Source organism: Chelativorans alearensis (genome assembly GCF_010993735.1).
Classification (GTDB): Bacteria; Pseudomonadota; Alphaproteobacteria; order Rhizobiales; family Rhizobiaceae; genus Chelativorans; species Chelativorans alearense.
Genome location: NZ_WQNI01000011.1, coordinates 1 through 56327, shown reverse-complemented (window position 1 = coordinate 56327; position 56327 = coordinate 1). Strand labels below are relative to the sequence as shown.

At 65.4% G+C, this 56327-nt stretch carries 51 protein-coding genes, 1 tRNA gene and 1 pseudogene (1 of these 53 running past the window's edge); 32 read left to right on the top strand and 21 right to left on the bottom strand.

Features of this window, described 5'->3' with window-relative positions; translation table 11 throughout:
- Positions 1 to 1061, bottom strand: the 5' portion of a protein-coding gene (locus GPJ75_RS17435) for a winged helix-turn-helix domain-containing protein (RefSeq protein WP_163269641.1). The gene continues 154 nt to the left of window position 1, outside the view; the window shows 1061 of its 1215 coding nt (coding positions 1-1061); the start codon lies at positions 1059 to 1061; its stop codon lies beyond the left edge, outside the window.
- Positions 1062 to 1453: 392 nt separating this feature from the next.
- Between GPJ75_RS17435 and GPJ75_RS17430 the strand changes: the two genes are divergently transcribed.
- The 21 genes from GPJ75_RS17430 (at position 1454) to GPJ75_RS17330 (ending at position 23673) form a co-directional block, all read left to right on the top strand.
- Positions 1454 to 1819, top strand: a complete 366-nt coding sequence (locus GPJ75_RS17430) for an NADH-quinone oxidoreductase subunit A (RefSeq protein ID WP_159586328.1) — start codon at positions 1454 to 1456, stop codon at positions 1817 to 1819.
- Positions 1810 to 2382, top strand: coding sequence for a NuoB/complex I 20 kDa subunit family protein (locus GPJ75_RS17425; protein WP_163269639.1), 573 nt, complete (start codon positions 1810 to 1812; stop codon positions 2380 to 2382). Before GPJ75_RS17430 ends, GPJ75_RS17425 begins: the two co-directional genes overlap by 10 nt.
- Positions 2383 to 2391: 9 nt before the next feature.
- The gene (locus GPJ75_RS17420; protein ID WP_163269637.1) at positions 2392 to 2994 is read left to right on the top strand and encodes an NADH-quinone oxidoreductase subunit C; all 603 of its coding nucleotides are present in this window, start codon (positions 2392 to 2394) and stop codon (positions 2992 to 2994) included.
- Between the two features lie 24 nt (positions 2995 to 3018).
- A complete protein-coding gene (locus tag GPJ75_RS17415) occupies positions 3019 to 4209 on the top strand; it encodes an NADH-quinone oxidoreductase subunit D (RefSeq protein WP_163269635.1) in 1191 nt (396 codons plus the stop codon).
- The gene (locus GPJ75_RS17410) at positions 4209 to 5477 is read left to right on the top strand and encodes an NADH-quinone oxidoreductase subunit E (protein ID WP_163269633.1); all 1269 of its coding nucleotides are present in this window, start codon (positions 4209 to 4211) and stop codon (positions 5475 to 5477) included. Before GPJ75_RS17415 ends, GPJ75_RS17410 begins: the two co-directional genes overlap by 1 nt.
- Positions 5478 to 5487: 10 nt before the next feature.
- Positions 5488 to 6792, top strand: a complete 1305-nt coding sequence (gene nuoF / locus GPJ75_RS17405) for an NADH-quinone oxidoreductase subunit NuoF (RefSeq protein WP_163269631.1) — start codon at positions 5488 to 5490, stop codon at positions 6790 to 6792.
- 46 nt (positions 6793 to 6838) lie between these two features.
- Entirely contained in the window at positions 6839 to 8920 is a 2082-nt protein-coding gene (nuoG, locus tag GPJ75_RS17400; protein ID WP_163269629.1) for an NADH-quinone oxidoreductase subunit NuoG, read from the top strand.
- Positions 8921 to 8930: 10 nt separating this feature from the next.
- Positions 8931 to 9974, top strand: a complete 1044-nt coding sequence (gene nuoH / locus GPJ75_RS17395; RefSeq protein ID WP_163269627.1) for an NADH-quinone oxidoreductase subunit NuoH — start codon at positions 8931 to 8933, stop codon at positions 9972 to 9974.
- Between the two features lie 43 nt (positions 9975 to 10017).
- Positions 10018 to 10509: an NADH-quinone oxidoreductase subunit NuoI gene (nuoI, locus tag GPJ75_RS17390; protein WP_163269625.1), complete on the top strand. Its 492-nt coding sequence runs from the start codon at positions 10018 to 10020 to the stop codon at positions 10507 to 10509.
- A gap of 117 nt (positions 10510 to 10626) precedes the next feature.
- Positions 10627 to 11247 carry an NADH-quinone oxidoreductase subunit J gene (locus GPJ75_RS17385; RefSeq protein ID WP_159586337.1) on the top strand — a complete coding sequence of 207 codons (621 nt, stop codon included), beginning with the start codon at positions 10627 to 10629 and terminating at the stop codon, positions 11245 to 11247.
- 2 nt (positions 11248 to 11249) lie between these two features.
- Positions 11250 to 11558: an NADH-quinone oxidoreductase subunit NuoK gene (nuoK, locus tag GPJ75_RS17380; protein WP_159586338.1), complete on the top strand. Its 309-nt coding sequence runs from the start codon at positions 11250 to 11252 to the stop codon at positions 11556 to 11558.
- A gap of 13 nt (positions 11559 to 11571) precedes the next feature.
- The gene (gene nuoL / locus GPJ75_RS17375) at positions 11572 to 13554 is read left to right on the top strand and encodes an NADH-quinone oxidoreductase subunit L (RefSeq protein WP_163269623.1); all 1983 of its coding nucleotides are present in this window, start codon (positions 11572 to 11574) and stop codon (positions 13552 to 13554) included.
- Positions 13555 to 15063, top strand: a complete 1509-nt coding sequence (locus GPJ75_RS17370; protein WP_163269621.1) for an NADH-quinone oxidoreductase subunit M — start codon at positions 13555 to 13557, stop codon at positions 15061 to 15063.
- A 15-nt stretch (positions 15064 to 15078) separates the two neighbouring features.
- The gene (gene nuoN, locus GPJ75_RS17365; protein WP_163269619.1) at positions 15079 to 16515 is read left to right on the top strand and encodes an NADH-quinone oxidoreductase subunit NuoN; all 1437 of its coding nucleotides are present in this window, start codon (positions 15079 to 15081) and stop codon (positions 16513 to 16515) included.
- A 3-nt stretch (positions 16516 to 16518) separates the two neighbouring features.
- Complete coding sequence (locus tag GPJ75_RS17360; RefSeq protein ID WP_163269617.1) at positions 16519 to 17337, top strand: biotin--[acetyl-CoA-carboxylase] ligase; 819 nt, start codon at positions 16519 to 16521, stop codon at positions 17335 to 17337.
- Positions 17338 to 17418: 81 nt separating this feature from the next.
- Complete coding sequence (locus GPJ75_RS17355; RefSeq protein WP_163269862.1) at positions 17419 to 19026, top strand: ribonuclease J; 1608 nt, start codon at positions 17419 to 17421, stop codon at positions 19024 to 19026.
- A 79-nt stretch (positions 19027 to 19105) separates the two neighbouring features.
- Positions 19106 to 19510, top strand: coding sequence for a methylmalonyl-CoA epimerase (mce, locus tag GPJ75_RS17350; protein ID WP_163269615.1), 405 nt, complete (start codon positions 19106 to 19108; stop codon positions 19508 to 19510).
- A 118-nt stretch (positions 19511 to 19628) separates the two neighbouring features.
- Positions 19629 to 19895 carry a DUF1467 family protein gene (locus tag GPJ75_RS17345; protein ID WP_163269613.1) on the top strand — a complete coding sequence of 89 codons (267 nt, stop codon included), beginning with the start codon at positions 19629 to 19631 and terminating at the stop codon, positions 19893 to 19895.
- 454 nt (positions 19896 to 20349) lie between these two features.
- Positions 20350 to 21678 (top strand): proline--tRNA ligase, encoded by a 1329-nt coding sequence (proS, locus tag GPJ75_RS17340; RefSeq protein ID WP_159586464.1) that lies wholly within the window; start codon positions 20350 to 20352, stop codon positions 21676 to 21678.
- Positions 21675 to 22970 (top strand): lipoprotein-releasing ABC transporter permease subunit, encoded by a 1296-nt coding sequence (locus tag GPJ75_RS17335; protein WP_159586345.1) that lies wholly within the window; start codon positions 21675 to 21677, stop codon positions 22968 to 22970. Before proS ends, GPJ75_RS17335 begins: the two co-directional genes overlap by 4 nt.
- Positions 22971 to 22986: 16 nt before the next feature.
- Entirely contained in the window at positions 22987 to 23673 is a 687-nt protein-coding gene (locus GPJ75_RS17330; protein WP_159586346.1) for an ABC transporter ATP-binding protein, read from the top strand.
- Between the two features lie 193 nt (positions 23674 to 23866).
- On the opposite strand, the gene GPJ75_RS17325 is transcribed toward GPJ75_RS17330, so the two are convergent.
- The 4 genes from GPJ75_RS17325 to GPJ75_RS17310 all read right to left on the bottom strand — a co-directional run bounded on the left by GPJ75_RS17325 (position 23867) and on the right by GPJ75_RS17310 (position 27355).
- Positions 23867 to 24217 (bottom strand): VOC family protein, encoded by a 351-nt coding sequence (locus GPJ75_RS17325; RefSeq protein WP_163269611.1) that lies wholly within the window; start codon positions 24215 to 24217, stop codon positions 23867 to 23869.
- Between the two features lie 404 nt (positions 24218 to 24621).
- On the bottom strand, positions 24622 to 26385 hold the full coding sequence (gene ggt / locus GPJ75_RS17320) for a gamma-glutamyltransferase (RefSeq protein ID WP_163269609.1): 1764 nt from the start codon (positions 26383 to 26385) through the stop codon (positions 24622 to 24624).
- A gap of 1 nt (position 26386) precedes the next feature.
- Positions 26387 to 27130, bottom strand: coding sequence for a lipoyl(octanoyl) transferase LipB (gene lipB, locus GPJ75_RS17315; protein WP_163269607.1), 744 nt, complete (start codon positions 27128 to 27130; stop codon positions 26387 to 26389).
- Positions 27131 to 27270: 140 nt separating this feature from the next.
- Positions 27271 to 27355, bottom strand: a tRNA-Leu gene (locus GPJ75_RS17310).
- 321 nt (positions 27356 to 27676) lie between these two features.
- Between GPJ75_RS17310 and mgtE the strand changes: the two genes are divergently transcribed.
- Positions 27677 to 29095, top strand: a complete 1419-nt coding sequence (gene mgtE, locus GPJ75_RS17305) for a magnesium transporter (RefSeq protein WP_163269605.1) — start codon at positions 27677 to 27679, stop codon at positions 29093 to 29095.
- 17 nt (positions 29096 to 29112) lie between these two features.
- Here mgtE and GPJ75_RS17300 read toward each other — a convergent pair whose 3' ends face one another.
- A complete protein-coding gene (locus GPJ75_RS17300) occupies positions 29113 to 30354 on the bottom strand; it encodes an MFS transporter (protein WP_163269603.1) in 1242 nt (413 codons plus the stop codon).
- Between the two features lie 249 nt (positions 30355 to 30603).
- On the opposite strand from GPJ75_RS17300, the gene GPJ75_RS17295 reads away from it, so the two are divergent.
- Positions 30604 to 30990 carry a MerR family transcriptional regulator gene (locus GPJ75_RS17295; RefSeq protein ID WP_163269601.1) on the top strand — a complete coding sequence of 129 codons (387 nt, stop codon included), beginning with the start codon at positions 30604 to 30606 and terminating at the stop codon, positions 30988 to 30990.
- A gap of 7 nt (positions 30991 to 30997) precedes the next feature.
- Here GPJ75_RS17295 and GPJ75_RS17290 read toward each other — a convergent pair whose 3' ends face one another.
- Together GPJ75_RS17290 and GPJ75_RS17285 are read right to left on the bottom strand one after the other, a co-directional pair.
- Positions 30998 to 31474: a methyltransferase family protein gene (locus tag GPJ75_RS17290; RefSeq protein ID WP_163269599.1), complete on the bottom strand. Its 477-nt coding sequence runs from the start codon at positions 31472 to 31474 to the stop codon at positions 30998 to 31000.
- Between the two features lie 51 nt (positions 31475 to 31525).
- A complete protein-coding gene (locus GPJ75_RS17285) occupies positions 31526 to 32488 on the bottom strand; it encodes a heparan-alpha-glucosaminide N-acetyltransferase (RefSeq protein ID WP_163269597.1) in 963 nt (320 codons plus the stop codon).
- Positions 32489 to 32623: 135 nt separating this feature from the next.
- Between GPJ75_RS17285 and GPJ75_RS17280 the strand changes: the two genes are divergently transcribed.
- The gene (locus tag GPJ75_RS17280; protein WP_163269595.1) at positions 32624 to 33454 is read left to right on the top strand and encodes an aldo/keto reductase; all 831 of its coding nucleotides are present in this window, start codon (positions 32624 to 32626) and stop codon (positions 33452 to 33454) included.
- Between the two features lie 38 nt (positions 33455 to 33492).
- Here GPJ75_RS17280 and GPJ75_RS17275 read toward each other — a convergent pair whose 3' ends face one another.
- Positions 33493 to 34308 carry an arylamine N-acetyltransferase family protein gene (locus GPJ75_RS17275; RefSeq protein WP_163269593.1) on the bottom strand — a complete coding sequence of 272 codons (816 nt, stop codon included), beginning with the start codon at positions 34306 to 34308 and terminating at the stop codon, positions 33493 to 33495.
- A 168-nt stretch (positions 34309 to 34476) separates the two neighbouring features.
- Here GPJ75_RS17275 and ade point away from each other — a divergent pair, with 168 nt between their 5' ends.
- The 3 genes from ade to GPJ75_RS17260 are packed head-to-tail and all read left to right on the top strand — an operon-like array spanning position 34477 to position 38141.
- Positions 34477 to 36297, top strand: coding sequence for an adenine deaminase (gene ade, locus GPJ75_RS17270; RefSeq protein ID WP_163269591.1), 1821 nt, complete (start codon positions 34477 to 34479; stop codon positions 36295 to 36297).
- A gap of 37 nt (positions 36298 to 36334) precedes the next feature.
- Positions 36335 to 37591, top strand: coding sequence for a threonine ammonia-lyase IlvA (gene ilvA, locus GPJ75_RS17265; protein ID WP_163269589.1), 1257 nt, complete (start codon positions 36335 to 36337; stop codon positions 37589 to 37591).
- 10 nt (positions 37592 to 37601) lie between these two features.
- Entirely contained in the window at positions 37602 to 38141 is a 540-nt protein-coding gene (locus GPJ75_RS17260; RefSeq protein ID WP_163269587.1) for a DUF1697 domain-containing protein, read from the top strand.
- Here the strand turns inward: GPJ75_RS17260 and rirA are convergent.
- Positions 38138 to 38599 carry an iron-responsive transcriptional regulator RirA gene (gene rirA / locus GPJ75_RS17255; protein ID WP_163269585.1) on the bottom strand — a complete coding sequence of 154 codons (462 nt, stop codon included), beginning with the start codon at positions 38597 to 38599 and terminating at the stop codon, positions 38138 to 38140. The two genes, GPJ75_RS17260 and rirA, sit on opposite strands and share 4 nt — an antisense overlap.
- A 234-nt stretch (positions 38600 to 38833) precedes the next feature.
- Between rirA and GPJ75_RS17250 the strand changes: the two genes are divergently transcribed.
- Positions 38834 to 39397, top strand: a complete 564-nt coding sequence (locus GPJ75_RS17250; RefSeq protein ID WP_163269583.1) for a GNAT family N-acetyltransferase — start codon at positions 38834 to 38836, stop codon at positions 39395 to 39397.
- A 170-nt stretch (positions 39398 to 39567) separates the two neighbouring features.
- Here GPJ75_RS17250 and GPJ75_RS17245 read toward each other — a convergent pair whose 3' ends face one another.
- The 10 genes from GPJ75_RS17245 to ehuB all read right to left on the bottom strand — a co-directional run bounded on the left by GPJ75_RS17245 (position 39568) and on the right by ehuB (position 49718).
- Complete coding sequence (locus GPJ75_RS17245; protein ID WP_163269581.1) at positions 39568 to 40938, bottom strand: aspartate aminotransferase family protein; 1371 nt, start codon at positions 40936 to 40938, stop codon at positions 39568 to 39570.
- Between the two features lie 9 nt (positions 40939 to 40947).
- Complete coding sequence (locus GPJ75_RS17240; protein WP_163269579.1) at positions 40948 to 42165, bottom strand: M24 family metallopeptidase; 1218 nt, start codon at positions 42163 to 42165, stop codon at positions 40948 to 40950.
- Positions 42166 to 42177: 12 nt separating this feature from the next.
- The gene (locus GPJ75_RS17235; protein WP_163269578.1) at positions 42178 to 43662 is read right to left on the bottom strand and encodes an NAD-dependent succinate-semialdehyde dehydrogenase; all 1485 of its coding nucleotides are present in this window, start codon (positions 43660 to 43662) and stop codon (positions 42178 to 42180) included.
- A gap of 232 nt (positions 43663 to 43894) precedes the next feature.
- A complete protein-coding gene (locus tag GPJ75_RS17230; RefSeq protein WP_159586365.1) occupies positions 43895 to 44395 on the bottom strand; it encodes an Lrp/AsnC family transcriptional regulator in 501 nt (166 codons plus the stop codon).
- Between the two features lie 42 nt (positions 44396 to 44437).
- The gene (locus GPJ75_RS17225; protein ID WP_163269577.1) at positions 44438 to 45427 is read right to left on the bottom strand and encodes a cyclodeaminase; all 990 of its coding nucleotides are present in this window, start codon (positions 45425 to 45427) and stop codon (positions 44438 to 44440) included.
- On the bottom strand, positions 45417 to 46433 hold the full coding sequence (gene eutB / locus GPJ75_RS17220; protein WP_163269576.1) for a hydroxyectoine utilization dehydratase EutB: 1017 nt from the start codon (positions 46431 to 46433) through the stop codon (positions 45417 to 45419). The genes GPJ75_RS17225 and eutB overlap by 11 nt, the downstream gene beginning before the upstream one ends.
- Positions 46433 to 47209, bottom strand: coding sequence for an ectoine/hydroxyectoine ABC transporter ATP-binding protein EhuA (ehuA, locus tag GPJ75_RS17215; RefSeq protein WP_163269575.1), 777 nt, complete (start codon positions 47207 to 47209; stop codon positions 46433 to 46435). The genes eutB and ehuA overlap by 1 nt, the downstream gene beginning before the upstream one ends.
- Positions 47206 to 47883: an ectoine/hydroxyectoine ABC transporter permease subunit EhuD gene (gene ehuD, locus GPJ75_RS17210; protein WP_163269574.1), complete on the bottom strand. Its 678-nt coding sequence runs from the start codon at positions 47881 to 47883 to the stop codon at positions 47206 to 47208. Before ehuD ends, ehuA begins: the two co-directional genes overlap by 4 nt.
- Positions 47884 to 47886: 3 nt before the next feature.
- Positions 47887 to 48609, bottom strand: coding sequence for an ectoine/hydroxyectoine ABC transporter permease subunit EhuC (gene ehuC / locus GPJ75_RS17205; protein ID WP_163269573.1), 723 nt, complete (start codon positions 48607 to 48609; stop codon positions 47887 to 47889).
- 251 nt (positions 48610 to 48860) lie between these two features.
- Positions 48861 to 49718 carry an ectoine/hydroxyectoine ABC transporter substrate-binding protein EhuB gene (gene ehuB / locus GPJ75_RS17200; protein WP_246249108.1) on the bottom strand — a complete coding sequence of 286 codons (858 nt, stop codon included), beginning with the start codon at positions 49716 to 49718 and terminating at the stop codon, positions 48861 to 48863.
- Between the two features lie 225 nt (positions 49719 to 49943).
- Here ehuB and GPJ75_RS17195 point away from each other — a divergent pair, with 225 nt between their 5' ends.
- The 4 genes from GPJ75_RS17195 (at position 49944) to GPJ75_RS17180 (ending at position 55647) form a co-directional block, all read left to right on the top strand.
- On the top strand, positions 49944 to 51128 hold the full coding sequence (locus GPJ75_RS17195) for a M24 family metallopeptidase (RefSeq protein ID WP_163269572.1): 1185 nt from the start codon (positions 49944 to 49946) through the stop codon (positions 51126 to 51128).
- A gap of 75 nt (positions 51129 to 51203) precedes the next feature.
- Positions 51204 to 52361, top strand: a complete 1158-nt coding sequence (argE, locus tag GPJ75_RS17190; protein ID WP_163269571.1) for an acetylornithine deacetylase — start codon at positions 51204 to 51206, stop codon at positions 52359 to 52361.
- Positions 52362 to 52368: 7 nt separating this feature from the next.
- Entirely contained in the window at positions 52369 to 53067 is a 699-nt protein-coding gene (locus tag GPJ75_RS17185) for a GntR family transcriptional regulator (protein WP_163269570.1), read from the top strand.
- A gap of 99 nt (positions 53068 to 53166) precedes the next feature.
- Positions 53167 to 55647 (top strand): heavy metal translocating P-type ATPase, encoded by a 2481-nt coding sequence (locus GPJ75_RS17180; RefSeq protein ID WP_163269569.1) that lies wholly within the window; start codon positions 53167 to 53169, stop codon positions 55645 to 55647.
- 201 nt (positions 55648 to 55848) lie between these two features.
- Here GPJ75_RS17180 and GPJ75_RS17175 read toward each other — a convergent pair.
- Positions 55849 to 56327, bottom strand: a pseudogene (locus GPJ75_RS17175) (hypothetical protein); the annotation flags it as partial.

Sequence of the window (56327 nt, the reverse complement as noted above, 5' to 3'; positions counted from 1 at the left end):
GCCGCCTGCACCCTCAGCACCCCTTGCTGGCGGTCGGCCTTGAGGTCGACGCGGGCGACGATCTCCTCGCCCAAAAGGAAGGGAAAGACGTAGTAGCCGTAGACCCGCTTTTCCGCCGGCGTGTAGATCTCGATCCGGTAGCGGAAATCGAACAGGCGCTCAGCCCGCGATCGCTCCCAGACGAGGGGATCGAAAGGGGCGAGCAGGGCGCGCGCCCGCACCTTGCGCGGCAGGCGCGCCTCGCGGTGCATATAGGCCTGCCGCGTCCAACCCTTGACGTCGACGGGGATGAGCGTGCCGGCCTCCACGAGGTCTTCGATGCGCGGGTAGGTGTCGGCCGGCGGCAGGCGGAAATAGTCGCGCAGGTCGCTTGCCGTGGCGACGCCCAGCGCGCGGGCGGCGATCTCGATGAGGGCGCGCTGCGCGTCTTCCGGGGCGGGCGTCGGCGTGGCGAGCACCGCCGCAGGCAGAACCCGCTCGGGCAGATCGTAAAGCCGCTCGAAGCTGGGCTTGCGCGAGTGGGTGGTGATGCGGCCGGCCCAGAACAGCCATTCAAGGGCATGCTTGACCTCGCTCCACCCCCACCAGCCGCTGGTGCCCGTGTGCCCATCGATATCTGAGGCGGTGAGCGGCCCGCGCGCGCTCACCTCGGCCAGAACCTGGTCGATGAAATCGCGCCGCTCGCGCCCGAACTGGGCGAGCTGGCCGTAGATGCCCTGGCCCTCTTCCGCCCGCGCCATGCGCCAGCGCAAGAGCGGCTGTGTTTCCACAGGCAGGAGCGAAGCTTCGTGCGCCCAGTATTCGAAGAGGGCGCGCGGCCGGCGCGAGGAGGCCCGTTCGAGAATTCCGGTAGGGTAGGGCCCGAGTCGCGAGAAGAGCGGCATGTAGTGGGCGCGCGTGACGACGTTGACCGAGTCGATCTGAAACAGGCCCGTGCGCCCGAGCACACGCGCCATATGCCGCCGCTCGACCGCTCCGCCCGGCGGTCGGTCGGTGAAGCCCTGTGCGGCAAGGGCAATTCGCCGCACCTGTTTTTGCGTCAGCTTTTCTCTTGCCGCCATGCGCTTTCCGTCCCCCGTGATTTTCGTGCAAAGCTAATGGCTTGCGGCGCCGCAGGCCACCCGTTTTGCCGCGTCACGGCAAACGCTCCTGACAAAAAGTGCTGCATGAGTGCTGCATTTCGGGCGGCAACGGTTCACGTGGCGTCCGAACGCACCTAAATCCGTGTAGGTGGCTGGCATTGCGGGCGGGCAGGCGGCGTGGGGCTTTCGCGGCCAAGAGCATCAGACGCCCCATTTTCGCCAAGGTTTGACTTGCGTACCCCGACCGCCTGCGCTAACCCTCGCCGCGTTGCAACATGGGCTTTGCCGCGCTGCGGGTCGGTCATGCCGGCGGCTGTGCAACACGCCCCAGTACGGAGCCTCGCATCACGCGGGCAACGGAAAGTCGGACAATGAACGGTCTCTTGAGTTCATATCTACCCATCGTCATCTTCCTGGCCGTGGCGCTAGGCATCTGCGCGGCGCTGATCATCGCGCCCTTCCTGATCGCCTACCGCAACCCGGATCCGGAGAAGCTGTCGGCCTACGAGTGCGGCTTCAACGCTTTCGACGATGCGCGCATGAAGTTCGACGTGCGCTTCTATCTGGTCTCCATCCTCTTTATCATCTTCGATCTCGAGGTGGCGTTCCTGTTTCCCTGGGCGGTCTCCTTCGGCGCCATCGGCTGGCTTGGTTTCTGGTCGATGATGGTGTTTCTGGGCGTGCTGACCATCGGCTTCATCTATGAATGGAAGAAGGGAGCGCTGGAATGGGATTGAACGACACGCTCGTCGCGCCGACCCCCCGAGGCATCATCGATCCCAGGACGGGCAATCCGGTTGGAGAGGATGACGCCTTCTTCGGCGACGTCAACCAGGAGCTTGCCGACAAGGGCTTTCTCGTCACCTCGTCGGAGGCGCTAATCACCTGGGCGCGCACCGGCTCGCTCATGTGGATGACCTTCGGGCTTGCCTGCTGCGCGGTGGAGATGATGCACGTCTCCATGCCGCGCTACGACGCGGAGCGATTCGGCATCGCGCCGCGCGCCTCGCCGCGCCAGTCCGATGTCATGATCGTCGCCGGCACCTTGACCAACAAGATGGCGCCGGCGCTCAGGAAGGTCTACGACCAGATGCCGGAACCGCGCTACGTCATCTCCATGGGCTCCTGCGCCAATGGCGGCGGCTACTACCACTACTCCTATTCGGTCGTGCGCGGCTGCGACCGCATCGTGCCGGTCGACATCTACGTGCCGGGCTGCCCGCCGACCGCCGAGGCGCTGCTCTACGGCATTCTTCTGTTGCAGAAGAAAATCCGCCGCACCGGCACCATCGAGCGGTAGGAGGGCACAATGAGCGAAGCCCTGAAGGACCTTGCGGCCTACATCACCGAGAAGCTGGACGCGCAGATCCAGGACGCCATGGTTGCCTATGGCGAACTCACCCTGTTCGTGGAGGCGGGCGACATCATCGATGTCCTGAATTTCCTGAAGACGGACGTCCAGTGCCAGTTCTTCGCCTTCATCGACATCTCCGGCGTCGACTACCCGGCGCGCGAGAAGCGCTTCGAGGTCGTCTATCATCTCTTGTCGCCGCGCCAGAACCAGCGCATCCGCGTGAAGGTGTCGACGGACGAGGACACGCCGGTGCCCTCGGTGGTCGAGGTGTTCCCGGCCGCCGACTGGTACGAGCGTGAGATCTACGACCTTTACGGCGTTCTCTTCACCGATCACCCCGACCTGCGCCGCATCCTCACAGACTACGGCTTCGAGGGGCATCCGCTCAGGAAGGATTTCCCGCTCACCGGCTTTGTCCAGGTGCGCTATGACGGCGACGCCAAGCGCGTGATCTACGAGCCGGTGGACCTGCGCCAGGAGTTCCGCAATTTCGATTTCCTCTCGCCCTGGGAAGGGACGGACTATGTCCTGCCGGGTGATGAGAAGGCGAAACAGTGATCAAGCTGGTTAGGAAGGTGTCGCGTGCCTGAAACCTCGGTCCGCAACTTCAACATTAACTTCGGCCCACAACATCCAGCTGCGCATGGCGTCTTGCGTCTTGTGCTGGAGCTGGACGGCGAGGTGGTCGAGCGGGTCGATCCGCATATCGGGCTCCTGCACCGCGGCACCGAGAAGCTGATCGAGCACAAGACCTATCTTCAGGCGGTGCCCTATTTCGACCGGCTCGACTATGTGGCGCCGATGAACCAGGAGCACGCCTTCGCGCTTGCCGTGGAGCGGCTTTTGGGCATCGACGTACCGATCCGCGGGCAGTTGATCCGCGTGCTCTACTCCGAGATCGGCCGCATCCTGAACCACCTTCTGAACGTCACCACGCAGGCGATGGACGTCGGCGCGCTTACGCCTCCTCTCTGGGGGTTCGAGGAGCGCGAGAAGCTGATGGTGTTCTACGAGCGCGCCTCCGGCTCGCGCATGCACGCGGCCTATTTCCGCCCCGGCGGCGTGCACCAGGACCTGCCGGAAAAGCTGGTGGAAGACATCGGCAAGTGGATCGACCCGTTCCTGAAGACGGTCGCCGACCTCGACGAGCTTTTGACCGACAACCGCATCTTCAAGCAGCGCAATGTCGATATCGGCGTCGTCAGCCTCGAGGATGCGTGGGCGTGGGGCTTTTCCGGCGTCATGGTGCGCGGCTCGGGCGCTGCCTGGGACCTACGCAAGAGCCAGCCCTACGAGTGCTACCCCGAGATGGAGTTCGACATCCCGGTCGGCAAGAATGGCGACAATTACGACCGCTATCTCCTGCGCATGGAAGAGATGCGCCAGTCGGCCCGCATCATGCGGCAATGCGTGGAACGGCTGCTCGGCTCCGAGCGCGTCGGGCCGGTGTCGAACCAGGACGGCAAGGTCGTGCCGCCCAAGCGCGGCGCCATGAAGCGCTCCATGGAAGCCCTTATCCACCACTTCAAGCTCTACACGGAAGGCTATCACGTGCCGGCCGGTGAGGTGTATGCGGCGGTGGAGGCTCCCAAGGGCGAGTTCGGCGTCTATCTGGTCTCCGACGGCACCAACATGCCCTATCGCTGCAAGCTCCGGGCGCCCGGCTTCGCCCACCTCCAGGCCATGGACTTCATGTGCCGCGGCCACCTTCTTGCCGATATCGCCGCCGTGCTCGGCTCCCTCGACATCGTGTTTGGTGAGGTAGACAGATAATGTCAGTGCGCCGTCTCGCAGACGAAGCCGTCCAACCGCAGGGCTTCGCCTTCACCAGGGCGAACGAGGCCTGGGCGAAGCAGACGATCAAGAAGTATCCGAAGGGGCGTGAGCACTCGGCGGTGATCCCGCTTCTGATGCGCGCCCAGGAGCAGGACGGTTGGGTCACGCGGGCGGCGGTCGAACATGTCGCCGGGATGCTCGACATGCCCCTGATCCGCGTCCTGGAGGTGGCGACCTTCTATACCCAGTTCCAGCTGGCGCCGGTCGGTACACGGGCGCATGTGCAGGTGTGCGGCACCACGCCCTGCATGCTGAGGGGCGCGGGCGAGCTGATCGAGACCTGCAAGAAGAAGATCCACCCCGAGCCCTTGCACACGAATGAGGCAGGCACGCTTTCCTGGGAAGAGGTGGAGTGCCAGGGCGCCTGCGTGAACGCGCCCATGATCATGATCTTCAAGGACACCTACGAGGACCTGACGCCGGAGCGGCTGGAGGAGATCATCGACGCCTTCGAGGCGGGCAAGGGCGACACCGTCAAGCCGGGACCGCAGGTCGACCGCTTCACCTCGGCGCCGGCGTCGGGCTTCACCAGCCTCACCGACGAGAGCGCGATCATCAAGTTCCCGCAGCGCGCAAAGCCCGGGGCAAAGCGGCGGGCCGGGGGCGCGGAAACGGCGCATGTGCCGCCGTCGCGCGCCGGCAAGCCGCAGACCGAGGCCTGGGAGACGTCGGCCGCCGTCGAATCCCCGTCGCCCGTGAAGGTGCGGGGCAAAAACGAGAAGGCGACGAGCGTCGAGGCACCGGAGCCCGATGCGGCTCAAGCCAACCATGTGGCCGAGGAGGTGGAACTTACCTCGCGCACCCGCCGCCACAGCGAACAACGGAAGACCGAGGAGCCGGCGCTGCGCTCGCCGGCGCTGAGGAAGGCAAAGGCCGCGGGCGGGACCGAGCCGGGACCCGAATCGCCGCGAAAGCGCGCTGCCGATGAAAAGAACAGGCCGCAGGGCATCCGCCGCCCCGCAAAGCCTGACGACCTGAAGATGATCTCCGGCGTGGGGCCGAAGATCGAGGGCATTCTCAACGATATTGGCATCTATACCTACGAGCAGGTCGCCGCGTGGAAGAAGGCCGAGCGTGCGTGGGTGGACGGCTATCTGCGCTTCAAGGGCCGCATCGAGCGCGAGGACTGGGTGAAGCAGGCCAAGGCGCTGGCCAAGGGCGGCGCCGCCGAATATGAGCGCGTCTTCGGCAAGAAGCCGCGGTGAGGAGAATGTGATGCTTCAAGACAAGGACCGCATCTTCACCAATATCTACGGCCACTTCGACCGCTCGTTGAAGGGCGCCCAGGCGCGCGGCCACTGGGACGGCACCAAGGCTCTCCTGGACAAGGGGCGCGACTGGATCGTCAACGAGATGAAGGCCTCCGGCCTGCGCGGGCGCGGTGGCGCCGGCTTCCCGACCGGGCTCAAATGGTCCTTCATGCCGAAGGAAGAGGGCGACAGGCCGCATTATCTGGTCGTCAACGCCGACGAATCCGAGCCCGGCACCTGCAAGGACCGTGACATCATGCGCCACGACCCGCACACGCTGGTCGAGGGCTGCCTGGTCGCCGGCTTCGCCATGGGCGCGCATACGGCCTATATCTACGTGCGCGGCGAGTTCATCCGCGAGCGCGAGGCCCTGCAGGCGGCGATCGACGAGGCTTACGAGGCGGGCCTCCTCGGCAAGAACAACAAGAATGGCTGGGACTTCGACATCATCGTCCATCACGGCGCCGGCGCCTATATCTGCGGCGAGGAGACGGCACTCCTGGAGAGCCTGGAAGGCAAGAAGGGGCAGCCGCGCCTGAAGCCGCCTTTCCCGGCCAATGTCGGCCTCTACGGCTGCCCGACCACCGTCAACAACGTCGAATCTATCGCCGTGGCGCCGACCATCCTGCGCCGCGGGGCGGCGTGGTTCTCCTCCTTCGGGCGCGACAACAACAAGGGCACGAAGCTCTTCTGCATCTCCGGGCACGTCGAAAACCCGTGCACGGTGGAAGAGGAGATGTCGATCCCCTTCCGCGAGTTGATCGAGCGCCATTGCGGCGGCGTGCGCGGCGGCTGGGACAACCTGCTCGCCGTCATCCCCGGCGGCTCCTCGGTGCCGCTGGTGCCGGCGAACCAGATCATCGACGCGCCGATGGACTTCGATTCGTTGCGCGACCTGAAGTCCGGCCTCGGCACGGCGGCCGTCATCGTCATGGACAAGTCCACCGACATCGTGAAGGCCATCGCCCGGCTCGCCTATTTCTACAAGCACGAGAGCTGCGGCCAGTGCACACCGTGCCGCGAGGGCACGGGCTGGATGTGGCGCGTCATGGAGCGGCTGGTGCGCGGCGAGGCCAAGAAGCACGAGATCGACATGCTGCTCGACGTGACGAAGCAGGTGGAAGGCCACACGATCTGCGCGCTTGGGGATGCCGCCGCCTGGCCGATCCAGGGCCTGATCCGGCATTTCCGCCCGGAGATCGAGCGGCGCATAGACGAATTCACCCGCAACGCCCACCGCGCCGAACCGGTGCTGGTGGCGGCGGAGTAGGAAAAAGATTTTGCTTGAAAGAGCAAACAGTTAGCGGACGGCGATAATGGCGAAGTTGAAAGTCGACGGCACGGAGATCGAGGTTCCCGATCACTACACGCTGCTGCAGGCCGCCGAGGAGGCGGGCGCCGAGATTCCGCGCTTCTGCTTCCACGAGCGACTGTCGGTCGCCGGCAACTGCCGCATGTGCCTGATCGAGGTGAAGGGCGGGCCGCCCAAGCCTGCCGCCTCCTGTGCCATGGGCGTGCGCGACCTGCGCCCCGGCCCCAACGGGGAGGCGCCGGAGATCTTCACCAACACGCCGATGGTGAAGAAGGCACGCGAAGGGGTGATGGAGTTCCTGCTCATCAACCATCCGCTCGACTGCCCGATCTGCGACCAGGGCGGCGAGTGCGACCTGCAGGACCAGGCCATGGCCTTCGGCGTCGATTCTTCGCGCTACCACGAGAACAAGCGCGCGGTGGAAGACAAATATATCGGCCCGCTGGTCAAGACGATCATGACGCGCTGCATCCACTGCACGCGCTGCGTCCGCTTCACCACGGAAGTCGCTGGCATCTCCGAGCTCGGCGCCACGGGCCGCGGCGAGGATATGGAGATCACCACCTATCTGGAACAGGCGATGACCTCGGAGCTGCAGGGCAACGTCATCGATCTCTGCCCGGTGGGCGCGCTGACGTCGAAACCGTATGCCTTCCAGGCGCGGCCCTGGGAGCTGTCGAAGACCCAGTCCATCGACGTGATGGACGCCGTCGGCTCGGCCATCCGCGTCGATGCGCGCGGCCGCGAGGTCATGCGCATCCTGCCGCTCAACAATGACGCGGTGAACGAGGAGTGGATCTCCGACAAGACCCGCTTCGTCTGGGACGGCCTCAGGACGCAGCGCCTGGACCGGCCCTATGTGCGCAAGGGCAAGCGCCTCGAGCCCGCCACCTGGAGCGAAGCCTTCGAGGCCGTTGCTAAGGCGGTCGGCAAGGCCGCGCCGGAGAAGATCGGCGCCATCGCCGGCGATCTGGCGAGCGTCGAGGAGATGTATGCGCTGAAGACGCTCGTGCAGTCGCTGGGCTCGTCCAACCACGACTGCCGCCAGGACGGCGCCGTGCTCGATCCCGCGCTCGGCCGCGCCAGCTACATTTTCAACCCGACTATCGAGGGCATCGAGGCCGCCGATGCGCTTCTGATCGTCGGCGCCAACCCGCGCTTCGAGGCGGCGGTCCTGAACGCCCGTATCCGCAAACGCTGGCGCATGGGCGACTTCTCCGTAGGCGTGATCGGCGAAGGTGGTGACCTGCGTTACGACTATGAGCACCTGGGCGCCGGACCGGAGACGCTGGCCGAACTTGCCGGCGGCAAGGGCAAATTCCTCTCCACGCTCAAAAAGGCCAAGCGTCCGATGATCATCGTCGGCCAGGGCGCGCTCGCCCGCTCGGACGGCCGCGCCGTGCTCGGCCAGGCGGCCAAGCTCGCCGAGGCCGTGGGCGCTCTGAAGGAGGACTGGAACGGCTTTGCCGTGCTGCACACGGCGGCTGCCCGCGTCGGCGGGCTCGATCTCGGCTTCGTGCCGGAGAAGGGCGGCAAGGACGTCGCCGGCATGATGGGCGCCATGGACGTGCTTTTCCTCCTGGGCGCCGACGAGATCGACATGGGAAAAATCGGCGACGCCTTCACCGTTTATATCGGCACCCACGGCGACGCCGGCGCGCACCGCGCCGATGTCATCCTGCCGGGCGCCACCTACACGGAGAAGTCGGCCACCTACGTGAACACGGAAGGCCGCGTGCAAATGACCAACCGCGCCGGCTTCGCGCCAGGCGATGCGAAGGAGGATTGGGCCATCCTGCGGGCGCTGTCAGACGTGCTCGGCCACAAGCTGCCCTTCGATTCGCTGGCCGCGCTGCGCGCCAGGCTCTATGGGGAGCATCCGCATATGGCAGCGATCGACGGTATCGAGGCCGGCAGCCCGGCCGAGGTCGCCGCCCTTGCAAAGCTGGGTGGCCGGCTTACGAAGGCACCGTTCACCTCGCCGGTGAAGGATTTTTACCTCACCAACCCCATCGCGCGCGCTTCGGCCGTCATGGCCGAGTGCTCCGCGCTTGCGCGCGGCGAACTGAAACAGGCGGCCGAGTAGAGACGAGACCATGGAAACCTTCTTCACACTCTATGTGCTTCCGGGTCTCTTGATCCTCCTGCAGTCGGTCGTGCTGATCGTCGCGCTGTTGATCTTCGTGGCATACATTCTCTACGCGGACCGCAAGATATGGGCCGCAGTGCAGCTTCGCCGCGGCCCGAACGTGGTTGGCCCCTGGGGTCTCTTCCAGGCCTTCGCGGATCTGTTCAAATTCGTCTTCAAGGAGCCGGTCATCCCGTCCGGAGCCAACAAGGGCGTCTTCCTCCTGGCGCCGGTGGTGGCCGCCGTGTTGGCGATTGCCGCATGGGCGGTGATCCCGATCAACGAGGGCTGGGCGATCGCCGACATCAATGTCGGTATCCTCTTCGTCTTCGCCATCGCCTCGCTGGAGGTCTACGGCGTCATCATGGGCGGCTGGGCCTCGAACTCGAAATATCCGTTCCTGGGCGCCCTGCGCTCGGCCGCGCAGATGGTCTCCTACGAGGTCTCCATCGGCTTCGTCATCGTCACCGTGCTTTTGGCCGTCGGCTCGCTCAACCTCACAGACATCGTGCTGTCGCAGCGTGATGGGATCGGCACCATGGTGGGCCTGCCGAACACCTTCCTCGACTGGCACTGGCTGGCGCTGTTCCCGATGTTCATCGTCTTCTTCATCTCGGCACTGGCCGAGACGAACCGTCCGCCTTTCGACCTTGTAGAGGCTGAATCCGAGCTCGTCGCCGGCCACATGATCGAGTACTCCTCGACGCCGTTCCTGCTGTTCTTCCTTGGCGAATATGTCGCCATCGTCCTGATGTGCGCGCTCACCACCATCCTCTTCCTCGGCGGATGGCTGCCGCCCTTCGACTTCGCACCTTTCACCTGGGTGCCGGGCGTCTTCTGGTTCGTGCTCAAGGTGGCGATGGTCTTCTTCATGTTCGCCCTCGTAAAATCCTTCGTGCCGCGTTACCGCTACGACCAGCTCATGCGGCTCGGCTGGAAGGTGTTCCTGCCGATCTCGCTCTTCATGGTGGCGGCGACGGCGGCGTTCCTCAAATTCACGGGCCTGGCATGAGACGCTTCATGACGGTCCAGTCCACCCTTGCCGGAGAATGACGATGTCACTTCTCGCTCAAGCCGCAAAAAGCCTCCTGCTGAAGGAGTTCATCGGCGCGGTCATCCTGTCGATGCGCCAGTTCTTCGCGCCGAAATACACGGTCAACTATCCGCACGAGAAGGGGCCGATAAGCCCGCGCTTCCGCGGCGAGCATGCGTTGCGCCGTTACCCCAACGGCGAGGAGCGCTGCATCGCCTGCAAGCTGTGCGAGGCCATCTGCCCGGCGCAGGCGATCACCATCGAAGCGGGCCCGCGCCGCAACGACGGCACGCGCCGCACCGTGCGCTACGACATCGACATGGTGAAGTGCATCTACTGCGGCTTCTGCCAGGAGGCGTGCCCGGTCGACGCCATCGTCGAGGGGCCGAATTTCGAATTCGCGACGGAGACGCGCGAGGAACTCTACTACGACAAGGAGAAGCTCCTGGCCAACGGCGACCGGTGGGAGCGCGAGCTGGCGCGCAACATCGCGTTGGACGCGCCGTACCGGTGAGGCTTCGAAGAGTGGACGAGGGCAGGGCGCTCGTCTAAGAGCAAACGGCCCGCCGGCTCCCGGCGGGCGAAAACGGGCCGGAGCAGCCGTTCCGGCCATGAGATATCGAGGGAATCGATGCTGACAGGACTCGGGGCGATATTCTTCTATCTGTTCGCCTTCATCGCGGTCGCGGCGGCCTTCATGGTCATTTCCGCGCGCAACCCCGTTCATTCGGTTCTCTATCTGATCGTCACCTTCTTCAATGCGGCGGCGCTCTTCCTGCTGACGGGCGCCGAGTTCCTGGCGATGATCATGCTCATCGTCTATGTCGGCGCGGTTGCCGTGCTCTTCCTGTTCGTCGTCATGATGCTCGACGTCGATTTCGCGGAATTGAAGCAGGGCGCCCTGCAATACGCGCCCATCGGCGCCACGGTGGGCATCATCCTCGCCGTCGAACTGGTGGTGGTGCTGGGCGGCTACGTCTTCACGCCGGAGATCGCTGCCGAGATCGCCAAGCCGGCCCCGGCAATCGCCGAGCGGCAGAACACGGCGGCCTTGGGCGACATTCTCTACACGGACTACATCTTCTTCTTCCAGATCGCCGGCCTGGTGCTTCTGGTCGCCATGATCGGCGCCATCGTCTTGACGCTGCGCCACAAGGAGAATGTGAAGCGCCAGAGCATTCCCGCCCAGGTCGCGCGGGATCCGGCGACGGCCATCGAAATCCGCAACGTGGAAACCGGCGAGGGGATCTGACGATGGAAGTCGGCATCGCGCACTATCTGACGGTTTCGGCCATCCTGTTCACGCTCGGCGTGTTCGGCATCTTCCTGAACCGCAAGAACGTCATCATCATCCTGATGTCCGTCGAGCTCATCCTGCTTGCCGTCAACCTCAACTTCATCGCCTTCTCGGCGGTGCTGGGGGATCTGGTCGGCCAGGTCTTCGCGCTTTTCGTTCTCACAGTCGCCGCGGCCGAGGCCGCGATCGGCCTTGCCATCCTGGTGGTCTTCTTCCGTAACCGCGGCTCGATCGCGGTGGAAGATATCAACATGATGAAGGGCTGAAGAGGGGACCTTCATGTATCAAGCGATCGTTTTCCTTCCGCTTGCGGGCTTCCTGATTGCTGGGCTCTTCGGCCGCTCGATCGGCGCCAAAGGGGCGGAATACATCACCTCCGGCCTGTTGGTGATTTCCGCGCTCCTTTCCTGGGTCGCCTTCTTCACCTTTGCCCTGGGCGATGGCGAGGCCTTCACCGTTCCGGTGCTGCGCTTCATTTCCTCGGGCGCGCTCGACGTCGACTGGGCGCTGAGGATCGATACGCTGACGGTGGTGATGCTGGTCGTCGTCAACACGGTCTCCTCGCTGGTGCACATCTATTCCATCGGCTACATGCACCACGACCCGCACCGGCCGCGCTTCTTCGCCTATCTGTCGCTTTTCACCTTCGCCATGCTGGCGCTGGTGACGGCGGACAACCTGGTGCAGATGTTCTTCGGCTGGGAGGGCGTCGGTCTCGCCTCCTATCTCCTGATCGGCTTCTGGTACAAGAAGCCCTCGGCCAACGCCGCGGCAATCAAGGCCTTCATCGTCAACCGCGTCGGCGATTTCGGCTTCGCGCTCGGCATCTTCGGCGTCTTCGTGCTGTTCGGCTCGATCAATCTCGATACCATCTTCGCCAACGCCGCCACCTTCCTGCCCGCCGAGGGCGAGGCCGGCGAGCCGGTGCTCAATTTCCTCGGTTACGCGCTCACCAACCAGGCCGCGCTGACCGTCGTCTGCCTGCTTCTGTTCCTTGGCGCCATGGGCAAGTCCGCGCAGGTGCCGCTGCATACCTGGCTGCCCGATGCCATGGAGGGCCCGACGCCCGTCTCCGCCCTCATCCATGCCGCAACCATGGTGACAGCCGGCGTCTTCATGGTGGCGAGGCTCTCGCCGCTTTTCGAATTGTCCTCGACAGCGCTTACGGTGGTGACGGCGGTTGGCGCCTTCACCGCCTTCTTCGCAGCCACCGTCGGCCTGGTGCAGAACGACATAAAGCGCGTCATCGCCTATTCCACCTGCTCGCAGCTCGGCTACATGTTCGTGGCGCTCGGCACCGGCTTCTACGGCGCCGCCATCTTCCACCTGTTCACCCACGCCTTCTTCAAGGCGCTTCTGTTCCTGGGCGCCGGCTCCGTCATTCACGCCGTTTCCGACGAGCAGGACATGCGCAAGATGGGTGGGCTGCGCAGGCTGATCCCGCGGACCTATTGGATGATGATCATCGGCACGCTGGCGCTCACGGGCGTCGGCATCCCCGGCACCCTCATCGGTACCGCCGGCTTCTTCTCCAAGGACGCCATCATCGAGGGCTCCTTCGTTGCGCACAACGCAGTGGCGCCCATCGCTTTCGGGCTGCTGGTCGTCGCGGCGATCTTCACCAGCTTCTATTCCTGGCGTCTCATCTTCATGACCTTCCACGGCAAGCCGCGCGCTTCCGCCGACGTCATGCACCACGTGCATGAATCGCCCCTGGTCATGCTGGTGCCGCTGTTCCTGCTGGCGGCAGGTGCGGTCTTCGCCGGCATCCTCTTCGAGGGCTTCTTCGTCGGCCACGAATACGACCACTTCTGGAAGGGTGCGCTCTTCACACTGCCCGGGAACGAGATCCTGGAGGAGTTCCACCACGTGCCGCTGTGGGTGAAGCTGTCGCCGTTCGCCGCCATGCTGCTCGGCCTCCTCGTCGCCTGGCAGTTCTACATCCGCTCGCCGGGAAGCCCGAAGGAGCTCGCCAAGCGGCAGCGTGTGCTCTACGCCTTCCTGCTCAACAAGTGGTACTTCGACGAGGTCTACGACTTCCTCTTTGTCAACCCCGCGAAGCGCCTCGGTACCTTCCTGTGGAAGAGGGGCGACGGCTGGCTCATCGACGGCTTCGGCCCCGACGGCATCTCCGCCCGTGTCATCGACGTCACCAACCGCGTGGTCAAGATGCAGACCGGGTACCTCTACCACTACGCCTTCGCGATGCTGATCGGCATCGCCGCCCTCGTGACCTGGATGATGCTCGGGAGTTCCTTCTAAATGACCGACTGGCCTATTCTTTCCACGGTCACCTTCCTGCCGCTCGTCGGCGCCTTCCTCATCCTGATGATCCGGGATGACGGGGCCGGCGCGCGCCGCAACATCCGCAACGTTGCGCTGCTGACGACCGTTTTCACCTTCATCCTGTCGCTGTTCGTGTGGATCGGCTTCGATCCCTCGGTGCCGGGCTTCCAGATGGTGGAGAAGCGGGAGTGGCTGGATGCCGGCATCTCCTACCACATGGGCGTCGACGGCATCTCGGTGCTCTTCGTCATCCTGACGACCTTCCTGATGCCGTTCTGCATCCTGGCGAGCTGGGAGTCGATCGACACCCGCGTCAAGGAATACATGATCGCGTTTCTGATCCTGGAAACGCTGATGATCGGCGTTTTCTGCGCCCTCGACATCGTCTTGTTCTACGTCTTCTTCGAGGGTGGCCTCATCCCGATGTTCATCATCATCGGCGTGTGGGGCGGCAAGCGGCGCGTCTATGCGAGCTTCAAGTTCTTCCTCTACACGCTTCTGGGCTCGGTGCTCATGCTGCTCGCCATCATGGCCATGTTCTGGCAGTCGGGCACGAGCGACATCCCGACGCTGCTCACCCACGTCTTCCCGGCCAATATGCAGTATTGGCTATGGGTCGCCTTCTTCGCTTCCTTCGCGGTGAAGATGCCCATGTGGCCGGTGCACACGTGGCTGCCGGACGCCCATGTGGAAGCGCCGACGGCGGGCTCGGTCATCCTGGCCGGCATTCTCTTGAAGATGGGAGGCTACGGCTTCCTGCGCTTCTCGGTGCCCATGTTCCCCGTCGCCTCCATGGACCTTGCGCCCTTCATCTTCGCGCTCTCCATCGTCGCTATCATCTACACCTCGCTGGTGGCGATGATGCAGGACGACATGAAGAAGCTGATCGCCTATTCCTCCGTTGCCCATATGGGCTTCGTCACCATGGGCATCTTCGCGCTCAATCAGCAGGGCGTGCAGGGTGCCATCTTTCAGATGATCAGCCATGGCCTGGTCTCCGGGGCACTGTTCCTGTGCGTCGGCGTCATCTACGACCGCATGCACACGCGCGAGATCGCCGCCTATGGCGGGCTCGTCAACAACATGCCGAAATACGCGGTCGCCTTCATGGTCTTCACCATGGCCAATGTGGGGCTGCCGGGCACCAGCGGCTTCGTCGGCGAGTTCCTGACGCTTCTTGCCGCCTTCCAGGTCAACACCTGGGTCGCCTTCTTCGCCACCACCGGCGTCGTCCTGTCGGCAGCCTACGCGCTTTGGCTCTATCGCCGCGTCATCTTCGGCGCGCTGACCAAGGAGAGTCTGAAGGGCCTTGCAGACCTGTCGCTGCGCGAAAAGACGATCCTTTATCCTCTCGTTGCCCTCGTCATCTTCTTCGGCGTCTATCCGGCGCCGCTGCTCGATGCCACGGCGACATCGGTGGAAGCGCTGCTCAACCAGGTGAGCGTGTCCTTCGACATGGCCCAGTCCGGCGCTGCATCCAATTGAACGGGAACACCTCGCATGACGTTTGATCTGACCTCGAGCCTGATCCTTTCCGTTCCCGAACTGGCGCTGGCGGTGGGCGCCATGGCGCTCCTGATGGTCGGCGTCTTCTCCGGCGAGCGGGCGAACACCACCGTCACCGGCCTTTCCGTTGCGCTGCTGCTGGCGGCGATCGCCTGGATCATCGTCTTCCCGGCCTATGGCGATGCCTTCGAGGGCGCTTTCGTCAACGACCCGTTCGCCCGCTTCATGAAGCTCCTGACGCTGGTGGGAGCGGCGGTGACGCTCATCATGTCCGTGGGCTTCGCCAAAGCCGAGAAGTTCGACAAGTTCGAGTACCCGGTCCTCATCATGCTCTCCACGCTTGGCATGATGCTGATGATCTCGGCCAACGACATGCTCTCGCTCTATCTCGGGCTGGAACTGCAGTCGCTGGCGCTCTACGTCGTCGCCGCCATCAACCGTGACAGTGTGCGCGCAACGGAGGCGGGGCTGAAATATTTCGTCCTCGGCGCGCTTTCCTCCGGCATGCTGCTCTACGGCATCACGCTGATCTACGGCTTCACGGGCAACACCGGCTTCGAGGCCATCGCCGCGGCCCTTTCGGGTGGCGAGCGCCAGCTCGGCCTGGTCTTCGGCCTCGTCTTCGTGCTGGCGGGCCTTGCCTTCAAGATCTCGGCGGTGCCCTTCCATATGTGGACGCCAGACGTCTATGAAGGCGCGCCGACGCCGGTCACTGCCTTCTTCGCCGCCGCCCCCAAGATGGCGGCCATGGCGCTTCTCGTGCGCGTGGTGATGGGCGCCTTCGAGCCGATCGCCTTCGACTGGCAGCAGATCATCGTCTTCATCTCCATCGCCTCGATGCTGCTCGGCGCCTTTGCTGCCATCGGCCAGCGCAACATCAAGCGGCTGATGGCCTATTCCTCGATCGGCCATATGGGCTACGCGCTGGTGGGCCTTTCGGCAAACTCGCCGGAGGGCGTGCGCGGCGTCGTCATCTACATGCTGATCTATCTGGCGATGACGCTCGGCACCTTCGCCTTCATCCTGGCCATGCGGCGCAACGAGACCAATGTCGAGCAGATCGACGACCTGGCGGGCCTTTCGGCCACCAACCCGATGATGGCCACCATCATGACCATCCTCATGTTCTCGCTGGCCGGCATCCCGCCGCTCGCCGGTTTCTGGGCCAAGTGGTACGTGTTCCTGGCCGCCATCAATGCCGAGCTCTACTGGCTCGCCGTCATCGGCGTGCTGGCTTCGGTGGTGGGCGCCTACTATTACCTGCGCATCATCAAGGTGATGTGGTTCGACGAGCCCGTCGGCGCCTTCCAGCCGATGGCCGGCGAACTGCGCTTCGTGCTCGGGCTCTCCGGCGCCTTCGTGCTGTTCTACGTGTTTTTCGGCGGCCCCGTCGGGCGTCTGGCGGAAGCCGCGGCGATGACCTTCTTCTGATCGATGTTCGCGCTCGCGCCTTCGGCCCTCGCCGCCGGCTACCGGCTGGAAGCGCACGAGAGTGTCGGTTCCACCAATGCGCTGGCGCTCGAGCGGGCGCGCGAGGGCGAGCAGAACAAGCTCTGGGTCGTCGCAACGCAGCAGACAGGCGGCCGCGGCAGGCGAGGGCGCCCCTGGGCGACGCCGCCGGGAAACCTCGCCGCCACCCTCATGATCACCGAAGCGCGGGACGCGGCAACCGCCGCCACCCTCGGCTTCGTTGCCGGGCTGGCGCTGGGCGATGCGCTTGCCGCCGTGGTGCCCACCGCGAAGGTGAACCTCGGTGTGGACGGTGGACACGCCGGCCGCGACCGTTTCGAGCTGAAATGGCCGAACGACGTTCTGGCGGACGGAGCGAAGCTGGCGGGGATTCTCCTGGAGTCCTCGATGATCGAAGGCGACCGCCTGGCGCTGGCGATCGGCATCGGCGTCAACGTGGTCTCACACCCCGAGGACGTTCCCTATCCCGCGACATCGCTTTTGAGGCTCGGTGCCAAGACGGATGCGGGAGAATTATTCCTGGCGCTTTCCGATGCCTGGGTCGACAATATGCGCCTGTGGAACGGCGGGCGTGGCCTGGCGGCTATCCGCGAGCGGTGGCTGAAACGCGCCGCGGGCCTCGGCGGCGCGGTCTCCGTGCGCGTCGACGGGCGGGTCGTGCGGGGTATCTTCGAAACAATCGACGAAGCATGCCGGTTCGTTATCCGCGAGGACGACGGTTCGCGCCTGCGGATCGCCGCCGGCGATGTCCATTTCGGCGCGGTGGCGTCAGCGCGCGCGTAACGAAAGAACAAGGAAGCAGACGTGGCATCGGAAAAAGCAGAACTGGTGTTTTGCCCGCTCGGCGGGGTTGGCGAGATCGGCATGAACTTTGCGCTCTACGGCTATGGCCCGCGCCAGAAGCGCACGTGGATCATCGTCGATTGCGGCGTCACCTTTCCGGGGCCGGATCTGCCGGGCGTCGACCTCGTTCTACCCGATATCCGCTTCATCGAAGGCGAGGTGGAGAACCTTGCCGGTATCGTCATCACCCATGCCCACGAGGACCACTACGGCGCCCTTCTCGATCTCTGGCCGCGTCTCAAGGTCGATGTGTATATGACGCCGTTCACCGCCGGCCTGCTAGAGGCCAAGCGCGCCGGTGAGCAGAACGCGCCGGACATCCCCGTGACGATCTTCAAGGCCGGCGAGACCTTTACCGTCGGCCCCTTCACCATCGAGGCGGTCGAGGTCACCCATTCCATTCCCGAGCCCGTGTCGCTCGCCATCACCAGTCCCGCGGGCACCGTCATTCACACCGGCGACTGGAAGATCGACCCCGCGCCGGCGCTCGGGCCCAAGACGGACGAAGCCCGTTTCCGCGCGCTCGGAAAGGCCGGCGTCCTGGCGCTCATCTGCGATTCCACCAACGCCATGCGCGAAGGTGAATCCCCGTCCGAGGAGGCGGTGGGCGTGGGGATCAAGGAGGTGATCGAGAAGGCGAGCGGCCGCGTCGCCGTCACCAGCTTCTCCTCCAATGTCGGGCGCATCCGCTCCGTCGCCGAGGCCGCGCGCGACACCGGACGGCAGGTGCTCGTGCTCGGCCGCTCGCTGCAGCGCGTCATCGAGGTGGCGGACGAGCTCGGCTATCTCGAAGGCCTGCCGCCGTTCCTTTCGGAAGAGGATTTCGGCTATATCCCGCGCGAGAACGCCGTCATCCTGTGCACGGGAAGCCAGGGTGAGCCGCGCGCCGCCCTTGCCAAGCTGGCGCGTGACGAGATGCGCAACGTGGCGCTGTCGCCGGGCGACACGGTGGTCTTTTCCTCGCGCACCATTCCGGGCAACGAGAAGGCGATCCTCGCCATCAAGAACCTGTTCATCGAGCAAGGAGTGAAGGTGATCGAGGACAAGGATGCGCTCGTCCACGTCTCCGGGCATCCGCGCCGCAGCGAGCTCAAGCAGATGTACGATTGGGTGAAGCCGCGGATCCTCGTGCCGGTCCACGGCGAGGCGGCGCATCTCGTTGCCCACGGCGCGCTGGGTGCCATGTCTGGCATCCCCGAGGTTGCGCAGGTGAGGAACGGCGACATGCTGCGGCTGGCGCCAGGAGCCGCGGAGATCGTCGACCAGGTGCCTTTCGGCCGCATCTTCAAGGAAGGCAAGATTATCGGCACCGATGAGGAGGTGGGCGTCCGCGAAAGGCGCAAGCTCTCCTTCGCCGGCCATGTCGCCGTCAACGTCGTTCTCGACGATCGCTACGATCTCGCGGGCGATCCCGATCTGGTCGCCCTTGGCGTGGCGGAAGTGGATGCGCGCGGCGAGCCGCTGGAGGAGATCATGCTGGAGGCCGCCGTCGGCGCCGTCTCCAGCATCCCGCGCCAGCGCCGCAAGGACCTCGACCTGGTGGCCGAATCGGTGCGCCGTGCCGTCCGCGCCGCCGCCAACGACGCTTGGGGCAAGAAGCCGATCGTGACGGTCTTCGTGACCCAGTAGAGCAATTCCAGGAAAAGTGGAAACCGGTTTTCCGTTTGGAATTGCGACAAACAAAGGGTCCGATCTAGAGGAGGAACGGGTGCTCGGCAGGCTCAACCACGTGGCGATCGCAGTGCCGGACCTGGCCGCCGCCGCGGCGGTCTACCGGAATACGCTGGGCGCGCGGGTCTCGGCGCCGCAACCCTTGCCCGAGCATGGCGTGACGGTGATCTTCATCGATCTCGGCAACACCAAGGTGGAGCTTTTGGAGCCGCTCGGCGAGGATTCCCCCATCGCCGGCTTCCTTTCAAGGAACCCGGCCGGCGGCATGCACCACATCTGCTACGAGGTGGACGACATCCTCGCCGCCCGCGACCGCCTGTTGGCGGAGGGCGCGCGTGTCCTGGGCGACGGAGAGCCAAAGATCGGCGCTCACGGCAAGCCGGTGCTGTTCCTCCACCCGAAGGATTTTTGCGGCACGCTGGTCGAACTCGAAGAGGTGTGACGGCACGCCGCGCCGCAGGCATTTTAAAATCGCCGCCCGAACGGCTATTTTCGGTCTGCTGGCAGGCCGGGCTGGAAGCGCCCGGCATCCGCGCCGTGCCCGCAACGGAGACACCCGAATGACCTGGATATCGCTCGCCGCCGTTTTCTTCATCGTCTGGTGGGTGATGCTGTTCCTCTCACTGCCGGTCGGCCTGCGCACCCAGGACGACGAGAACAATGTCGTTCTCGGCACGACCTCGAGTGCCCCGCGCGGCCCCCATATGCTGCGGGCGGTCGTCCGCGCGACCCTTTTGACGGCAGCCGTCGTCGCAGTCTTCTACGTCGTCACGCGCGTGCTGGGCTATTCCTTCGACGATATCCCGCGCATCGTGCCGGACTTCTAAGGAGCATCGGACTTCTGGGGAGGCCAGGATTTCTGGGGAGGCCAGGACTTCTGGGGAGGAAAGCGGGCGTATGCCCCAAAAAAAATGCAAGGCACCAGGCCTTGCAACTAAACGCGTCCGATCCGTTTCCGTTTCGTTAAACGGCGGCTGCGATTGCCCGCGCCAGGACCGTATCCTCCCAAGACTTTTGACCGCGTAATGAGATGCGGATTAAGCTTCCGCTCTCTTATTTTGTGATGGGTACATTAGACTAAGTTTCGACGCAATGTCACGAAAAATTTTGCGTTACCACAGCCCAGTTACCATTTTAGCCTTCTCGTTCGCCGGCTGGTCACGCAGAGGGCGGGGGAGGTGGGGTAAGCGCCGGGTTTTCAACCCGTCATGAAATAGCTAAGAAGCCTGACGATATCTCTGGCGGGGATGATTCCGCCCCCTCATGCTCACGGACCGGTTCATGCGACTGTCGCGCTACTTCCTGCCCATCCTGAAGGAGAATCCCCGCGAGGCGGAAATCGTCTCGCACCGGCTGATGCTGCGCGCCGGCATGATCCGCCAGCAGGCCGCCGGCAGCTTCTCCTGGCTGCCCTTGGGCAAGCGCGTCCTCGACAAGGTGTGCCGGGTCGTCCGCGAGGAGCAGGACCGTGCCGGCGCGCACGAAATCCTGATGCCCACCATCCAGTCGGCGGACCTTTGGATGGAGAGCGGCCGCTACGACGACTACGGCAAGGAGATGCTGCGCATCACCGACCGGCACGAGCGCAAGATGCTCTACGGCCCCACCAACGAAGAGATGGTGACGGACATCTTCCGCGCCTACGTGAAGTCCTACAAGGACCTGCCGCTGAACCTCTACCACATCCAGTGGAAGTTCCGAGACGAGGTGCGCCCGCGCTTCGGCGTCATGCGCTCGCGCGAGTTCCTGATGAAGGACGCCTACACCTTCGACCTGGATTTTGAAGGCGCCAAGGCGGCTTACAACCGCATGTTCGTCGCCTACCTGAGAACGTTCGCGCGCCTCGGGCTGCAGGCCATTCCCATGCGCGCGGAGACGGGCCCCATCGGCGGCGACTTGAGCCACGAATTCATCATCCTCGCCACAACGGGTGAGAGCGAGGTGTTCTGCCACAAGGACTTCCTCGGCCTTTCCGTGCCGGGGGAGAATGTGGATTTCGCCGACGACGCCGAGATCGCCGGCATCGTCTCCGAATGGACCGCGCCCTATGCGGCGACGGACGACATGCACGACGAGGCGGCCTGGGCCGACGTGCCGGAGGACAAGCGGCTTTCCGCGCGCGGCATCGAGGTGGGCCATATCTTCCACTTCGGCACCAAATATTCCAAACCCATGAAGGCCAGCGTTACGGGGCCGGACGGGCAGGAGCATTTCGTCTCCATGGGCTCCTACGGCATCGGGCCGAGCCGGCTCGCGGCCGCCATCATCGAGGCGAGCCACGACGACAACGGCATCATCTGGCCGGAAAGTGTCGCGCCCTTCGACATGGCGCTCGTCAACATGAAGGTGGGCGATACGGCGTGCGACCGCGTTTGCGAGGAACTCTATGCCGGGCTGACGGCGGCTGGCCGGGATGTGCTCTACGACGACACCGACCAGCGCGCCGGCGCCAAATTCGCCACCGCCGATCTGATCGGCCTGCCCTGGCAGATCGTCGTCGGCCCGCGCGGCGTGGCTGGCGGCGAGGTGGAAGTGAAAAACCGCGCCACCGGTGAACGCGAGGCGATGCCGGTTGCATCGGTGGCTGACAGGTTCGGCGCCAGCGCATGAGCGCGACCGCGGAAGCCAGCGTCAACGCCAACGCAGAGGCCGGGCCCTTCTCGCGGTTCGAACGTCTCGTCGCCTGGCGCTATCTGCGTTCGCGGCGCAAGGAGGCGGTGGTTTCCGTCATCGCCTCCATCTCCTTCATCGGCATCATGCTGGGCGTGGCCACCCTGATTGTCGTCATGGCGGTGATGAACGGTTTCCGCGCCGAGCTGCTCACCCGCATCCTCGGCGTCAACGGCCACCTGATCGTGCAGCCGGTCGATTTGCCGCTCGACGATTACGAAGCCGTTGCCGGGCGCATTGCTGAAGTGCCGGGCGTCAAGCTCGCCGTCCCGTTGGTGGAGGGGCAGGTGTTGGCGAGCGGGCGCAGCGGCCAGGGCACCGGCGCCCTCATCCGCGGCGTGCGCGCCGAGGACCTCACCGAGATGGACCTCGTGTCAGAGCACATCCGCCACGGCTCGCTGATCGATTTCGCCGCCGGGGAGGGGGTGGCGGTCGGCTCGCGCCTCGCCCAGACGCTGGGCATTGCGCTTGGCGATCCCATTACGCTGGTCTCGCCGGAAGGCGACGTCACGCCCTTCGGCACGACGCCGCGCGTCAAGTCCTATCCGGTGACGGCGATCTTCGAGATCGGCATGTCGGAATACGATGCCTCCCTCGTTTATATGCCCATCGAGGAAGCACAGCTCTACCTGAATGTGGAGGGCCTGGCGCGGATCATCGAAGTCTTCGTCGACGACCCCGACAACGTGGACGCGCTGCGGCCGCTGGTCGAGGAAGCGGCCCAGCGCCCGGTCTCCATCAGCGATTGGCGCCAGCGCAACCAAACCTTCTTCTCCGCGCTCGAGGTGGAGCGCAACGTCATGTTCATGATCCTGACGATGATCGTGCTGGTGGCGGCCTTGAACATCATTTCCGGCATGATCATGCTGGTGAAGGACAAGGGGCACGACATCGCCATCCTGCGCACCATGGGGGCGACCAGCGGTGCCATCATGCGCATCTTCCTGATGGCGGGGGCGGCGATCGGTGTCGCCGGCACGATCGCCGGCTTCATCCTCGGCACGTTGCTTTGCCTCAACGTGGAATCGATCCGCCTGTTCTTCTCCTGGCTGTCCGGCACGACGATTTTCGATCCGGAAGTCTATTTCCTCAGCCAACTGCCGGCCGACATGGAGACGGGCGAGACGTTTTCCGTGGTGCTGATGGCGCTATTGCTGTCCTTCCTCGCCACGCTCTTTCCCGCCTGGCGCGCCTCGCGCCTCGATCCCGTCGAAGCCCTGAGATACGAATAGTTTGAGATAGGAATAGATGGCCGACAGCGTGCTGGAACTCAAAGCAGTCGAACACCGATATGTGCAGGGGCCGAAGGAACTGACCATCCTCAGCGGCGCCGATTTCACGCTGACGCCCGGCGAGATGGTGGCGCTGGTGGCGCCGTCCGGCACCGGAAAATCGACGCTCCTGCATATCGCCGGCCTTTTGGAGCATCCCGACGGCGGCGACGTCGTCGTCAACGGCCAGTCCTGCGCCGGCCTTTCGGACGACAGGCGCACGGCGATCCGCCGCAGCGAGATCGGCTTCGTCTACCAGTTCCACCACCTCCTGCCGGAATTTTCCGCTCGGGAAAACGTGATGATGCCGCAGCTCATCGCCGGCCTCCAACCGGCCGAAGCGATGGAACGGGCGGACCAGCTTCTCGCCTATATGAAGATCGGCGATCGCGCCACCCACCGGCCGGCCGAGCTTTCCGGCGGTGAGCAGCAGCGCGTGGCCATCGCCCGCGCCGTCGCCAACGCGCCGCTCGTTCTTCTGGCCGACGAACCGACGGGGAACCTCGATCCGACGACGGCGGGCTACGTGTTCGAGGCGCTGGAGGCGCTGGTGCGCCAGTCCGGCCTCGCCGCCCTGATCGCCACGCACAACGAAGGCCTCGCCGCCCGCATGGACCGCCGCGTGACGCTTTCGGAAGGCAAGGTGGTGGACATGCCAGCATAGAGCAATTCCAGGAAAAGTGGAAACCGGTTTTCCGTTCGGAATTGCGTAAAATCAAAAGGTTAGATCATTTCATCGTTTCTGTGAAACGGTGAAATGATCTAGGCGCCGGTGTCCGCTAGCGCATAGGCCCGAAAACCGGAATCGGCTTTCGGAAGGCACGATGCGCAGGTTCAACAATCCACAGCGTCCCGCCTCAGGCATGGATGAGGATGTTGACGAGCCTGCCGAACGGGTCGCGCACGAAAAACCGCCGCACGCCCCAGGGCTCGTCCGCCGGCCCGTATTCCACCGCAAACCCGGCCTTCCTCACGCGCTCCAGCGCCGCCTCCAGATCGTCCACCTCGATGGACAGGTCGGGCACGGGCGTTCCCGAGCCGCCCTCGACGGCGAAGCTGACCTGGATACGCGCCTCTTCGCGCGTACCGTAGGTGACGATCCAGCCATGATCCATGAGCACGTCGAGGCCCAGCACGTCTCCATAGAAGCGCTGCGCCGCCGCGACTTCCTCGGTGCCGATGTTGGCGACAATCCGTTTGACCTTCACCCGTTCGACCTCCGCGCTACGCCTACCGCGTCCTTGCCCCGTGCCTCTCGTCAGGAACCCGGTTCATATTCGGGCCTCCCGTTTCCTTATACGCCAAACCATCCATCCCCGGTCACGGGATATCCCTTTTACCCACCGTTAACGCTCCCGGCCGGCTCCACAGCAGGTATCGGGCAACCCTGTTGACAAGAACATAACTAGAACATATAAGGATCATATCAAGATCATTTGGCGCTTATCCACAGGAGAGTCCCATGGCCGATCTCATTCAGGATGTTGCTTCGCTGGTTGCCGTCAGCTCCTTCATCGTCGTCGTCGCCACCTGGATCGGTGCGCTGTAGATGTAGAAAGGAAAGGGCCGCGCGGAGGCGGCCCTTTCGAAACGTCAAGGGGACCGGCAGGCCTCAGTCGCCCACGGCCACACCTTCGCGCCGCGGGTCGGCGCCGCCCTCCAGCCCTTCGGGCGTGAAGGCGACGCCGTGGAGGCCGGAGGTGAGGTCCGTGATGTCCACCTCGAAGCCGAACGCTTCAAGCTCGTCTGCGAAAGCTTCGGCAGGCGTGCCGGCTTCCACCGCGTAGGTGCCGAAGCGGTTGGTCAGGTGCGGCAGGGAGATCGCCTGCTGCATGTCCATGTCCCAGTCGATCAGCGCGATGATGGCGTTGGCGACATAGGGAATGATGTTCGAGCCTCCGGGCGATCCGAGCGCAAAGGCGGGTTCTCCGTCTTCGAGGATGATCGTCGGGGCCATGGAGGAGCGCGGGCGCTTGCCCGGTTCCACCCGGTTGGCCACGGCCTCGCCGTCGCTGTCGGGCGCGAAGGAGAAGTCGGTGAGTTCGTTGTTGAGCAGGAACCCCGCCGCCATCTGCCGCGAGCCGAACCCGTTCTCGATTGTGGTGGTGATGGAGGCGATGTTGCCGTCTTCGTCGACGATGACGAAATGCGAGGTGGACGGGCGCTCGGGCTCGAGACCGGGGATGCGCAATTCGGCCTTGTCCCAGGGCGGCGAGCCGGCCTCGACCTCGTCTTCGCCAAGCGCCGTCGGCCGGCGCAGGAGGGCGGCGCGGCTCTCCAGATAGCCCTCGTTCAAAAGCCCCTTCGGCATGGAGACGAAGTCGCTGTCGGCCATGTAGAGCCCGCGGTCGGCAAAGGCGAGGCGCGTGGCATCGCCGATGATGCGCCAGCTCTCCGGGTCGTCCGGCCCAAGTGCTGCAAGGTCGAAATGCGAGACCATGCCGAGGATCTGCCCCACGGTCAAAGCGCCGGAGGAGGGCGGTCCCATGCCGCAGACCTCATAGCCGCGATAGGGTGCGCAGACGGCCGGCCGCTCCTTCACCTCGTAGGCCGCCAGGTCTTCGAGGCTGAGGAGACCCGGATTGGTCGGGTGGTCCCGCACCGCGGCGACGATTTTTTCGGCGATCTCGCCCGTATAGAAGGCCTTTGAGCCGCCCTCGGCGATCGCCCGCAGCGTCTGCGCGTATTCCGGGTTCTTGAGCTGCGTGCCCTCGGCGAGCGGTTCGCCGTCCGCGTCGTAGAAATAGGCCCGCGCCGCATCCTCCTGGTCGAGCTTGCCCCGGTCGTTGGCGATCAGCGTGTGAAGCCGCGGCGAAACGGCGAAGCCCTCCTCGGCCAGTTCGATAGCCGGCGTCAGGACATCCGCCCAGTCGAGTTTTCCATAGCGCTCGTGCACCGTCTCCATCAGCCGCACCGTGCCCGGCGTTCCCACCGAGCGGCCGCCGATGACGGCGTCGAAGAAGGCGAGCGGCTCGCCCTTCTCATCGAGGAAAAGCTCGGGCGAGGCGGCCATGGGCGCGGTTTCGCGGCCATCGAAGGTGGTGATCTCGCCGCTTTCCCCATCGTACCAGACGAGGAACGCGCCGCCGCCAAGGCCGGAGGATTGCGGCTCGACGAGGCCGAGCATGGTCTGCACGGCCACCAGCGCGTCCGCCGCGCTTCCGCCCTGCCGCAGCACTTCGAGCCCGGCCTCCGCGGCGAGCGGGTTGGCCGCCGCCACCATCTGCCGGCGCGCCGGGACGACCGTCCTTTCCTCGCTGCCGCTGGCGATCTCCGGCGCCAGCGTATCGGCTGCCTGCTGGGCCGCGGCGGGCAGGCCAAGCGCCAGCCCCACACCCAGCGCCAGCGCGCCTACGGTCAATCCCTTCTCCTGCATGTCACGCACTCCTTGCCAATGCCCCGTCCCGCCCGGCTTCTGCCGGCCCGAAAACCTCCTCGAAGGCCTGTTTCAGCGCCACGTCGAAATCGGCCAGCGTCACCGGCAAGCCGAGATCGACCAGGCTGGTGATGCCGAAGCCGGGAATCCCGCAAGGCACGATGCCCGAGTAATGCGAAAGGTCCGGCTCGACATTGACGGCGATGCCGTGAAAGCTCACCCAGCGGCGCAGGCGGATGCCGATGGCGGCGATCTTGTCCTCCATCGGCGTGCCGTCCGGCAGCGGCGGCTTGTCCGGCCGCACGACCCACACGCCGACGCGGCCTTTTCGCCGCTCGCCCTTGACGTTGAAGCGCGCCAGGCTGGCGATGATCCACTCCTCGAGCGCGGTGACGAAGGCGCGCACGTCCTCGCGCCTCTGCTTCAGATCGAGCATCACATAGGCCACGCGCTGACCCGGCCCGTGATAGGTGTATTCGCCCCCGCGCCCGGCCTTGTGCACCGGAAAGCGCCCAGCATCGAGCAGGTCCTCCGGGGCCGCACTCGTGCCCGCCGTATAAAGGGGAGGGTGCTCGACAAGCCACACCATCTCGCCCGCCTCGCCGGCGCGGATGGCGTCGGCGCGGCTTTCCATGAAGGCAAGCGCCGTCTCATAAGGGGTCAGCCCGGGTTCGACGCGCCACTCCACCGGCGGGGCCGCCTCGCGCGGGTGAAAGGCCTGAGCAGGTGCGGCCGTCTCATTCATCGTCTCTTCTCCATGCCGGCATATGACCTCGAAAGAGCAAAAAGGTCCAGCAACGACGGGCGATGCGGCGGCAGTCAGACAAACTCACCCGTTAAGCACAAGGCTCTCAACGGGTGGGCTATATGAGGCGGGAGAAAAATTGGTGCGGTCGAGAAGACTCGAACTTCCACGGGTTGCCCCACAGCGACCTCAACGCTGCGCGTCTACCAATTCCGCCACGACCGCACGCAACGAAAGGCCGGTTGCCACCGGCCACGGCGCATGTAGCAAATCGCTTTCCGCGAAACAAGCCTGACATATGCCAAATCGGCGTAAAAAGACCGCCGTTCGGTAGCACCCGATCGCAAGCGGCGGCACCGCCGTTTCCGCCTCATGCAATTGCCTGTGGACGGCGTGGGCAACGCTGCTCCTTTCCCCTGGCGAAGCCCTTTGCAAATCTTATTGCGGCATTGCCTGCGACAGGCTTTGTATTCGCGCCGGGCGCGCGCTACAGGTGCCGCATCGTGAACCGGACCGGCTTCAGGGTCAAAACCGAGGAGAGCGCCGTTGAGCGAGCCGGAAACGCAAGGGATTGACGGCACCCCGGCCGACGCGCCGGAGCGCGGCATCTATGGCGAGGACGGGGTCATTGCCGCCCCCTTCCTTGCGCATATCGGCGCCGCCATCGCCGACCGAGACACGCTGACGCTGAAACAGGATGTCGGCACCCTGCACCAGTCCGAGGTGGGCGACCTGCTCGAGGCCTTGATGCCGGAGCAGCGCCGGGCGCTGGTCCAGCTCATGGGCGAGGAGTTCGACTTCACGGCCCTGACGGAGGTCGATGAGGCTATCCGCCTCGACATCGTCGGCAGCCTGCCCAACGTCCAGATCGCCAAGGCTCTCCAGCACCTCGATTCGGACGATGCCGTCTACATCCTCGAGGACATCGAGCAGGAAGACCAGGACGAGATCCTGGCGCAGCTCCCCTTCACCGAGCGCGTGCGCCTGCGCCGCTCGCTCGGCTACCCCGAGGAGACGGCCGGCCGGCGCATGCAGACGGAGTTCGTCGCCGTCCCCCCTTTCTGGACGGTCGGCCAGACCATCGACTACATGCGCGAGGAGCAGAACCTGCCCGATTCCTTCTCGCAGATATTCGTCATCGACCCGACCTTCCGCCTCGTCGGCGCCGTCGATCTCGACCGCATCCTGCGCACCCAGCGTGGCGTGAAGATCGAGGACGTGATGCGCGAGACGCGCCATGCCATCCCCGCCACCATGGACCAGGAGGAGGCGGCGCAGATCTTCGAGCAGTACGACCTGCTTTCGGCAGCCGTCGTCGACGAGAACGAGCGCCTCGTCGGCGTCTTGACCATCGACGACGTGGTCGACGTCATCACGCAGGAAGCCGAGGAGGACCTGATGCGCATGGGCGGCGTCGGCGACGAGGAATTGTCGGATACCGTACTCGCCATCTCGCGCTCGCGTGTGCCGTGGCTCATGGTCAACCTGGTCACGGCCTTGATGTCCGCCTCCGTGATAGGCCTTTTCGATGCCTCGATCGAGCAGATGGTGGCGCTCGCCGTGCTGATGCCGATCGTGGCGTCCTCGGGCGGCAATGCCGGCACGCAGACGATGACGGTGACCGTGCGCGCGCTCGCCACCCGCGACCTCGATATCTACAATTCCGGCCGCATCATCCGGCGCGAGATCCTGGTCGGCTTGTTGAACGGGGTAACGCTGGCCGTCATCGTCGGCACGGTGGCGGCCATCTGGTTTCACAACGTCCAGCTCGGCGGCATCATCGGCGCGGCGATGATCTTCAACATGCTCGCCGCCGCGGTCGCGGGCAATCTGATCCCGCTGCTTCTCAACAAGGCAGGCGCCGATCCCGCCATCGCCTCGTCGGTCTTCGTCACCATGGTGACCGACGTCTTCGGCTTCTTCGCCTTCCTCGGCCTGGCCACCTGGTGGTTCGGGCTTGTCTAGAGGGTGAGGTTGGTTCCCTAAGCCGCCGCCGGCGCGGTGCGCGGTCGGCGCAGGAGGATCAAAAGGATCACCGCGATGTTGAGAAGGTTCCAGGCGATACCGTTGAGGAAGGCGGCCTGGTAGGAGCCGGTGAGGTCGTAGATCCACCCCGACATCCATCCGCCCAGCGCCATGCCGGCAATCGTCGCCATGATGACGATGCCGACCCGCTGCCCCGCCTCGCGTGCCGGCAGGTATTCGCGCACGATGATGGCGTAGGAGGGCACGATGCCGCCCTGCGAGAGCCCGAAGACCAGCGACACGATGTAAAGCGAGGCCAGCCCGTCCCAGGGAATATAGAGGATCAGTGCCAGGCACTGCAGCACCGAGCCGATGAGCACGGTGCGCGCGCCGCCGATATAGTCGGCGATGAAGCCGGAGGCGAGCCGGCTGACGATGCCGCCGGCCAGCATCAGGGACAGCATCTCCGCCCCGCGCGCCACGCCGTAGCCGAGGTCGACGCAATAGGCGACGATGTGCACTTGCGGCATCGACATCGCCACGCAGCAGGCCACGCCAGCGACGATCAGAAGCCCTTGCAGGACGGGCGGCGAGAAGGGGCTGGGCCCGGCCCGCCGCCGCAGGCCCATGGGCATCCCGTCGCTGCCGAGCGGCGAGGCGGCGGGCGGGCGCGGACGCAGGAGCAGCGCCAGCGGCACGATCGTCACAATGCAGAAGACGCCGATGTATAGAAACGTCACGCGCCAGCCCGTGCCGGCGAGCATGAGCTTGATGACCGTCGGCCAGACGACGCCGGCCAGGTAGTTTCCGCTGGCCGCAGCCGCCACCGCTATGCCGCGCCGGCGCTCGAACCAGTGCGAGATGTCGGCGATCAGCGGGCCGAAGGTGGACGAGGCGCCGAAACCCACCAGAGCCTGCAGGAGGGCGAACTGCCAGACCGACTGCGCGAAGCACGACAGGATGAAGCCGCTCCCCAGTGCCGCGCCCGCAAGCGCCACGGGCAGTGCCACGCCCATGCGGTCGACATAGCGCCCGATCAGCACATTGCCGGCGGCAAAGCCGATCATGGCGGCGGTATAGGGCAGGGAGGCATCGGCCCGTTCCACGGCGAAGTCCGCCTGCACGCTCGGCAGAACCACCACCACCGCCCACATGCCCACGCTGCCAATCGTGCCGAGCAGCAGGCACAGGGCCAGCCGCAGCCAGGAATGGATGTCGTCTGGCCGGCGCTCCTCGGCGGCCGGCAAGGACTGAAGCATGGCAGGTCTCCGGGCGTTCACAGGTGAGCCGTAGCCTTGCTGGCGGTGGGGCCGGTAGGGCCAGGGCGCGGTATCGGCTGTCCTGGTGGTGCGATCCTGACAGATGGTCTCCTTCTGTCAGGACAAATCGCCCCACCGGATTAATAGCTTGGGTCGGACCAATGGCGGGAAAGTGCGCGGCGCGAATTGACTTTTACGTAAATCAGATGGCAGTGTCGCCCCTCTTGGGAAAGCGAGTCTGGCGAGCGCATGCGGGAATACTACACGATCACGGAACTCACCCGCGAATTCGGCATCTCGACACGCACGCTGCGCTTTTACGAGGACGAAGGGCTCATCCACCCCGCTCGCCGTGGGCGCACGCGCCTCTACCGCCCTTCCGACCGGCACCTGGTGCGCCAGATCCTGCGCGGCCGCCGGCTGGGTTTCTCCATCAACGAGATCCGCGAGATCATCGAGGTCTACAGAACGCCGCCCGGCGAGGTGGCGCAGCTGCACCTGATGATCCAGAAGATCGAGGAAAAGCGGCAGAACCTGCGCCAGAAGCGCCGCGATCTGGAAGACACGTTGCAGGAGCTGGACCAGGCGGAGGAGGCCTGCGTGGAGCGGCTGGCCGAGCTTGGTGTTAAGACCTGAGCTTGCTTCAGAACCAGCGCCGCACCTTCTTCTGATAATCGCGGTAGCGCTTGCCGAAGCGCAGCGCCAGGTGCCGCTCCTCCGGCTCGATGGCGAGCTTCTGCGTGACGTATGCCGCGAGGATGCCGAAGACGAAAAACCACAGCGCACCGGCAATCATGCCGATGGCGAACATCAGCGCCGTATTGCCCAAATAAAGGGGATTACGGCTGAAGGCATAGGGGCCACCCGTCACCAGATGGTCGGCGACCTTGGTTGGATTGATGGTCGTGTTGGCGCGCCGTAGCGCCCGTATGGCGGCGATGTCCATGAGGATGGTCGCCGCGACCAGAAGCCAGCCAACGGCGAAAAGGAGGTCCGAAAGGGGCGGGCCGAGCCAGGGCAGGGGCACGGCATAGCTCAGTGCCGCGCCGACCGCGACGGCGATGAGGTAGAGGATCGGCGGCCAGGGAATGCGGCTTGGAGCCTCGGCCGAATCGCTCATGACTTCGTCTCCTCCCATCCTGCGTCACCGCTGCGCGGACGTCCGCAAGCCTTATCCATTGTTCTCTACGCTGCAGCGAAAGGCAACATCCTCCAGCCAGGATTGGGTCGCCTCGCTGCGCCGTGGATTGTAGAGTTCGCCGAGCCGGTTCTCGGCCGTCGCGGCCTCCATCACGCAGGCACAATAGGCGCGGCAGAAATTTTCCTCGTGCTCGACCGCACACTGGCTATCGCACGCTTCGAGGAAGAGCTGCCCCTGGTCGGGCGCGGCCGGCGGCATGATCTGGGCGAAAAGCCACACGCTGGAGAACAGCACCGGCTGGTGCAGCAGGTAGAAGGCGAGGCTGTGGCGCCCGGCCGCCCCGAGGAGCGGCACGCGGCTCGCCGGCGCATACCCCGCCATGCGGGTGAAGAGGTCCGCGCGCGCCGACGCTTTGGCTGCCGCGATGCCCAGGAGCACGGCGCCGAACCAGGGAAAGATGGGGATATAATCGTTGGAGCCGGGGACGTTGCGCGAAAGCCCTGTCCACCAGAAGACCGGCTGGTCGAGAAAGGGCGCATGCACGAAGTGCGGCGCGGCGATGACGGCCGCCGCCAGCGCCAGGAGCGCGGCAACCGGCAGCCGCAGGAGAAGGAGGCCGAGCACGCTCGAAAGCGTGATGTTGTGCAGGATGCCGAAGAAGATGAAGGCATCCGGCGTGGCGAAATAGGTCACTGCCGTGATCGCCGCTGCCGCAACGGCGATCATCGCCAGCCTTCTGGCGAAGGAGCGCAAGCGGATCCCCCGCCCATGCGCCAGAAAAAGGCCGACGCCCACCAGGAACAGGAAGGAACTGGCGATGGAGCGGGCAAAAATCTTCCATCCGCCGGTCACCGACGTGCCGGGCTCGATATAGCCGAAAAAGTCGAGGTCCCATGTAAAATGGTATATGGCCATGGCGACCAGGGCGGTGCCGCGGGCGATGTCGATGAGTTCGATCCGCCGATGTATCGCCTGCGCCGGCTGCGGTTTCATACGCCCTCAAATCCAAGCTATGAATCCTGGACGACAGTCCAGAACGAGACAGTTCGGACAGGAACGCATAATATTCGGGGACGTTCAATGGCTGACGGCGGCTTGCGGGGCGCCCACGGCCTAAAAGGGGAAAGGATGAAAACGCTATCGGTGAACGGCGCGGAGATACCGGCAATCGGATTGGGGACGTGGACGCTTGAAGGCCGCGCCTGCACCGATCTCGTCAGCCATGCGCTCGGCATCGGCTACCGGCATGTGGATACGGCCGCGATCTATGGAAACGAGCAGGAAGTGGGCGAGGCGATCAGGAACGCGGGCCTTCCGCGCGGCGATATCTTCCTCACCACCAAGGTGTGGTGGACTGACCTTGCGGCCGCCGACCTGAAGCGCTCGGCCACGGAGAGCCTGGAGCGCCTTGGCCTCGACCATGTCGACCTCTTGCTCGTTCACTGGCCGAACCCGGCCGTTCCGTTGGCCGAGACCATGGATGCGCTCAACCGCGTGCGCGAAGAGGGGCTCACGCGCCATATCGGCGTCTCCAACTTCCCCTCGCGGCTTCTGGCGGAGGCGGTGCGCCTGTCCGAGGCGCCCCTGGTGGCCAATCAGGTCGAGTACCATCCCTATCTCAACCAGGACAAGGTGCACGCCGCCTGCCGAGAGAACGGCATGGCCATGGTCTCCTATTGCCCCATCTATCGCGGCGGCGCGCTTCTCGATGAGCCGGCGGTGGCCGAGGCGGCGGCGCGCCACGGCAGAACGCCGGCGCAAATCGTGCTTCGCTGGCACCTTGAGCAGGAGGATGTCGCCGTCATCCCGCGCACCAGCCGCAAGGAGCGACTGGCCGAAAATGCCGGCATCTTCGACTTCTCGCTCGACGCCGGCGAGATGGCGGCGATCAGCCGCCTGAGAAGCGCCGGGCGGCGCCTCTGCGACTACGGCTTTTCGCCCGAGTGGGACAGTCCGTAGGACCGCCGTTGGGAGCGTCGGCGTTCAGCGGCCGGCTCTCACGCGATCGCCTCGCGCTTCAGCGCCTCCGGCAGTCCCTCCGGCACGTCGATGCCGAAGATATCCCACAACACCGCCTCGATCTCTTCCGCTTCCGTCAGTTCGCGCCGCGAGCCGTTGCCGCCGTGGACGTTCAGGCGGTTGTTGAGGAGCGCATAGCGGCCCTCGGGCGTGGGGCGCGCGGCGATCAGGGAATGCCGAAAGTGCGAGGCCGGGCTGGTCGACAGGAAGTAATTGGTGACCTCGTAGTCAACCGGGAACTGCTCTTCCAGGCTGAAGCGGTAGAGGCAGCGCCATTCGCCGCCGATATCGGCGCGCATGCGCCAAGTGTCGCCATCGCGGTCGAGGCGGAAGCGCTCGTGCGGGGTTTCCTGCTCGAGCCCCGCCTCAAGGCGCAGCGGCGCGGTCAGCGTCAGCCCGCCGAAGCCGACGTCGGCGAGAAAGGTGCCCTCGGGAAGTTCGACGCGCAAGAGCATGTGGCCGCGCGGCGTGACGGCATCCTCCTGGCGGCCCCATAGAACGCGCGCGGCCAGCCCCGAAACCTGGAAGCCAAGGGTCGAAAGCACATGCATGAAAAGCAGGTTGTGCTCGAAGCAATAGCCGCCGCGGCCACCGAAGATAAGCTTCTCTTGAAGTGAAGCCAGGTCGAGATTTACCGGGCGCTGCAGAAGCGGGTCGAGATTCTCGAAGGCGATGGCGAGGGGATGGTGAAGGTGGAGGGCGGCAAGCGTCTCCAGCGTCGGCTCCAGCGGGCCCTCGTATTTTACACGGCGCAGATAGGCCGCGAGGTTGATCGTCTGCGTGGCGACGTTCATCCGTGTCCCTCCGGATTTAGCTATAGAAGCGGTTGATGTGGGACTGCATCGGCCATGATGCAAGCACGATACTGACAACCCCCTGAATTATGCGGCCCTGATGTGGCCTCCTGAATTATGTGGTATCGCGCCGGGAGGTTTGCGAAAGTGCGGCCGAAGGAGACCACCATGCCAGCTTCCGCCGCGGACCTTTCCAAGAAACCGAAACCCTGGAGCGCCGTCGCGCCACTGCTCGTCGATGTGGCCATGGGGCGCAAGCCCGCCGATCTGGTGGTGCGCAACGGGCGCTGGGTCAACGTTCACTCGGGGGAGGTTATCCCCGGTACCGACCTTGCCATCGCCGTTGGCCGCTTCGCCTATTGCGGGCCGGACGCCAGCCACGCCATCGGCGACAAGACCAAGGTGGTGGATGCCAGGGGCCGCTATCTGGTGCCGGGTTTATGCGACGCGCACATGCATGTGGAAAGCGGCATGGTGACGGTGACGGAGTTCTGCCGCGCCGTCATCCCGCACGGCACCACGTCGATGTTCATCGACCCGCACGAGATCGCCAATGTCCTCGGGCTTCAAGGCGTGCGGCTGATGCACGACGAGGCGCTAGCGCAGGCGATCAACGTCTACGTGCAGATGCCCTCCTGCGTGCCGTCCGCCCCGGGCCTGGAGAATGCGGGCGCCCAACTCGGCGCCGAGGACGTTGCCGAGGCCATGGGCTGGGACAACATCATCGGCCTCGGCGAGGTGATGAATTTTCCGGGCGTGGCCGCCAACGACCCGGTGATGGCGGGCGAGATCGCCGCCACGGTCGAGGCCGGCAAGACCGTCGGCGGGCACTTCGCCTCGCCGGAGCTTGGCCGCGCCTTCCACGGCTACGTCGCCGGCGGGCCGGAGGACGACCACGAAGGCACGCGCATGGAGGATGCCATCGCCCGCGTACGCCAGGGCATGAAGGCGATGTTGAGGCTCGGCTCGGCCTGGTACGACGTGGCAAGCCAGATCAAGGCGGTGACGGAGCAGGGGCTCGACCCGCGCAACTTCATCCTGTGCACCGACGACAGCCACTCCGGCACCCTTGTGCAGGAGGGGCACATGGACCGCGTCGTGCGCCACGCCATCGCGCAAGGGCTGAAGCCGGTGACGGCGATCCAGATGGCGACCGTCAACACGGCCGAGCACTTCAAGCTGGAACGCGAGCTGGGCTCGATCACACCGGGCAGGCGCGCCGATCTCCTCATTGTCTCGGATCTGGCCGCGCTTGTCATCGATGAGGTTTACGCGCGCGGCGTACGCCTTGCCCGCGACGGCAAGCTGGAGGTGGAAATCCCCGCCTACGCCTATCCGGCGACGGCCAAGAAGACGGTGCGGCTCGGCAAGCGCCTCGTAGCCGACGATTTCGACATCCCGGCGCCGAAAGGCGCGCGCAACGTCAAGGCGCGCGTCATCGGCGTGATTGAAAACCAGGCGCCGACGCGTGCGCTTTCCGCGGAGCTTCCAGTCACCGGCGGCATGGTGGCGATGGACCGGCGCAACGACGTCTGCCAGATCGCACTGGTGGAGCGCCATCGCGGCACGGGTGCGGTCACCAACGGCTTCGTCTCCGGCTTCGGCTACACGCAGGACTGCGCCATGGCCTCTACGGTGGCGCACGATTCGCACCACATGATCGTCGTCGGCACCAACAAGGACGACATGGCCAAGGCGGCGAACCGGCTGGGCCAGGTGGGCGGCGGCGTGGTGATGATCTCCAGGGGCAAGGAGCTGGCGCTGGTGGAGATGCCGATCGCCGGCCTGATGTCGGACGAGCGGGCCGAGGTGGTGGCCGGGAAGGCGGCGAAGCTCGCCGCCGCCATGCGCGACATGGGCTGCACGCTCAACAACGCCTATATGCAGCACTCGCTGCTCGCCCTCGTCGTCATCCCCGAACTGCGCATTTCCGACATCGGCATCATCGACGTCACGGCCTTCCGCAAGGTCGATCTGTTTTTGCCGTAAGCACACGCTCGCAAGAAAATCAGGCAGGGGAGACGAAATGAGCGCATTTGTCGAGCGGGTCGGGCAGGCGGCCGGTGCCTTGCGGGAGCTTTTCCCCGAGACGCCGCTGCAGGAGAACGATTATCTGTCGAAGAAGACCGGCGCGCGGGTGTTCCTGAAGCGGGAAGACCTGACGCCGGTGCGCTCCTACAAGATCCGCGGCGCCTTCAACTTCATGCGCAAGGCCATCGCCGCTGGCGTCGGGCCGGATGGTTTCGTCTGCGCGTCCGCCGGCAACCACGCCCAGGGCTTTGCCTTCGTATGCCGTCATTTCGGCCGCCGGGGCGTGGTCTTCATGCCGGTGACGACGCCGCAGCAGAAGATCGACAAGACGAAGCTGTTCGGCGGCGAGTTCATCGAGGTGCGCCTCGTCGGCGACTATTTCGACGAGTGCTATCAGGCGGCCGCCGGCTTCGCCGCCGCAAGTGCCGCCCTCATGGTACCGCCCTTCGACCACCCCGACATCATCGAGGGGCAAGCCTCGGTGGCGCACGAGCTTGCCGGCCAGCTTGGCGACGGGCTCGACGGTGCGCTCGTGCTTCTGCCGGTCGGCGGGGGCGGGCTTGCGGCGGGCGTGACCGGCTTTCTTCATGATACGGGCGCTAATGCCGGCTTCGTCTTCGCCGAGCCGGCAGGCGCGCCGAGCCTTGAGAGGAGCCTTGCGGCGGCCAAGCGGGTGAAGCTTACCCAGGTGGACAATTTCGTCGACGGGGCGGCGGTGGCCGAGATCGGCCGCGAGCCCTTCAAGCGGTTGAAGAGCTTCCCGGCACAAACCGTTCGATTGATTCCCGAAAACCGCCTCTGCGCCACCATGATCGAGATGCTGAACATCGAGGGCGTAGTACTGGAGCCCGCCGGCGCGCTCGCCATCGACGCGCTGAAGGACTTTTCCCGCAAGGAACTGAAGGGGCGCACGTTGGTCGCCGTCGTCTCCGGCGGCAATTTCGATTTCGAGCGCCTGCCGGACGTCAAGGAGCGGGCTCTGCGCTTCGAGGGCTTGAAGAAATACTTCATCTTTCGTTTTCCCCAGAGGCCGGGCGCGCTGCGCGATTTCCTCGACCTCCTGGGGCCGGATGACGACATCACACGGTTCGAATACCTGAAGAAGTCGGCGCGCAATTTCGGCTCGGTGCTGATCGGCCTGGAGACCAAGGAGCCGCGCAACTTCGCCGTTCTGGCCAAGCGTTTCGACGAGGCCGGCTGGGCCTACCAGGACATCACCGACAACGACACGATCGCCAGCCTTTTGATATGAGCCCAACGATATGAGCAAGCAAACTGCCTATATCGTCCTGTTCCGTGGCGTCGGCGGCGCGACTCAGCTTCCGGTGAAGACGCTGCGCGCCGTGCTGTCGGATGCGGGGTTCGCCAATGTGGCGACCTACATCAACAGCGGCAACGCCGTACTGTCCTCACCGATGACGGGAGAGGAGGTGACCGCGAAGGTCGCCGTGCTCGTGCGCGAGAAGATGGATTTCCACAAGAGCGTTCTGGTGGCCGGTCTCGAAGAATGGGAGGAGCTCGTCGCCCAGAACCCTTACCCGCAAGCTGTCGAGGAGCCGACGAAACTGCACGCCTTCCTGATGGAGCGCGCGCCGGAGGCCGAAAGGGTGGCGGCGCTTCAGGAGAAGACGACGGGCACGGAGACCTTCGCCATCCGGGGCAGGGCGCTTTACCTCCACACGCCGGACGGCATGGGCAGATCGCTCTTCGCGCCGAAGATCGAGCCGACCCTGAAGGTGGCGATGACGGCGCGCAACTGGCGTTCGGTGCTGGCGCTGCGGGATATGGCGGCGGCTATTTAACTCGCCGCCACGTGTGCTTGCCGTTCCTCGATGCCGAGCAGGCCGCGCATGTTGGGCCGGGCGTCGACCAGGTCGCGGATGGTATAGGAGGAAAGCACCTCGAAGAAGGCGCCGAGCGCCTTGCGCAGCGCCTCGTTGAGGCCGCAGCCGTCGACCAGCGGGCAGTCCGTGCCGTCGTTTTCGAAGCACTCGGCCATGGTGAAGTTCTCCTCCGTCACGCGCACCACGTCGAACAGCGTGATCTCCTCGGCCGGCTTGGCAAGCCGCACGCCGCCGTTGCGCCCGCGCACGGTCTGCACCAGCCCGTTCTCCACCAGCGGCTGCAGGATCTTGAACAGGAAGAGATCGGAGAGCGTATAGGCCTGCGCGATGTCCGGAATCCGGCTCAGGCGCCCTTCGTTGGCGGCGCAATACATCAGGATGCGGATCGCGTAGTTGGTTTGCCGGGTCAGGCGCATGGAATCCCTTTCGTCACGTGCGAGTTCTTAATATGGCTCATAGTTTAGAATAATTCCAGAGATGAATGACAAAAACATGAGTTTTCTTATCAGGAAAAAGCTCGAAATGCGAGCCATGCAGATCGCGCAATGCGGCAATGCGCGCGGTGCGGCGCCCTTGCACATTCTTGTTGCACTGCACATATTCGCGCCGAGTCGAACGGCTCGGGGAGGAACCCGCGAGGAGTGCGACTTATGGCCCGTATGGCAAGCCAGGAATCAAGACCGCTCGGCGTGGTGCGCCGCCTGAGGCCGTCCGAGCTTATCCTTTTCCGCGATCACCTGATGCGTCTCGACGGCGACAGCCGCCGCGACCGTTTCAATGGCGTCGCCAGCGACGCCTTTCTGGAAGACTATGCCGCGCGCAGCTTCAGCCAGGGCGCGACGGTGGTCGGCTACGTCGAGGACGGGCGCGTTCTGGGGGCGGCGGAGCTGCACGAGCGGCCGGAAAGCGATCCGCCCACGGCCGAGATCGCCTTCAGCGTTGAGAAGGCGCTGCAGCATCGCGGCCTCGGCAGCCAGCTTTTCCAGCGCCTCATCGCCCATGCGCGCGCCCTCGGCTACACGCGGCTGCGCGTCACCACCCACCGGCAAAACGATGCGATGCGGGCCTTGGCGCGCAAGTTCAACGCCCGGATAAGCTTCGAGGAGGGCGAGACGGTGGGGCACATCGACCTCAAACCGGCCTCGCTCAGCGATGCCGAATTGTCGGCGGCCTACCTGCCGGCGCTCGCCGCCGGCGCGCTTCCGGTGCGATAGCGCTTTTCTCCCCCTTGCGGGGGAGGTGCCGAGCGAAGCGAGGCGGAGGTGGGTGGCCGCGCCGCGCGCCGATTTCTGAAATTCGGCTTATTACTACCTCGATATTGAAACTCTGGCACGCGGCCGCGACCACCCCCACTCGACCTCCCGCAAGGGGGAGGGAAAGGGCGCTAAAGCACCGCCTTCACCGCTTTCGCCGCCGCATCCACGACCTTGTCCGCCTCGGCCCGCGTCAGGCACAGCGGCGGGGCGAAGCCGAGGATGTCGCCCTGCGGCATGGCGCGGCCGATGACGCCTTCGGAGAGAAGGGCGGCGGCGACCTGCGGGCCGATCTTTCGCGCTGGATCGAAGAGGCGGCGGCTCTCCCTGTCTTCCACGAATTCGACGGCGCACAGCATGCCTTCGCCGCGCACGTCGCCGACATGGGGGTGGTCGCCGAGCGCGTCCTTCATGGTCTCGACGAGATAGGCACCCGTCTCGCCGGCGTTCTTCACCAGGCCCAGACTATCGACAAGCTGCAGATTGGCGATGCCGGCGGCCGCCCCGATCGGATGGGCGGAATAGGTCCAGCCGTGGCCGATCGGGCCGTTCTCGTCCGTTCCGCGCTCCAGCACTGCCCACATCTTCTTGCCGACGATGGAGCCCGACAGCGGCGCGTAGGCCGAGGTGAGCCCCTTGGCGATGGTGATCAGATCCGGCTCGATGCCGTAGTGGTGCGAGCCGAACATGGAGCCGAGCCGCCCGAAGCCGGTGACGACCTCGTCGGCGATCAGGAGAATATCGTGCTTCCTCAAGACCTTCTGGACCGCCTGCCAATAGCCCGCCGGCGGCGGCACGATGCCGCCGGTGCCCAGCACTGGCTCGCCGATGAAGGCGGCGATGGTGTCCGCGCCCTCGCGCTCGATGAGGGCTTCGAGTTCGGCCACGCAGTAGGCCGTGAAGTCCTCCTCGCTCATGGCGAGGTCGGGGCGGCGGTAATAGTAGGGCGCTTCCGTGTGGAGGACCTGCGCAAGCGGCAGGTCGAACTTCTTGTGGAACAGTTCCAGCCCCGTCAGCGAACCCGTCATCAGGCCGGAGCCGTGATAGCCGCGCCAGCGCGAGATGATCTTCTTCTTCTCCAGCCGGCCGAGGATGTTGTTGTAATACCAGATGAGCTTGACGTTGGTCTCGTTGGCATCCGACCCGCCGAGGCCGAAATAGACCTTGGACATGTTTTCGGGCGCCCGGTCGAGGATCATCTTCGCCAGCGTGATCGAAGCTTCGGTGCCGTGGCCGACATAGGCGTGATAGTAGGCAAGCTCCTTCGCCTGGGCGGCGATGGCCTCGGCGATCTCCGTGCGCCCGTAGCCGACGTTGACGCAGTAGAGCCCGGCGAAGGCGTCGAGCAGGCGCTTGCCGTCACGGTCCTCGATATAGACGCCGCTGCCGCCGGTGACGATGCGGTTCGGGCTTTCCCCCCGCGCGTGCTGGGCAAGGTGCGTGGAGGGATGGAAAAAGGCCTCCCGGTCCCACTGGTCGAGCTGGTCGTTCTTCAAGAGCATGGTCGTCTCCTATCTGATGGTGGGCCCAAGGGGCGTCTTGGTGAGCACTTCCGTCCCGTTCGGCCCGAGCAGCACGGCATTGGAGACGAAGAAGTCGCCCTTGCCGGTTCCCATCAGCCAGGAGAGGATGTGGAAGGTCATGCCCTCGCGGATTTCGAGATCCGAATCGTGCCGCAGGCCGGTGACGCGGTTGCCGCCGGTCCATGACGGCGGGAAGCCGATGCCGACGCAATAGCCGCAATGGTGGCGGCGGTAGTGGGAAAGCCCAGCCTCGTCGACGACGGCCTGCCAGGCCGCATAGACGTCGCGTGCAAGCACGCCGGGGCGCAGCGCGCTGAGCACGGCTTCGAAAGCCTCGCGCGACACCTCCGCCATGCTGGCGTCCTCGTCGCGGATGGAGCCGACATGGACGAGCCGGCCGAGCGGCGAATGATAGCGGCTGATGCAGCCCGACAGTTCGATGAACACCGGCTCGCCGGCCTGGTAGATGCCGTCGCCCCAGGTCGCATGCTCCTCGCCCAGCCTTTTTCCCGGGCGGATGAAGGGGCCGAAGCCGGGCACTTCGCCGCCGGCGCGGATCATCGTGGCATGGCACTCGGCCACGACGTCGCGCTCGCTCGCCCCGTCGCGGATGGCGGCGATGGCCGCCTCGGCCGCGATGTCCGATATGGCGGCGGCCCGGCGCATCAGGTCCTGTTCCAGGGGCGATTTGACGAGCCGCAGGTTGTCGACCAGGCCGGTGACGTCGACCCAGAAGACGTCCGGCAGGCTCTCGCGCAGCGCATGGCCGAAGCCGTAGGAATGGCCCGACGACCAGGTCTCCACGCCGATGCGCATGGCGCCGTCATCCGCCTGCTCCTCGATCTCCTCCACAACCGCCTTCAGCACCGCGCGCGAGCGCTCCTTTGCCGCGAAGGAATCCTTCAGGAAACGCACGGCGAGATCGGCGGCCGTCTCGTTGTCGGCGTGGCCGTGAAAGAGGGCGTTGCGCACCTGCTTCTCGATGGAGACGCGTTCCATCTGCCGCGTGACGAGCACCATGTCGCCCTCGGGCGGCACGATGAGAAGGTGCGGCGCGAAATAGCCCCAGTGGTCGAGGCCGGTGAGATAAAAGATGTTTTCGGGCGTCGAGAGCAGCACCAGGTCGAGGCCGCGCGCCTCCATTGCGCCGCGCACAGCCGCCAGTCTTTGGCCCAGTTCTTCGTCGGTGAAAGGGTTCGCGAACATTGCCGCCGTTCCTCAGTGGGTATCGCCGCAGACATATTTGACGTTGGTGTATTCCTCCATCCCCATGCGCGACCCTTCCCGGCCAAGCCCAGCCTGCTTGATACCGCCGAAGGGGATGGGCGCGCCGGTGATCTTGGTGCGGTTGACCGCCACCATGCCGAATTCGAGCGCGCGCGAAAGCCGGGCGATGCGGCCGGGATCCCGCGTGTGCAGATAAGCGACGAGCCCGGTCTCCGTGTCGTTGGCGCGGGCAAGCACCTCGTCCTCACGGTCGAAGGGCGCGAAGGCGGCGAGGGGGCCGAAGGTCTCCTCGTGGAGGACCAGCGCGTTCTCCGGCACGTCCGCGAGCACCGTCGGGAGGAAGAAATTCTCGCCGGTATCGGCCCTTCTGCCGCCGGCGACAAGCCTTGCGCCCTTCTTGATCGCGTCGGCCACATGTTCCTCCTGCTTCTTCACGGCGCGCCCGTTGATGAGCGGGCCGATGTCCGGGTCGTCCAGGCCCGCCCCCACCGTCAGCGCCCGCACCTTTTCCGCGAAGGCTTCGACGAAAGCCTCGTAGATGGGCCGCTCGATATAAAAGCGGTTGGCGGCCAGGCAGTCCTGGCCGGAGGTGGCGAATTTCGCGGTGATGGCGCTTTCCACCGCGCGTTCGAGGTCGCAGTCCGCGAAGGCGAGGAAGGGCGCGTGGCCGCCCAGCTCCATCACCAGCTTCTTGATTGTGGGTGCCGACTGGCCGTAGAGCAGCCGGCCGATCTCCGTCGAGCCGGTGAAGGAGACGACACGGACATGCCGCGAGGCCGTCATCGCGCCGACGACATCCGCCGCCTTGCCGGTGACGATGTTGAAGACGCCTGCCGGAAAGCCGGCGCGCTCGGCAAGTTCGGCCAGCGCCAGGGCGGAGAATGGGGTTTCGGAGGAGGGGTGGGCGACCACCGTGCAGCCGGCGGCAAGTGCCGCCGCGGCCTTGCGCGTCAGCATGGCGGAGGGAAAATTCCACGGCGTGACGAGCCCCGCAACGCCGGCGGGTTCCCGCGACACCCGCATCTCCGCATCCGGCAGATGCGAGGTGACGCTTTCCACGTTCAGCCGTTTGGCTTCCTCGGCGTAGAACTCGACGAAGGAGGCGGCATAGTCGATCTCGCCGCGCGCCTCGGAGACGGGTTTGCCCTGCTCCAGCACCATGAGATGGGCAAGGTCCTCGCGCGCCTCGAGGATCAGGGCATGCCAGCGCTTCAGAAAGCTGGCGCGCTCCTGCGGTAGGCGTGCGGCCCAGCCGGCGAAGGCCCGATGCGCGGCGGCAATCGCCTCATCCGCCTGCGCCGCGGTGAGCGCCGGCACGCAGCCGACGCGGGCACCGTCCGCCGGGTTCAGGACGTCGATCGCCGCATCGCCGGGAGCGGCGATCCAGCGGCCGTCGGCATAGGCGTATTCGCGGAAAAGGCGCGGGTCCCGCAGGTCCGAAAGGGCGGTCTTTTCAAGGGCGGCAAGGGCAGACATCGGCTCACTCCCTTGTGGTGCGATCCTGACAGATGGTCCCCATCTGTCAGGGCAAATCGCCCCACCAGATTAATAGCTTGTGGCCTGACCCAAACAGATGGGTACCATCTGTTTGGGTCAGGCCACTGGCGGATTCTATTCTTCCCTTGAGATGGGGTTTCCGGCGGCAAATTTTCCATGGGAAACGCCGCCCGCCGCCGATGATTCTTCTGAATTTACGGGCGCTTGCCGATCAATCCTTCTGGCGCCCGGATGCAGGGGCGAGGAGTGAGGAAAGGGGCATGGCCTTCGGCTGTTTCACCGGCTTCGTGACGATATAGGTGAAGTAGCGCACGAGCCCCACGCGCGCCTCCAAGAGCCCATCCACAAGGCGCTGATAGGCATCGATGTCCCGGGCGACGACCTGCAGGATATAGTCGAAGCCGCCGCCGACGGCCCAGCAGCCGACGATCTCGTCGACCTTCTGCACCCAGCGTTCGAAAAGCTGGAAATTCTCCGCCCGGTGCCCCTCCAGTTCGGCGGCCATGAAGACGACGACATGCGGGGCGAGGCGGGCGAGCGCCACGTCCGCATGGTAGCCGGTGATGACCCCCGCCTTCTCCAACCGCTTCAGCCGCTCCCAGCAGGGCGCCGGTGTGAGGTTGACGCGCTCGGCGAGCGCCGCCTTCGAGATGCGGCCTTCCTTTTGCAGGATGGAGAGGATTTTCAGGTCGCGGTCGTCGAGTTTGAGCATCTTGGCGTGGTCCTGCGGTCGGGCGGAGGGTGCCCTTCATTCTCAACTCTCAATAACGCTCCCAGCTCCTACCTTTTTCGCTTCCCCCAGCGCAAACGTCGCAATCGCCGTATCCTGCGCGCCGGTGCCGGTGAGGTCGCAGATCGTCACCTGGTCCTCGCCCGTGCGTCCCTGCCCACCTTGAATGATCTCGCCCAACTCCACCGGCTTCCCGCCCGTCCACAGTCCCGCGGCGATGGCCGAGCGCAACTCGCCCAGCTTCTCGCACTGGCTGGCGCGGTCGGCAACGTAGAGGTCGGCGGCCACAAGCGCCCTCGGGTCGATCTCGTTCTTGCCCTCCTGGTCCGAGCCCATGGCTGTGATGTGGAGCCGCGGGTGCAGCCATTCGGCCTTGAGCACCGGCTCCTCCGCCGGCGTCGTCGTCACGACGAGCTGGCTTTCGGCCACCAGGCGGGCGGGGTCTTCTTCCGCGCGGGCTTCGATGTCGAGCCTGTCGGCGATGTCCTTCGCGCAAGCCGCCGCCTTTTCCGTGTTCCGGCCCCAGACGAGCACGCGCTTGAACGGCCGCACCAGATGCGCCGCCTCGATCTGCAGGCGCGCCTGCACGCCCGTGCCCATCACACCCGCCGTCTCCACCGCCCGCGGCGCCAGATGGCGCGCGGCGACGGCGCCGGCGGCCGCCGTGCGCACGTCGGTGAGATAGCCGTTGTCGAGCAGCAAGGCCTCCACGAGGCCGGTCTTGGCCGAAAACAGGATCATCAGCCCGTTGAGGCTCGGCAGGCCGAGCTTCGGATTGTCGAAGAACCCAGGGCTGACCTTGATGGCGAAGCCGGCAAAACCGGGGATATAGGCCGTCTTCACATCCACCTCGCCATTGGCCTCGGGGATGGCCATCGACAGGATCGGCGGCATGATCACCTTGCCGGTGCCGAGCGCGGCGAAGGCTTCCTCCACCACGTCGACGGCCTTCACGTCGAGGCGGACGGCCTTGCGTAACTCGCTTTCCGTGAGGATGAAGATGTCACGCGGCATAGGGAGAACCTTTGAGAAGATAATCGCCGAGCTTCACATCGCGGCCGTTCACGATGTCGGTGAAGACCGCCATGTCGACATTACGGCCCGTGACGATGGTGGCGACCGGGCCTTTCACCGTGCCGAGCTTGCCCGCCATCAGCGCCGCCGCACCCACCGCGCTCGCCCCCTCGCAGACGATGCGGTCCTCGAAATAATGCGCCTGCATGGCGCGGTAGATCTCTTCCTCGCTCACGAGCACCACGTCGTCGAGATAATCGCGGCAAAGCGCGAAGGTCTGGCGGTTGTCATGCCCGATGCCGCCGCCGAGCGAATCGGCCAGGCTCTCCACCTCCGTCACCTCCACCGGCCGGCCGGCCTGAAGTGCTGCGTGCATGGCCGCACCCCGCTCCATGGTGATGCCGACGACGCGGATCGACGGCTTCATGCGCTTCAGCGCAAAGCCGATGCCGCCGGCAAGCCCGCCGCCGGACAGCGGTATGAGGACCGTTTCAAGGTCCGGCCGCTGCTCCACCAGTTCCAGCCCGATGGTGCCCTGGCCGGCGATGACGGGCAGCGCGTCGAACGGCGCGATCTCCGTCAGGCCTTCGTCCCGCACCAGCCTGTCGCTTTCCGCCTGCGCGTCGTCCTGGCTTCTGCCGGCGATGCGCACCTCGGCGCCGAGCGCGCGGATGCCGTCGACCTTGGACCGCGGCACCAGCGTGGACATGCAGATGACGGCGCGCAGACCCCGCCTTGCCGCCGCATACGCCACCCCGCGCCCGTGATTGCCGGTGGAACAGCACGTCACACCCGCCGTCTCCGGCGGCAGCAGTGCTATGGCATTCGCCGCCCCGCGCAGCTTGAAGGCGCCGGTCGCCTGAACGGTCTCCAACTTCAAGAGCACGTCGCTGCCGGCAATCGCGCTCAGGTGCGGGGAGGGGACGAGCGGTGTATCGAGGGTGGCGACATCCTTGATCCTCCGGCGCGCGGCCAGAACGTCTGCCAGCGACAGTGCGTCCTGCATCAGCCGGCCTCCAGGACCGCGCTCAGGAACTGTCGCGTACGCTCCTCTTCGGGGTTGCTGAATATCTTGTCGGGCTTGCCCTGCTCGGCGATCTTGCCGCCGTAGAAGAAGCACACCCGGTCGGCGAACTCCTTGGCGAAGCCCATCTGGTGCGTGACCATGAGCATGGTCAGGTTGTGCTCCGTGCCGAGCCTGCGGATGACGTTCAGCACCTCGCCGACCAGCTCGGGGTCGAGCGCCGAGGTCACCTCGTCGAACAGCATCACCTTGGGCCGCATGGCCAGCGCCCGGGCGATCGCCACGCGCTGCTGCTGGCCGCCGGAAAGCTGGCTCGGATACTGGTCCTTCTTGTCGCCCAGGCCCACCATGTCGAGCAGTTCAGCCGCCCGCTCAGTGGCCTCCTTCTTCGAAAGGCCCAGCACGTGGATCGGCGCTTCCATGCAGTTCTTCATCGCCGACATGTGCGGAAACAGGTTGAAGTGCTGGAACACCATGCCGATGTTGCCGCGCACCCGGCGCAGATAGCGCTCGTCGGCGGGCACCAGCGAGCCGTTCTTCTGCATATGCGTCAGCGGCTCCCCGTCGACGTAGATGACGCCGTCGTTGATGCGCTCCAGTGTCATCAGCATGCGAAGGACGGTGGTCTTGCCGGAGCCGGACGGGCCGATGATGGCGACCTTCTCGTTGGGCGCGATCTCCAGATCGAGCGAATCGAGCACCGTCAGCGCGCCGTAGCTTTTGGTCACATTGTCGAACTTGACCATGGGTGTCGTCATCGTGCGCCTCCGGGGTTGCGCAGGGTACGGTTGAGATAGGCCTCGAGCTGGCGGATGAAGGCCGCCGCCACCAGGCTCATGACCAGGAAGAAGCCGCCGACCAGCGTGATGGGCTCGACATAGCGGAAGCTCTGGGAGCCCAATATCTTCGCCGTCTGCATGAGTTCGAGGACGGCGATGGCCGAAAGAAGCGGCGTTTCCTTGAACAGCGCCACCAGATAGTTGCCGAGTGCCGGCACCACGGGCGGGATCGCCTGCGGGATGATGATGTCGCGGAAGGTGATGTAGGGGCTCAGATTGAGCGCCGTGGAGGCTTCCCACTGGCCCTTCGGCACGTTCTCCAGCCCGGCGCGGTAGACTTCCGAGCAATAGGAGCCGTAGTGCAGGCCGAGCGCGATGACGCCGGCCGCCATGGCCGGCAGCACGATGCCGAATTCAGGGAAGACGAAGAAGATGAAGAAGATCTGGATGAGAACCGGCGTCGAGCGGATGAACTCGACGAAGCCGGCGGCCGTCACCGAGATCCACCCTGTCTTCGACATGCGCAGGATGGCGAGCACCAGCCCCAGTACGGCCGCGAGAAGGAAGCCTAGGAGGGTGGCCTGGATGGTGACGACCGAAGCCCTCAAAAGCGTCGGCGTGATCTCCCAGACATAGTTCCAGTCCCAGAACATGGTCTACCTCCCCCGTGCGATGCCGCGTGCGGCGAAGGTTTCGAGCGTGCGCATGCCGACGGTGATCAGCACCGAAAGGGCCAGATACACGACGAGCACGATGGTGAAGATCTCGACCGTGCGGAAGGTGGTCTGGTTCATCTGCTGCGCCTTGAAGGTCAGATCCGAGATCGTGATCAGCGAGACCAGCGCTGTCGCTTTCAAGAGTTCGATGAACAGATTGCCCCACGGCGGGATCATGGCGACGAAGGCTTGCGGCAGGATGATGCGCCTGAGCGCCAGGGCCCGCGGCATGTTGAGCGCCACGGAAGCCTCCCACTGGCCGCGCGCCACCGCGTTCACCGCCCCGCGCACCACTTCTGCGCCGTAAGCGCCGACATTGAGGCCCAGCGCGGTGATGGCGACGGCCATCGGATCGAGGTTGACGCCGAAATGCGGCAGCACGAAAAACAGCCAGAAAAGCTGCACCAGCGCTGAGGTTCCGCGGAACACCTCGATATAGGCGACTGCCAGCCAGCGTAGCGGCAGCGGCCCGTACATCTTGGCCATGGCGGCGATCAGTGCCATGACGACGGCGAGAAGGCTGCCGCCGATCGTGATCTGAATGGTGATCGCGGCACCTTGCAGAAGGCCTGGAATGAATTCGCGGAAACCGGCGAAGCTCGAGACCGCCAACCCTGCGGTGAAGAAGACGATCGCACAAACCGCGAGCGGACGAAGCTGCATCGCGAGAACCCCTCAACCCCCACTACAGCGCCGTGCGTCCCTTAGGACGCACAAAGGACGCTGTAAGTTATTGAATTTGTGCATCGTGCTTTCCGAAAACCGATACGGTTTTCGGGCCGATGCACTGGCGGAAGCGTATATAGCCCCCGCCGTCCGGCCCCGTATTTCACCCTCCGCGGGAGCCTTATGCGGATATGCCTGCCGACGCGCCGCCCGCAAGGAGGCGCGCCGGTCCCTGGGCTGGAGGCGCGTCATTCGCCGGCGCAGAGTTCCTCGGTGGTCTTGTTCGGCAGATAGCCTTCGCCGAAGCCGAACTGGGAGACGAGCTCGATATGCTCCTCGGTGCCGATGAACTCCTTCAAGTGCTTGTTGAACTCCTCGTAGAGGGCCGTGTCCTCGGGCCGGAAGGCGAAGCCGCCATGGCCCTTCACCGATTCCCCGGCCACCTCGCCGAAGGGTTCGGTCGATTCCACACCCTCGTTGTTGTCGGCCATGCGGGCGATCGAGTTGGCGGTAAGCGCTGCCGCGTCGGCGCGTCCGGCACGGACGGCGCTGACGAGGCTCGACTGATCCGGCAGGATGACGAGCTGATCCTGCGGGACACCCGCCTTTTCCGCATAATCGGCTTCGACGGCGCCGGCCATCACGGCGAGCGTCAGGTCGCCGTTTTCGGCGATGGTGCCGTAGTCGGCGATGTTCTTCGGGTTGCCGTCGGGCACCAGGAAGGCTTGGCCGATGCCGTAGGAAGGCTCGGAGAACTGTACCTGCTGGCAGCGCTCGGGGGTGATGAACATGCCGGCAGCGATCATGTCGAAGCGCCCCGCCTTGAGGCCGGGGATGAGCGAGCCGAATTCGGTCAGCACGCCGTCCACCTCGTTGATGCCCATCTTGGCCAGAATGGCCTTGGCCACTTCCGGCGCCTCGCCGGTCAATTTGCCGTCCGGCGTGGCAAATCCATAGGGGGCTTCATTGGCGAATCCGACGCGGATATAGCCGGACTCCTGCGCCTGCTGCAGCGCGTCCTGCGCGACTGCCGTGGTGGCGGCGGTGCCGAGTACGGCGGCGACGGCCCCCAGCGCCACCATTCCTTTCAGAACCGAGCGTCTCATGATCTTTCCCCTTGTTTTTCGTGAAAAATGAAATTGCTGGCGGGATGTGCCTGATGTATACATCATCACGCGGATCGAGGGGTTGTCAACGGCCTTCGGTCAGGCTTCAGGTCTCACGAGAGTTCCCGAACATTTCATACAGCAACATTTGTGCACAACTCGGCCGCGGTCGCGGGTGTGGCGCTTCCAGGAGCGCCGCGAGAATGGCACGGTTCCGGAGGTAGCATGCCCGCATCCCACTTGCCCTTCAGCATCCAGGAATACGCGAACCGGCTGGACAAGACCCGCCGGGCGATGGAAGCGAAAGGGATCGATATCCTGTTCGTCGAGGACCCCTCCAACATGGCGTGGCTCACCGGCTACGACGGCTGGTCCTTCTATGTCCATCAGGGTGTCCTGGTCTTCAAGGATGACGACCCCATCTGGTGGGGCCGCTCCATGGACGGCAACGGCGCCGTACGCACCTGCTACATGTCCGACGAGCGGGTGCTGCGCTACCCCGACCACTACGTGCAGGCCAACACGCTGCACCCCATGCAGCATCTGGCCGAGGTCATCCGCGCCCATGGCTACGCCAACAAGCGCATCGGCGTGGAATTGGAGAACTACTATTTCTCGGCCAAGGCCTACCTGGTGCTGCACGAGGAGTTGCCGGACGCCAAGTTCGTGGATGCCACCGGGCTGGTCAACTGGCAGCGCGCGGTGAAGTCGGACGAGGAGCTGGTCTTCATGCGGCGCGCCGCCCGCATCTCGGAAAAGATGATCGACGGTATCGTCGAGCGCATCGAGCCGGGCATGAAGAAGAACGACCTGGTGGCCGAGATCTACGGCGACGCCATCCGCGGCGTCGACGACGACTGGGGCGAGTACCCGGCCATCGTGCCGCTCCTGCCCACGGGCTCCGACGCCGCCGCCCCGCATCTGACATGGGACGGACGGCGTTTCGAGCAGGGCCACGCGACCTTCTTCGAGATCGCCGGCTGCTATCGCCGCTATCACACGCCCTTCTGCCGCACGGTCTTCCTCGGCACGCCGCCGCAATACATGCTCGACGCGGAGAAAGCGCTGGCCGCCGGCATCGAGGCCGGGCTGGAAATGGCGCGGGCCGGAAACCGGGCAGGGCAGGTGGCCGAGGCCCTCTACGGCGAACTGGAAAAAGCCGGCATCGGGCGCGACGGGCGCTGCGGCTATTCCATCGGCATCTCCTACCCGCCCGACTGGGGCGAGCGCACCATCTCCTTCCGCCGCGAGGACGAGACAATCCTCGAGGCGGGCATGACCTTCCACTTCATGCCTGGCCTGTGGATGGCCGACTGGGGGCTTGAGATCACCGAGAGCATCCTGATCAAGGAAGACGGGCCGGCCGAGGCGTTGTGCAAGCGGCCGCGGGAACTGATTGTGAAGGATTGAGGTATCCTTTGGTTGGACGCGCCGGCCCCCTCTCTCGCGCCGACCAGCCGGACATCACGAACATCAAGACAGCCCATGCCCGACATCGCACACACAAAGCAAATCCTCGCCGACCTCCTGGCCTTCCCGACGGTCTCCGCCGACAGCAACCTTCAGCTCATCGCCTACGCGGCAGAAATCCTGAGCGATGCCGGCGCCCGTATTTCCATGCACCATGACGAGACGGGCGCCAAGGCCAACCTCTTCGCCACGCTCGGGCCCGAAGGCGACGGCGGCATCGTGCTGTCTGGCCATACCGATGTCGTCCCCGTCGACGGGCAGGAATGGACCGGCGACCCGTTTACCCTGCGCGAGGTGGACGGCCGGCTCTACGGCCGTGGCACCTGCGACATGAAGGGGTTCATCGCCTGCTGCCTCGCCATGGTGCCGGTCTTCGCCCAAAAGCCCCTGAAGCGGCCGCTGCACTTCGCCTTCACCTATGACGAGGAGGTGGGTTGCTTCGGCGCCCGCGCCCTGATGGAGGAACTAAAGCGCGCCGCAATCCGCCCCGCCGCGGCCATCATCGGCGAGCCGACCTCAATGCGCATCATCGAAGGGCACAAGGGCTGCTACGAATACACGACCGAGTTCCGCGGGCTCGAGGGGCATGGTTCCGATCCGGACCGCGGCGTCAACGCCGTCGAGTATGCGGTGCGCTATGTCTCGCGCCTGATGGCGCTCGCCGAGGAGCTGAAGGCGCGGGCGCCGGCGGAAAGCCGCTTTCAGCCGCCCTGGACGACGCTGCAGGTGGGTCTTATGCAGGGCGGCGCGGCGCGCAACGTGATTCCCGGCCATTGCAGGGTGGAGTGGGAAATGCGGCCGGTGCAGGAGGGGGACGCGGGGTTCGTGAAGGACGATATAAAGGCCTATATCGACCAGGTTCTGCGCCCGGCGATGAAGATCGTCTCCGAGGAGGCCGACATCGTCACCCATGTGGTGGGCGAGGTGGAGGGGCTGGAGCCGGTCGCCCAGTCGGAGGCACGGCGCATCGTCTCCGAACTGACGGGCCTGACGGAGGCGGAAGTGGTGGCTTTCGGCACCGAGGCCGGCCTGTTCCAGAGCGCCGGCATTTCCGCCGTCATCTGCGGCCCGGGCTCGATCGAAGAGGCGCACAAGCCGGACGAGTTCGTGTCCGTCGAGCAGCTTGCCGCCTGCCTCGGCATGCTGGAGCGGCTGCGGCCCAGGCTGGCGTGAGGGAGCGATGAGCAGAGGCGGCGAGGCGCGTGCCCGTTTCGAGCGCATCTACCGGACGCTGCGCCAGCGTATCTGCCTGCTCGATTATCCCCCTGGCCGCCGCCTGCGCGAGGAGGATCTGGCGGAGGAGTTCAAGACCAGCCGCACGCCTATCCGCCGCGTCCTGGCGCGGCTGGAGGACGAGGGGCTCCTGCGCTCCGTCCATGGCGTCGGCACCATCGTCACCGATATCCATATCGATGACCTGCAGCAGGTCTACCAGCTCCGCGTGGAACTCGCCGAGCTCGTCGGCAAGCTGTCGCCGGTGCTGCCGGACCGCCGGAAGCTGGAGGAGTTCCACCAGCTCATGGTGCGTGGCGAGGCATTGGTCGCCCGGCCCGACGCGCGCGAGTTCGCCCGCCTCAACATGGAATTCTTCCATCTCCTGATGGAGCTGACGGCCAACGAGCCGCTGCGCGAGATTTCCGAGCGGCTCTACTATCAGACGACCCGCAACTGGCTGAAGACCGCCTCGCGGCTTACCCAGTACCGGGAAATGCTGATGAACGAGATCCGCTTCTTCCAGCGCGAGATGGCCGACACGTTGGCGGCCATCGAGATTGGCGACCTCAAGGTCGTCGGCCACATCCGGCGCTCCCACGTGGCCATGAGCTTCGCCCGGCTCTATGCTGAAGCCCATCCTGCCCTCCAGGAGGGGGAACGCTAGGCCCGGCGGACCGTTTTGCCGCCAAGGTCGTTTGCAGGCTTGACCTTCCAGTAACTGGAAGCCCTATCTGAGCGGCTCGATGCGATTCCGGAGAGCCCAATGGAACAAAAAGCACACGACACCGCACTTGCCCACCAGACGGGGGCCGACCAGGTCGTCCGCGACCCGGTCTGCGGCATGACGGTCGATCCGTCGAAGGGCAAGCCCAGCCTGGAGCATGCCGGACACACCTACCATTTCTGCAGCGAATCCTGCCGCAACCGTTTTGCCGCCGATCCCGAGGCCTACCTGACGGCAAAGGATCCGGTGTGCGGCATGGATGTGGAGCGCGCGACGGCGCGCCATTTCCACCGCCACGAGGGCGAGGGCTATTACTTCTGTTCGGCCGGCTGCGCGGAGAAATTCACCGCCGAGCCAAAGCGCTATCTGGGCGACAGGCCGGCGCCGGAGCCGATGCCCAAGGGCACGAAATACACCTGCCCGATGCACCCGGAAATCGTCACCGATGCGCCGGGAAGCTGCCCCATCTGCGGCATGGCGCTGGAGCCCATGGGCGTGCCCACCGGCGAGGAGGGCCCCAATCCGGAACTGATCGACTTCACCCGCCGTCTTTGGGTCAGTGCCATCCTGACGGTGCCGCTGGTGGTCATCGCCATGGGGCCGATGGTGGGCTTGCCCGCGCGGCAATGGATCGGCGAGCCGGCGGCCGGCTGGCTCGAGCTCCTGCTGGCGACGCCGGTGGTGTTGTGGGCGGCCGCACCCTTCTTCCACCGCGGCTGGCAGTCGATCGTCAACCGCAGCCCCAATATGTGGACGCTGATCGCCATCGGCGTCGGCGCCGCCTATGGCTACAGCGTCATAGCAACGCTTTTCCCGGGAGTCTTCCCGCACTCCTTCCGCACGCATGAAGGCACCGTGCCCGTCTATTTCGAGGCCGCGGCGGTGATCGTCACGCTCATCTTCGTTGGCCAGGTGCTGGAATTGAAGGCGCGTGAACGCACGGGCTCGGCCATCCGCGCGCTCCTCGACCTGTCGCCCAAGACCGCCCGGCTGATCGGCGCCGACGGCAAGGAGACGGACGTGCCGCTCGATCAGGTGCAGGTGGGCGACCTCCTGCGCGTGCGGCCGGGCGATGCCGTGCCGGTCGATGGCGTGGTGGAAGAGGGTCGCTCCTCGCTCGACGAATCCATGATCTCCGGTGAGCCCCTCCCGGTGGAGAAAGAAGCGGGCGACAATCTCACCGGCGGCACGCTCAACAAGAACGGCACGCTGGTCATGCGTGCCGAGCGGGTGGGCAGCGAGACCATGCTTTCGAAGATCGTCGAGATGGTCGCCGCCGCCCAGCGCTCGCGCGCGCCGATCCAGGGGCTGGCCGACCGGGTCTCCGCCTGGTTCGTGCCGACGGTGGTGCTGGTCGCCATCCTTGCCTTCATCGTCTGGGCGATCTTCGGGCCGCAGCCGAGCATGATCTTCGCCATCGTCTCGGCCGTCTCCGTGCTCATCATCGCCTGCCCCTGCGCCTTGGGGCTGGCCACGCCCATGTCGATCATGACGGCGACGGGCCGCGGTGCCCAGGGCGGCGTCTTGATCCGCGACGCCGAGGCACTGGAGCGTTTCGCCCGCGTCGACACCCTTGTCGTCGACAAGACCGGCACGCTGACCGTCGGCAGGCCGAAGCTGACCGATGTGGTGGCGGCTGACGGCATCGAGCGTGGCGAGCTTCTGTCCCTGGCAGCCAGCCTGGAGCGCGGTTCGGAGCATCCGCTTGCCGAAGCCATCGTCGAGGGTGCGGAAGCCGAGGGCGCCACGCTTGCAAATGCCGTCGACTTCGAGGCAGTCACCGGCAAGGGCGTGTCGGGCATGGTGTCCGGCAAGCGCGTGGCGCTCGGCAACGCGGCCATGATGAAGGAGCTCGGCCTCGATCTCGGGCCGCTCGCCGGTCAGGCCGGGAGCCTGCAGGCCGAGGGCAAGACGGCCATGTTCGTCGCCCTCGACGGCAAGGCGGCCGGTATCCTCGCCGTCGCCGACCCGATCAAGGAGACGACGGTCGGGGCCATCCGCGCCCTGCACGATCTGGGGCTCACCATCATCATGGCGACCGGCGACAACGAGCGCACCGCCCGCGCCGTAGCCGAAAAGCTCGGCATCGACGATGTGCGCGCCGACGTCCTGCCGGAAGACAAGAAGGCCCTTGTCGACGAGCTCCACGCGCGCGGCGCCAAGGTTGCCATGGCCGGCGACGGCGTCAACGACGCGCCGGCGCTCGCCGCCGCGGAAGTCGGCATCGCCATGGGCACCGGCGCCGACGTTGCCATGGAAAGCGCCGGCATCACGCTGGTGAAGGGGGACCTGACGGGCATCGTCAGGGCGCGCAAGCTCGCCCGTGCGACGATCCGCAATATCAAGCAGAACCTCTTCTTCGCCTTCGTCTACAACGCCGCCGGCGTGCCCATCGCCGCCGGCATCCTCTACCCGGTCTTCGGCACGCTCTTGTCGCCGATGATCGCGGCGGCGGCGATGAGCCTGTCCTCGGTCTCCGTCATCGGCAACGCACTGAGGCTGAGACGCCTGCGCCTTTAGGCCTCGACGCGCGTCACCCCGGAAGCCGGAGCCCGCAAGGGCTGCGGCTGTCCCGGACCCATTCTCGCCTCGCTGAAGCTCCGGCGAAGCGGGCCGGAACGTGGATAAGTCACGGAATGGGTCCCGGACAAGCCTTCGGCTGTCCGGGATGACGGCGCTTATGTTAGCGCATATGGGATCAAGTCCGGGGTCGCTGGCCTGTCATGAGGTATCGGGGCTCTCCAGCGCGTAGAGGGCCAGCGAATGGGCATGCGCCAGGATCTCGTCGACCTCGCGGATGTTGCGGGGGGCTTTTTGTCCTCGCGCGCCCGCGGCGTCGCGCCAGGCGGACGGGTCGAAGCGAGACAGCCGGCCGCCGGGCGGGCGGCCGCCGCGCAGCGGTGCGGTGCGGCGCGTAAGCCCCAGATCGCGGCGCGCCTTCCAGCGGGCAAAGCGCATGGCTTGTCCCGGCAGATCGTCAAGGGCAGCAAGCAGTGCCGCAAGGCGCTGGCCAAGACGCGCGGCGCTGACGGGATCATCGCGCGAGGGCGGCTGCGGGAGGGGAGACGGCTCGATGAGGCCGGGAAACAGGATGCGCGGGACGGCGCGCGCGGGCCCATGGCGGCGGTCCTGCGTCGGGGTATGCGGCAGCGGGTCGAAGAGCGGCAGGCTCACGCTTCGCGGACGGGCGGGCACGGCGG

What these genes read in the sequence shown, in the direction of transcription:
- GPJ75_RS17330 (WP_159586346.1), top strand. Translation starts at nt 22,987, where the DNA reads ATGGCCGACAGCGTGCTGGAACTCAAAGCAGTCGAACACCGATATGTG.
- GPJ75_RS17430 (WP_159586328.1), top strand. Translation starts at nt 1,454, where the DNA reads ATGAACGGTCTCTTGAGTTCATATCTACCCATCGTCATCTTCCTGGCC.
- nuoH (WP_163269627.1), top strand. Translation starts at nt 8,931, where the DNA reads ATGGAAACCTTCTTCACACTCTATGTGCTTCCGGGTCTCTTGATCCTC.
- ggt (WP_163269609.1), bottom strand. Translation starts at nt 26,385, where the DNA reads ATGCAGGAGAAGGGATTGACCGTAGGCGCGCTGGCGCTGGGTGTGGGG.
- GPJ75_RS17360 (WP_163269617.1), top strand. Translation starts at nt 16,519, where the DNA reads ATGTTCGCGCTCGCGCCTTCGGCCCTCGCCGCCGGCTACCGGCTGGAA.
- GPJ75_RS17250 (WP_163269583.1), top strand. Translation starts at nt 38,834, where the DNA reads ATGGCCCGTATGGCAAGCCAGGAATCAAGACCGCTCGGCGTGGTGCGC.
- GPJ75_RS17300 (WP_163269603.1), bottom strand. Translation starts at nt 30,354, where the DNA reads ATGCTTCAGTCCTTGCCGGCCGCCGAGGAGCGCCGGCCAGACGACATC.
- GPJ75_RS17180 (WP_163269569.1), top strand. Translation starts at nt 53,167, where the DNA reads ATGGAACAAAAAGCACACGACACCGCACTTGCCCACCAGACGGGGGCC.
- nuoL (WP_163269623.1), top strand. Translation starts at nt 11,572, where the DNA reads ATGTATCAAGCGATCGTTTTCCTTCCGCTTGCGGGCTTCCTGATTGCT.
- ilvA (WP_163269589.1), top strand. Translation starts at nt 36,335, where the DNA reads ATGAGCGCATTTGTCGAGCGGGTCGGGCAGGCGGCCGGTGCCTTGCGG.
- rirA (WP_163269585.1), bottom strand. Translation starts at nt 38,599, where the DNA reads ATGCGCCTGACCCGGCAAACCAACTACGCGATCCGCATCCTGATGTAT.
- nuoN (WP_163269619.1), top strand. Translation starts at nt 15,079, where the DNA reads ATGACGTTTGATCTGACCTCGAGCCTGATCCTTTCCGTTCCCGAACTG.
- GPJ75_RS17280 (WP_163269595.1), top strand. Translation starts at nt 32,624, where the DNA reads ATGAAAACGCTATCGGTGAACGGCGCGGAGATACCGGCAATCGGATTG.
- GPJ75_RS17385 (WP_159586337.1), top strand. Translation starts at nt 10,627, where the DNA reads ATGCTGACAGGACTCGGGGCGATATTCTTCTATCTGTTCGCCTTCATC.
- ehuD (WP_163269574.1), bottom strand. Translation starts at nt 47,883, where the DNA reads ATGTTCTGGGACTGGAACTATGTCTGGGAGATCACGCCGACGCTTTTG.
- GPJ75_RS17370 (WP_163269621.1), top strand. Translation starts at nt 13,555, where the DNA reads ATGACCGACTGGCCTATTCTTTCCACGGTCACCTTCCTGCCGCTCGTC.
- nuoI (WP_163269625.1), top strand. Translation starts at nt 10,018, where the DNA reads ATGTCACTTCTCGCTCAAGCCGCAAAAAGCCTCCTGCTGAAGGAGTTC.
- GPJ75_RS17235 (WP_163269578.1), bottom strand. Translation starts at nt 43,662, where the DNA reads ATGTCTGCCCTTGCCGCCCTTGAAAAGACCGCCCTTTCGGACCTGCGG.
- ade (WP_163269591.1), top strand. Translation starts at nt 34,477, where the DNA reads ATGCCAGCTTCCGCCGCGGACCTTTCCAAGAAACCGAAACCCTGGAGC.
- GPJ75_RS17345 (WP_163269613.1), top strand. Translation starts at nt 19,629, where the DNA reads ATGACCTGGATATCGCTCGCCGCCGTTTTCTTCATCGTCTGGTGGGTG.
- GPJ75_RS17240 (WP_163269579.1), bottom strand. Translation starts at nt 42,165, where the DNA reads ATGTTCGCGAACCCTTTCACCGACGAAGAACTGGGCCAAAGACTGGCG.
- nuoF (WP_163269631.1), top strand. Translation starts at nt 5,488, where the DNA reads ATGCTTCAAGACAAGGACCGCATCTTCACCAATATCTACGGCCACTTC.
- GPJ75_RS17295 (WP_163269601.1), top strand. Translation starts at nt 30,604, where the DNA reads ATGCGGGAATACTACACGATCACGGAACTCACCCGCGAATTCGGCATC.
- GPJ75_RS17425 (WP_163269639.1), top strand. Translation starts at nt 1,810, where the DNA reads ATGGGATTGAACGACACGCTCGTCGCGCCGACCCCCCGAGGCATCATC.
- GPJ75_RS17335 (WP_159586345.1), top strand. Translation starts at nt 21,675, where the DNA reads ATGAGCGCGACCGCGGAAGCCAGCGTCAACGCCAACGCAGAGGCCGGG.
- GPJ75_RS17410 (WP_163269633.1), top strand. Translation starts at nt 4,209, where the DNA reads ATGTCAGTGCGCCGTCTCGCAGACGAAGCCGTCCAACCGCAGGGCTTC.
- nuoK (WP_159586338.1), top strand. Translation starts at nt 11,250, where the DNA reads ATGGAAGTCGGCATCGCGCACTATCTGACGGTTTCGGCCATCCTGTTC.
- ehuB (WP_246249108.1), bottom strand. Translation starts at nt 49,718, where the DNA reads ATGAGACGCTCGGTTCTGAAAGGAATGGTGGCGCTGGGGGCCGTCGCC.
- eutB (WP_163269576.1), bottom strand. Translation starts at nt 46,433, where the DNA reads ATGCAGGACGCACTGTCGCTGGCAGACGTTCTGGCCGCGCGCCGGAGG.
- lipB (WP_163269607.1), bottom strand. Translation starts at nt 27,130, where the DNA reads ATGAATGAGACGGCCGCACCTGCTCAGGCCTTTCACCCGCGCGAGGCG.
- GPJ75_RS17260 (WP_163269587.1), top strand. Translation starts at nt 37,602, where the DNA reads ATGAGCAAGCAAACTGCCTATATCGTCCTGTTCCGTGGCGTCGGCGGC.
- GPJ75_RS17420 (WP_163269637.1), top strand. Translation starts at nt 2,392, where the DNA reads ATGAGCGAAGCCCTGAAGGACCTTGCGGCCTACATCACCGAGAAGCTG.
- nuoG (WP_163269629.1), top strand. Translation starts at nt 6,839, where the DNA reads ATGGCGAAGTTGAAAGTCGACGGCACGGAGATCGAGGTTCCCGATCAC.
- GPJ75_RS17275 (WP_163269593.1), bottom strand. Translation starts at nt 34,308, where the DNA reads ATGAACGTCGCCACGCAGACGATCAACCTCGCGGCCTATCTGCGCCGT.
- GPJ75_RS17185 (WP_163269570.1), top strand. Translation starts at nt 52,369, where the DNA reads ATGAGCAGAGGCGGCGAGGCGCGTGCCCGTTTCGAGCGCATCTACCGG.
- GPJ75_RS17230 (WP_159586365.1), bottom strand. Translation starts at nt 44,395, where the DNA reads ATGCTCAAACTCGACGACCGCGACCTGAAAATCCTCTCCATCCTGCAA.
- GPJ75_RS17290 (WP_163269599.1), bottom strand. Translation starts at nt 31,474, where the DNA reads ATGAGCGATTCGGCCGAGGCTCCAAGCCGCATTCCCTGGCCGCCGATC.
- ehuA (WP_163269575.1), bottom strand. Translation starts at nt 47,209, where the DNA reads ATGACGACACCCATGGTCAAGTTCGACAATGTGACCAAAAGCTACGGC.
- GPJ75_RS17285 (WP_163269597.1), bottom strand. Translation starts at nt 32,488, where the DNA reads ATGAAACCGCAGCCGGCGCAGGCGATACATCGGCGGATCGAACTCATC.
- GPJ75_RS17245 (WP_163269581.1), bottom strand. Translation starts at nt 40,938, where the DNA reads ATGCTCTTGAAGAACGACCAGCTCGACCAGTGGGACCGGGAGGCCTTT.
- proS (WP_159586464.1), top strand. Translation starts at nt 20,350, where the DNA reads ATGCGACTGTCGCGCTACTTCCTGCCCATCCTGAAGGAGAATCCCCGC.
- argE (WP_163269571.1), top strand. Translation starts at nt 51,204, where the DNA reads ATGCCCGACATCGCACACACAAAGCAAATCCTCGCCGACCTCCTGGCC.
- GPJ75_RS17355 (WP_163269862.1), top strand. Translation starts at nt 17,419, where the DNA reads ATGAACTTTGCGCTCTACGGCTATGGCCCGCGCCAGAAGCGCACGTGG.
- GPJ75_RS17225 (WP_163269577.1), bottom strand. Translation starts at nt 45,427, where the DNA reads ATGCCGCGTGACATCTTCATCCTCACGGAAAGCGAGTTACGCAAGGCC.
- GPJ75_RS17195 (WP_163269572.1), top strand. Translation starts at nt 49,944, where the DNA reads ATGCCCGCATCCCACTTGCCCTTCAGCATCCAGGAATACGCGAACCGG.
- ehuC (WP_163269573.1), bottom strand. Translation starts at nt 48,609, where the DNA reads ATGCAGCTTCGTCCGCTCGCGGTTTGTGCGATCGTCTTCTTCACCGCA.